51 protein-coding genes and 1 pseudogene (1 of these 52 running past the window's edge) are annotated in these 57671 nt (G+C 64.7%); 16 read left to right on the forward strand and 36 right to left on the reverse strand.

Annotated elements, in window-relative coordinates:
• Nucleotides 1–738: 738 nt before the first annotated feature.
• The 3 genes from JOF29_RS21280 (at nucleotide 739) to JOF29_RS21290 (ending at nucleotide 3387) form a co-directional block, all read left to right on the forward strand.
• Nucleotides 739–906 carry a hypothetical protein gene (locus JOF29_RS21280; protein ID WP_209695889.1) on the forward strand — a complete coding sequence of 56 codons (168 nt, stop codon included), beginning with the start codon at nucleotides 739–741 and terminating at the stop codon, nucleotides 904–906.
• Between the two features lie 256 nt (nucleotides 907–1162).
• Nucleotides 1163–1447, forward strand: a complete 285-nt coding sequence (locus tag JOF29_RS21285; protein WP_209695888.1) for a hypothetical protein — start codon at nucleotides 1163–1165, stop codon at nucleotides 1445–1447.
• Nucleotides 1448–1524: 77 nt separating this feature from the next.
• On the forward strand, nucleotides 1525–3387 hold the full coding sequence (locus tag JOF29_RS21290; RefSeq protein ID WP_209696262.1) for an FtsK/SpoIIIE domain-containing protein: 1863 nt from the start codon (nucleotides 1525–1527) through the stop codon (nucleotides 3385–3387).
• 514 nt (nucleotides 3388–3901) lie between these two features.
• Here the strand turns inward: JOF29_RS21290 and JOF29_RS21295 are convergent.
• From JOF29_RS21295 to JOF29_RS21305, 3 genes and pseudogenes are all read right to left on the reverse strand, one after another.
• Complete coding sequence (locus JOF29_RS21295; protein WP_245359956.1) at nucleotides 3902–5449, reverse strand: recombinase family protein; 1548 nt, start codon at nucleotides 5447–5449, stop codon at nucleotides 3902–3904.
• Between the two features lie 62 nt (nucleotides 5450–5511).
• Nucleotides 5512–5658: pseudogene (locus JOF29_RS21300) on the reverse strand (ATP-binding cassette domain-containing protein); the annotation flags it as partial.
• A complete protein-coding gene (locus tag JOF29_RS21305; RefSeq protein ID WP_209695883.1) occupies nucleotides 5655–6314 on the reverse strand; it encodes a class I SAM-dependent methyltransferase in 660 nt (219 codons plus the stop codon). The pseudogene JOF29_RS21300 and the gene JOF29_RS21305, both read right to left, overlap by 4 nt.
• A gap of 62 nt (nucleotides 6315–6376) precedes the next feature.
• Between JOF29_RS21305 and JOF29_RS21310 the strand changes: the two genes are divergently transcribed.
• Nucleotides 6377–6952: a TetR/AcrR family transcriptional regulator gene (locus tag JOF29_RS21310; protein ID WP_209696264.1), complete on the forward strand. Its 576-nt coding sequence runs from the start codon at nucleotides 6377–6379 to the stop codon at nucleotides 6950–6952.
• A 51-nt stretch (nucleotides 6953–7003) separates the two neighbouring features.
• On the opposite strand, the gene JOF29_RS21315 is transcribed toward JOF29_RS21310, so the two are convergent.
• The 9 genes from JOF29_RS21315 to JOF29_RS21355 form a co-directional block, all read right to left on the reverse strand.
• Complete coding sequence (locus tag JOF29_RS21315) at nucleotides 7004–7627, reverse strand: class I SAM-dependent methyltransferase (RefSeq protein ID WP_307863531.1); 624 nt, start codon at nucleotides 7625–7627, stop codon at nucleotides 7004–7006.
• A gap of 86 nt (nucleotides 7628–7713) precedes the next feature.
• Nucleotides 7714–8454 (reverse strand): TetR/AcrR family transcriptional regulator, encoded by a 741-nt coding sequence (locus JOF29_RS21320; RefSeq protein WP_209695880.1) that lies wholly within the window; start codon nucleotides 8452–8454, stop codon nucleotides 7714–7716.
• Between the two features lie 26 nt (nucleotides 8455–8480).
• The gene (locus JOF29_RS45450) at nucleotides 8481–10967 is read right to left on the reverse strand and encodes a tyrosine-type recombinase/integrase (protein WP_209695879.1); all 2487 of its coding nucleotides are present in this window, start codon (nucleotides 10965–10967) and stop codon (nucleotides 8481–8483) included.
• A 20-nt stretch (nucleotides 10968–10987) separates the two neighbouring features.
• A complete protein-coding gene (locus tag JOF29_RS21330; protein WP_209695878.1) occupies nucleotides 10988–12274 on the reverse strand; it encodes a tyrosine-type recombinase/integrase in 1287 nt (428 codons plus the stop codon).
• A 61-nt stretch (nucleotides 12275–12335) separates the two neighbouring features.
• Nucleotides 12336–12707 carry a DUF6624 domain-containing protein gene (locus tag JOF29_RS21335; RefSeq protein ID WP_209696265.1) on the reverse strand — a complete coding sequence of 124 codons (372 nt, stop codon included), beginning with the start codon at nucleotides 12705–12707 and terminating at the stop codon, nucleotides 12336–12338.
• A complete protein-coding gene (locus JOF29_RS21340) occupies nucleotides 12697–13572 on the reverse strand; it encodes an alpha/beta fold hydrolase (protein ID WP_209696266.1) in 876 nt (291 codons plus the stop codon). Before JOF29_RS21340 ends, JOF29_RS21335 begins: the two co-directional genes overlap by 11 nt.
• 74 nt (nucleotides 13573–13646) lie before the next feature.
• Nucleotides 13647–13826 carry a hypothetical protein gene (locus JOF29_RS21345; protein ID WP_209696267.1) on the reverse strand — a complete coding sequence of 60 codons (180 nt, stop codon included), beginning with the start codon at nucleotides 13824–13826 and terminating at the stop codon, nucleotides 13647–13649.
• Nucleotides 13827–14010: 184 nt separating this feature from the next.
• A complete protein-coding gene (locus JOF29_RS21350) occupies nucleotides 14011–14820 on the reverse strand; it encodes an SAM-dependent methyltransferase (protein WP_209696268.1) in 810 nt (269 codons plus the stop codon).
• Between the two features lie 292 nt (nucleotides 14821–15112).
• Entirely contained in the window at nucleotides 15113–15442 is a 330-nt protein-coding gene (locus JOF29_RS21355) for a hypothetical protein (RefSeq protein ID WP_209696269.1), read from the reverse strand.
• A 255-nt stretch (nucleotides 15443–15697) separates the two neighbouring features.
• Here JOF29_RS21355 and JOF29_RS21360 point away from each other — a divergent pair, with 255 nt between their 5' ends.
• Together JOF29_RS21360 and JOF29_RS21365 are read left to right on the forward strand one after the other, a co-directional pair.
• Nucleotides 15698–16993: a helix-turn-helix domain-containing protein gene (locus tag JOF29_RS21360; RefSeq protein ID WP_209696270.1), complete on the forward strand. Its 1296-nt coding sequence runs from the start codon at nucleotides 15698–15700 to the stop codon at nucleotides 16991–16993.
• Nucleotides 16993–17877 (forward strand): phosphotransferase family protein, encoded by an 885-nt coding sequence (locus tag JOF29_RS21365; RefSeq protein ID WP_209696271.1) that lies wholly within the window; start codon nucleotides 16993–16995, stop codon nucleotides 17875–17877. The genes JOF29_RS21360 and JOF29_RS21365 overlap by 1 nt, the downstream gene beginning before the upstream one ends.
• 27 nt (nucleotides 17878–17904) lie before the next feature.
• Here JOF29_RS21365 and JOF29_RS21370 read toward each other — a convergent pair whose 3' ends face one another.
• The 14 genes from JOF29_RS21370 to JOF29_RS21435 form a co-directional block, all read right to left on the reverse strand.
• Nucleotides 17905–18939 (reverse strand): serine hydrolase domain-containing protein, encoded by a 1035-nt coding sequence (locus JOF29_RS21370; protein ID WP_209696272.1) that lies wholly within the window; start codon nucleotides 18937–18939, stop codon nucleotides 17905–17907.
• A 163-nt stretch (nucleotides 18940–19102) separates the two neighbouring features.
• A complete protein-coding gene (gene murC / locus JOF29_RS21375; RefSeq protein ID WP_307863578.1) occupies nucleotides 19103–20443 on the reverse strand; it encodes a UDP-N-acetylmuramate--L-alanine ligase in 1341 nt (446 codons plus the stop codon).
• 42 nt (nucleotides 20444–20485) lie between these two features.
• Entirely contained in the window at nucleotides 20486–20806 is a 321-nt protein-coding gene (locus JOF29_RS21380) for an HIT family protein (RefSeq protein WP_245359964.1), read from the reverse strand.
• Entirely contained in the window at nucleotides 20803–22278 is a 1476-nt protein-coding gene (locus JOF29_RS21385; RefSeq protein ID WP_209696275.1) for a glutamate ligase domain-containing protein, read from the reverse strand. Before JOF29_RS21385 ends, JOF29_RS21380 begins: the two co-directional genes overlap by 4 nt.
• Nucleotides 22263–23039 (reverse strand): phosphocholine cytidylyltransferase family protein, encoded by a 777-nt coding sequence (locus JOF29_RS21390; protein ID WP_209696276.1) that lies wholly within the window; start codon nucleotides 23037–23039, stop codon nucleotides 22263–22265. The genes JOF29_RS21385 and JOF29_RS21390 overlap by 16 nt, the downstream gene beginning before the upstream one ends.
• A complete protein-coding gene (locus JOF29_RS21395) occupies nucleotides 23039–23689 on the reverse strand; it encodes a gamma-glutamyl-gamma-aminobutyrate hydrolase family protein (protein ID WP_209696277.1) in 651 nt (216 codons plus the stop codon). The genes JOF29_RS21390 and JOF29_RS21395 overlap by 1 nt, the downstream gene beginning before the upstream one ends.
• A complete protein-coding gene (locus JOF29_RS21400) occupies nucleotides 23686–26112 on the reverse strand; it encodes a PEP-utilizing enzyme (protein WP_209696278.1) in 2427 nt (808 codons plus the stop codon). Before JOF29_RS21400 ends, JOF29_RS21395 begins: the two co-directional genes overlap by 4 nt.
• Complete coding sequence (locus JOF29_RS21405; protein ID WP_209696279.1) at nucleotides 26058–26705, reverse strand: 3'-5' exonuclease; 648 nt, start codon at nucleotides 26703–26705, stop codon at nucleotides 26058–26060. Before JOF29_RS21405 ends, JOF29_RS21400 begins: the two co-directional genes overlap by 55 nt.
• Before the next feature lie 229 nt (nucleotides 26706–26934).
• Nucleotides 26935–27267, reverse strand: coding sequence for a hypothetical protein (locus tag JOF29_RS21410; protein ID WP_209696280.1), 333 nt, complete (start codon nucleotides 27265–27267; stop codon nucleotides 26935–26937).
• Between the two features lie 112 nt (nucleotides 27268–27379).
• Nucleotides 27380–27586 (reverse strand): hypothetical protein, encoded by a 207-nt coding sequence (locus tag JOF29_RS21415; RefSeq protein ID WP_209696281.1) that lies wholly within the window; start codon nucleotides 27584–27586, stop codon nucleotides 27380–27382.
• Nucleotides 27587–27972: 386 nt separating this feature from the next.
• Nucleotides 27973–29331 (reverse strand): NsdA family TPR-like regulatory protein, encoded by a 1359-nt coding sequence (locus JOF29_RS21420; protein ID WP_209696282.1) that lies wholly within the window; start codon nucleotides 29329–29331, stop codon nucleotides 27973–27975.
• A 231-nt stretch (nucleotides 29332–29562) separates the two neighbouring features.
• Complete coding sequence (locus JOF29_RS21425; RefSeq protein WP_209696283.1) at nucleotides 29563–30753, reverse strand: helix-turn-helix domain-containing protein; 1191 nt, start codon at nucleotides 30751–30753, stop codon at nucleotides 29563–29565.
• A 636-nt stretch (nucleotides 30754–31389) separates the two neighbouring features.
• Complete coding sequence (locus tag JOF29_RS21430) at nucleotides 31390–32295, reverse strand: aminoglycoside phosphotransferase family protein (protein WP_209696284.1); 906 nt, start codon at nucleotides 32293–32295, stop codon at nucleotides 31390–31392.
• Nucleotides 32296–32309: 14 nt separating this feature from the next.
• Complete coding sequence (locus JOF29_RS21435) at nucleotides 32310–33734, reverse strand: helix-turn-helix domain-containing protein (RefSeq protein ID WP_209696285.1); 1425 nt, start codon at nucleotides 33732–33734, stop codon at nucleotides 32310–32312.
• A gap of 335 nt (nucleotides 33735–34069) precedes the next feature.
• Here JOF29_RS21435 and JOF29_RS21440 point away from each other — a divergent pair, with 335 nt between their 5' ends.
• From JOF29_RS21440 to JOF29_RS21475, 8 genes are all read left to right on the forward strand, one after another.
• Entirely contained in the window at nucleotides 34070–34402 is a 333-nt protein-coding gene (locus JOF29_RS21440; protein ID WP_209696286.1) for a hypothetical protein, read from the forward strand.
• A 348-nt stretch (nucleotides 34403–34750) separates the two neighbouring features.
• A complete protein-coding gene (locus JOF29_RS21445) occupies nucleotides 34751–35473 on the forward strand; it encodes a DNA-directed RNA polymerase subunit alpha C-terminal domain-containing protein (RefSeq protein ID WP_209696287.1) in 723 nt (240 codons plus the stop codon).
• Nucleotides 35470–35742: a hypothetical protein gene (locus tag JOF29_RS21450; RefSeq protein WP_209696288.1), complete on the forward strand. Its 273-nt coding sequence runs from the start codon at nucleotides 35470–35472 to the stop codon at nucleotides 35740–35742. The genes JOF29_RS21445 and JOF29_RS21450 overlap by 4 nt, the downstream gene beginning before the upstream one ends.
• 202 nt (nucleotides 35743–35944) lie before the next feature.
• Complete coding sequence (fxlM, locus tag JOF29_RS21455; protein WP_245359362.1) at nucleotides 35945–37138, forward strand: methyltransferase, FxLD system; 1194 nt, start codon at nucleotides 35945–35947, stop codon at nucleotides 37136–37138.
• Between the two features lie 56 nt (nucleotides 37139–37194).
• Entirely contained in the window at nucleotides 37195–37356 is a 162-nt protein-coding gene (locus JOF29_RS21460) for an FxLD family lanthipeptide (RefSeq protein WP_209696290.1), read from the forward strand.
• A 207-nt stretch (nucleotides 37357–37563) separates the two neighbouring features.
• Nucleotides 37564–40473 carry a lantibiotic dehydratase gene (locus JOF29_RS21465; protein WP_209696291.1) on the forward strand — a complete coding sequence of 970 codons (2910 nt, stop codon included), beginning with the start codon at nucleotides 37564–37566 and terminating at the stop codon, nucleotides 40471–40473.
• Nucleotides 40470–41699: a lanthionine synthetase C family protein gene (locus tag JOF29_RS21470; RefSeq protein WP_209696292.1), complete on the forward strand. Its 1230-nt coding sequence runs from the start codon at nucleotides 40470–40472 to the stop codon at nucleotides 41697–41699. Before JOF29_RS21465 ends, JOF29_RS21470 begins: the two co-directional genes overlap by 4 nt.
• Nucleotides 41700–41721: 22 nt before the next feature.
• Nucleotides 41722–42552: a thiopeptide-type bacteriocin biosynthesis protein gene (locus JOF29_RS21475; protein WP_209696293.1), complete on the forward strand. Its 831-nt coding sequence runs from the start codon at nucleotides 41722–41724 to the stop codon at nucleotides 42550–42552.
• 174 nt (nucleotides 42553–42726) lie between these two features.
• Here JOF29_RS21475 and JOF29_RS21480 read toward each other — a convergent pair whose 3' ends face one another.
• The 6 genes from JOF29_RS21480 to JOF29_RS21505 all read right to left on the reverse strand — a co-directional run bounded on the left by JOF29_RS21480 (nucleotide 42727) and on the right by JOF29_RS21505 (nucleotide 47688).
• On the reverse strand, nucleotides 42727–43203 hold the full coding sequence (locus tag JOF29_RS21480) for a hypothetical protein (RefSeq protein WP_209696294.1): 477 nt from the start codon (nucleotides 43201–43203) through the stop codon (nucleotides 42727–42729).
• 355 nt (nucleotides 43204–43558) lie between these two features.
• Nucleotides 43559–44512 carry a methyltransferase domain-containing protein gene (locus JOF29_RS21485; protein WP_209696295.1) on the reverse strand — a complete coding sequence of 318 codons (954 nt, stop codon included), beginning with the start codon at nucleotides 44510–44512 and terminating at the stop codon, nucleotides 43559–43561.
• Between the two features lie 537 nt (nucleotides 44513–45049).
• Nucleotides 45050–45439, reverse strand: coding sequence for a class I SAM-dependent methyltransferase (locus tag JOF29_RS21490; protein ID WP_209696296.1), 390 nt, complete (start codon nucleotides 45437–45439; stop codon nucleotides 45050–45052).
• Between the two features lie 61 nt (nucleotides 45440–45500).
• Nucleotides 45501–46277: a methyltransferase domain-containing protein gene (locus tag JOF29_RS21495; RefSeq protein WP_209696297.1), complete on the reverse strand. Its 777-nt coding sequence runs from the start codon at nucleotides 46275–46277 to the stop codon at nucleotides 45501–45503.
• Nucleotides 46278–46705: 428 nt separating this feature from the next.
• Complete coding sequence (locus JOF29_RS21500) at nucleotides 46706–47233, reverse strand: hypothetical protein (RefSeq protein ID WP_209696298.1); 528 nt, start codon at nucleotides 47231–47233, stop codon at nucleotides 46706–46708.
• Nucleotides 47234–47301: 68 nt separating this feature from the next.
• Nucleotides 47302–47688 carry a hypothetical protein gene (locus JOF29_RS21505; RefSeq protein WP_209696299.1) on the reverse strand — a complete coding sequence of 129 codons (387 nt, stop codon included), beginning with the start codon at nucleotides 47686–47688 and terminating at the stop codon, nucleotides 47302–47304.
• A 229-nt stretch (nucleotides 47689–47917) separates the two neighbouring features.
• On the opposite strand from JOF29_RS21505, the gene JOF29_RS45455 reads away from it, so the two are divergent.
• Nucleotides 47918–49654 (forward strand): S9 family peptidase, encoded by a 1737-nt coding sequence (locus JOF29_RS45455; protein ID WP_209696300.1) that lies wholly within the window; start codon nucleotides 47918–47920, stop codon nucleotides 49652–49654.
• Here the strand turns inward: JOF29_RS45455 and JOF29_RS21515 are convergent.
• Nucleotides 49627–50865 carry a helix-turn-helix transcriptional regulator gene (locus JOF29_RS21515; protein ID WP_209696301.1) on the reverse strand — a complete coding sequence of 413 codons (1239 nt, stop codon included), beginning with the start codon at nucleotides 50863–50865 and terminating at the stop codon, nucleotides 49627–49629. The genes JOF29_RS45455 and JOF29_RS21515 overlap by 28 nt on opposite strands.
• A gap of 354 nt (nucleotides 50866–51219) precedes the next feature.
• Nucleotides 51220–52164: a hypothetical protein gene (locus JOF29_RS21520; protein ID WP_209696302.1), complete on the reverse strand. Its 945-nt coding sequence runs from the start codon at nucleotides 52162–52164 to the stop codon at nucleotides 51220–51222.
• An 876-nt stretch (nucleotides 52165–53040) separates the two neighbouring features.
• Between JOF29_RS21520 and JOF29_RS21525 the strand changes: the two genes are divergently transcribed.
• Nucleotides 53041–54045: a GIY-YIG nuclease family protein gene (locus tag JOF29_RS21525; RefSeq protein ID WP_209696303.1), complete on the forward strand. Its 1005-nt coding sequence runs from the start codon at nucleotides 53041–53043 to the stop codon at nucleotides 54043–54045.
• Between the two features lie 244 nt (nucleotides 54046–54289).
• On the opposite strand, the gene JOF29_RS21530 is transcribed toward JOF29_RS21525, so the two are convergent.
• Together JOF29_RS21530 and JOF29_RS21535 are read right to left on the reverse strand one after the other, a co-directional pair.
• Entirely contained in the window at nucleotides 54290–56869 is a 2580-nt protein-coding gene (locus JOF29_RS21530; protein WP_209696304.1) for an RNaseH domain-containing protein, read from the reverse strand.
• Nucleotides 56847–57671: the 3' portion of a hypothetical protein gene (locus JOF29_RS21535; protein ID WP_209696305.1), read on the reverse strand. 2454 nt of this gene lie beyond the right edge of the window; only the last 825 of its 3279 coding nucleotides appear in the window; the start codon falls outside the window, past its right edge; it ends in the stop codon at nucleotides 56847–56849. Before JOF29_RS21535 ends, JOF29_RS21530 begins: the two co-directional genes overlap by 23 nt.

Raw genomic sequence — 57671 nt, forward strand, 5'->3', positions numbered from 1 at the left:
GACGCAATCCTCCGCTCGCGCGCTGGTCCATGAGTTAGGCACTTCACAGCTTGAGCGGGGAGGTTGCCTAAAGACTTCTGTAATAGAAAACGCTGAGTCTCGTAGACCCGTGAACAGCGAAATCTCTGGTGTATCTTCCTTTCCCCGAGAGGTAGGTTTCGTGGCGGTGCGCGGGTTTCGTGTTGCTACCGGGCAATGCCGGTGCTGATGCACGTGATGGCGGGTGCTGATGGCTTTATGGCATTCAAGCGCGTTGTATTTGGGGTTGACAGGCAGGTGTACGGGAATTGCAAACTTCCTGCAGCGAGACTGGTTGGTCTTGATGTTATTCCGTTGTCTTGGGGGTCAAGGATGGTACCCGTTCGCAGATTGGAGGGTGGTTGCCCAGAGGAACTCAAGGGTCTGTGGAGGTTATCCAAGGGTGTTGACGCGGTTGCTCAGGGTATGCGTGTGATGGATCGGTGGTTGTGTCAGGGAACTTGGTCCCCACGAATGACTCTTTGAGGAGGTGGTTACTTGCGTTTTAGTCAGCGTGTGTGGTTCTCGACTCGCTGCGCGTGTGGTGCGCGGAAAGCCAAGGGCCGAGCTGGCTGTGAGAAGTGTGTACGGCGTTACCGCTTCGTGCGGAATGACCGTGCCAACGGTTGCCGGTAAGCCTCACGACCGGCAGTCAACGGGGTCGCCCTCTCTCTCATATTCGAGGAGATCGAGAGGGGGTGATGAGTACTGATTATTTCGGTGTCGCTGCTGCTGACGTTTGCTGTTGGCGTCTTTGTGTTGATCCGATACACAAGCCTGACGTTGATTCAGGCTGTGATTTGTGTGTTGTTCGGGTTCTTCCTGGCGTCTAGCGAGTTCGCGCCGTATATCCGGCAGTTCCTGTCGGAGTTCCTGGGTGCCAAGTGAGAAGTAGGCACTAAGGCGGCTTGAGTAGCTGACACGGTCGGGCCACTTTCTTGGGGAGGAGTATTGGCCCGACCATTCCCCGAACTATCCATGTAGTCGAGTTGAGAGGAGTAACCGCATGACTGAAACCTATCCGTTGTGCTTCCTGAATAATTGGTGGTGATTTGTCCTGAACGTTCCGTATTCACGCAGTATGTCTCTTGAGCAAGTAGACGGAGCCCGCGCCCGATTTGAGGCGACTTTGCGCGTGCCCCCGATGAATCTCCCTCGCGATGCCGGGGTTGATGCATTCATTATTTCTTCGGCCGATGTGCCCGACTTGGTCCGCGAGATCAAACGGCTTCGGTCCCGCTATCAAATCCTTGAAGCTTCCTGCCGCGCCGGTCTGCTGGCAGCGGTCGAAAACGAGCCGAGCACGGCTTCGGTATGGGCGCTGGATTCGCCGTGGCTTTACGTGACGGATGCGCTTGCAGCGCCTCCGCCGTTCCACCCATTGGCGGAAGTTCTTCCCCTGCGGTTTTGGGGAGGTGAATCTCTTTGATGCGTCGTCGTGGCGCGGTCCCGTCTCACCGACGGGGCCGCCCCGGCCGCTATGGCCGGAGAGATGATTTGTGGATAGTGCCGGTTCATTACGGATCGGGTAGTGAGCCGTTCTATCTGATCGGGCATGTCGGCCGGTTGCTGTGGCGCTACCGGGCCGAGCTCGCCCCGTTGTATTGGCTGGCCGGTTGTTTGCTGGCCGGTTCGTGGCTGCACAAGGTCCACCCGAATTGGTGGCCGTTGATCGTGCTGGCCGGTATCGCCGGAATTGTGGTGCTGGCAGTCCGTCCGGCAAAGGTGCTGGCACGCTTCCCGCTATTGGAGAGGTGGCGTGTCCGTGTGTGGGGAGCGGGATTCATCGCGTTTGTGACGCAGTGGCTGACCGCTGCGACGATTCACGGCGCGACCGCTGGCCCGATGGAATCCTTTGCCATCATCGGTACCGGGGTTTTCGCGGTGCCGTGGTTGTGGCGGGAAGACAGGCGACGCCTTACCCGGGTCCGGATCATTCGGGACCATTTCCCCGACACTGCCGACGCGGCCGGACTGACCGGCGCACGGATGGTGTCAGCGGTAATGGACAAATGGGGTTGGACCGCGAGAATCAAACTCCGGCGCGGCCAAACCTATTCGGACGTAGTCAAGGCGCTACCCGAATTGGAATCGGCATTGGGTGCCCGGATCGGTGGAACACGCGCCGAACCGGTCACCGACGACGCATCGCAATTCACATTGCGACTAGTCGAGACCGACCCCCACGCACAACCCATTGTGTGGGAACCACGCGCCGTGCCAGTCGTCGGGAAATCCCGCGCGTCGATCACTCAGCCGGTCACGGTCGGGGTATTCGAAGACGGCGCACCGATCACGGTTCCGCTGCTGCGAAAGCATGTCCTGATCGGTGGCGCTACCGACTCCGGCAAATCCGGGCTGCTGAACGTGATCCTGGCACGGATCGCAGAATGCGGCGATGCCATTGCCTGGGGCATCGACCTGAAAAAGGGAATGGAGCTAGCGCCCTGGTCGAGCGTCCTGCAAATTCTGGCCACCGATAACGATTCCGCCGAACGGCTACTACAAGCCGGTGTAGATGAATTGGAGAAACGCGCGGAATTTCTAATGGGCCGAGGCCGGCGTGAGTGGTATCCGAAATTCGATGCACCGCAACTGTTTATCATCATCGATGAATACGCGGAACTGTCGAAGAAAGCCCAACGATTGGCGGATTCAATCTCCCGGCGTGGCCGTGCTGTTGCGGTAGTCCTGTTGATCGCTACTCAGCGGCCGACTCAAAAGGCGATGGGTGAATCGTCGGCGCTGCGGTCCCAAATGAATATCAGGTTCTGTCTGCGGGTGAATGAGCGTCCCGACGTCGACCTGATCTTGGGTGTCGGGAAACTCTCGGCGGGTTGGGATGCAACGAAGTTCGACGGACCGGGGAAATTCTTTGTGTCCGGTCCGGGAATGGACACACCCCGCCGTGGACGCGCGTATCTGATCACCGATGCCGACGTGACCGAGACCGCGACCACCTACGCCCGTCCCGGCTCAGCAGCCGACCAGCTTGCCGACACAGCAGGCACCGGACGCCCTGAGAGCCGTTCTCAGCGCCTGTCAGGGGGTCCGGAGACCATCGGGGCACCCGCGACCGTGTCAGGCCCGGAAATGGCGCTCTGGGCGACCCTGCGAGACGCCCCACCGGAGGGGGTCACCGCAGGCGTCTTGCAGGACGCGACCGGCAAGGGCCGAGCGTGGGTCTACAAGCGCCTGAAAGCCGGTCAGGCCGATACCACCATCGCGAGCCCCAGCTATGGCCGCTGGCGAGCCGTCAGGCCCCGGCAGGCGACCCCTGCCGACCGGCCCGCCGACAGCACCGGCCCGACCCCGGAAGGAGACACCGGCGGAGACCCCGCCAACCGGCCACAAGATCACTCACCGTAACTGTCCACGGACTGTCTCAAAGTCCCGGAATCTCACGCGCGCCCGCACGTTGAGGCACACATCCGGGCACCGTGGACACTTCGGAGACACTTCCCGCACAGTCACAAAACGTCACCAATTCAAGGGTGGCCGGACCGGACCTGATCAAGGCCCGGTCCGGCCACCCTGGGAAGGGGGTTCACAGCGCCCACCACGCCACGCCAACCCAACGCCGCAAAGGCGAGAAAGGAGAAAACAGAACCACAACAGCAAAAACCCGCAAACATTGGCGGGCAAATGCTGAAACTGCCACTCAGTGACTACTGGAAGAACAAACCCTACAAACCAACCGATCCCGCAATTGTTGCGCGAGTCTCCGCAATGCCACTCCCCGACGACGACGCGATAGAAACCCTCGCACTGGTCCTCGGTTTCGGCGACGACCTAGACAGGCAGGCATAGCAAAAGGCGACCGGCCATACCCGAATAGGTCCGGCCGGTCGCCTCTCGCGTTTACAGGCAGGCAACGGGGTTCTCAGGCGGCAAGGTCTCCCATCAGGCCACCGAACGACACACGGTCAGCCAACGGCATACGGGGATTCTTGTTCGCCGACCGCAGACGGGGCGCGCAAACCAACTTGATAATCTGCCGCCGCAGTTCGATATCAGCAATGGAAGCCCACTGCTCGGCAGCGTCCGGCCCGATCAAATCCATCAGAATATCCGGAACGGCAACCGCGCGGATCGCGTCTTGCGCCTCGCCGATCTTGGCATTCATCTGCGATTCAATCTCACCAGCCAGAGCAATACTCAACTTGCCCGCCTTGCACAAAGCCGGGATCTCGCGAATCTGCGCGCGTGCTTCCGCAATCGCAGTCTCATAGATGGTGATATCCGAATCATGCTTGCTGGTCAGCGAGACCATCTTTTCGTAGATGTCACGCCGTGAAAGCCACGAAACAAGCGACGCCTCTACATAGCTGTCGAACTTCGAGATATCCACCGAAGCGCAAGCACTATCGGCGCACGAGTACACGACAGACTTCCGTTTCTTCCTGTCCTGCTTGTGCTTGCTGTGCATCCACGAACCGCACTCGCCGCAGTTCGACGCATACGACAGCAACCAGACCCGGGAGAAAGGCCGGTGCGTGCGGCCGGACTCCACTGCCCTACTGATAATTGCCTGCACATTGTGGAAAACCTTCGGTGTAACAATCCCTTTCCACTGGCCATCGGTCACAGCCTCGCGGAAATGTGCACGCTTGCCGACATAGACCGGATTCGTCGCAATGCTCCTGATTGTCTGCCGTGACCACAACTTGCCACTAGGCGACGGAATGCCGCGAGCGTTGAACAGGTTCGCGATAGCCGTTTCGGTCACAAGGCGTCGCGCATGCCAGAAAATTTCCCGCACGATGCTATACGGCGTGTAAGTCTCTTCGGTGCCGTCTTCCTTTTTCACGACATACGAAGTCTGGTCGAAATCCTGGCGCTCGAAAGCACCTGTCTTCTGATTCTTGAAACGCTCATAGCCGTAAGGAACGTGACCATGCGGGCGACCAGCGTCAATCTGGCCTTTCAAACCACGCGACGTATTGTCATGGATCGTGTCCACCTGAGTTTCAGCATTCAAAGCCTGCTGACCCAAAGACGCCCGGTCCGCCGTCACCCGAAGGTCATACAGGTTTCCCTCTACCAGCCAGAAGAACAATCCATTGTCGTAACAGAGATCACGCAACATGGCGTATACGGCAAGCATCCGCTGTGACCGAGACATATCCGTCAGGACCAATACGTCACCCTTGCCCGACTTGATTGCAAGGATAAGACGCTCAAAGTCTTTCCGCTTCCGCTTCGCCTCCGGTGCGTGCCGCGAGGCGGATACATCGTTATCGCTGAACTCAGCTACTTTCTTCCACGAATGCCGGTTAATGTTCTCGTCATTCATGTTCAACTGAGTACCGACCGAGTACTTTTCTTTCTTCTTATCCTTGCTCGCACGGCCATAACTCAGCGCGCCAACCCCAGTACCGGCCATTAGCAGGGCTATTTTGTCGGACCAAACCTTGCGCGTAAACGTCATACCCGTCACGGAACTACCTCCCTGTTGATCACTCTAGGTCAAGTAGGGAGTCTGTTCCGCTAGCGAACGGTGGTCGTCTTCCCGGCGCCGTTCGGCCCGAGGAACCCCGTGACCGTCCCGGGAGCAACCTCGAAACTCAGATCGTCGACCGCCCGCACCGTGCCGAACGACTTCGCCAGGCCACGGACCTCGATGCCAGCGCCATTCATGACGCCGTCCCGTTGGTCTGGGGGCGAGTCGCGCGACCGAGGATGTGCGGCGAGGCAGGCGACGGCTGACCGGGTGGAAAGTCGAAACGGTCGATCTCCTCGATGACGAACCCAGCGGCGCTGATCGCCGCCGCCGCGTCGCGGGCCACGTGACAGCCGCCCATCAACACAGGCCACAACGTCGCGTCCGCGGCCCACTGGACCCTCGCCAGGCGGCCACCAGCCGGTGCGGCGACATGCTCATAGAACCGCAGCTCGCCACCAGGGCGCAGTACCCGGTAGGCCTCCTTCAGCGCTTGGCCCGGATCGGCCACCGAGCACAACACCAGCGAGACCACGACGGCGTCGAACGAGCCGTCGTCGACCGGCAGTTGTTCCGCCGGCCCGTCGACCACGGTGACCGGCACGTCGACCTCACGCGAGCGCTCTGCCGCTTTGGTGCGCAGGTAGGGCTCGGGCTCGACGCCAATGACCTCAGTGACTTCGGCCGGGTAGTGAGCGAAGTTCCCGCCGTCACCACACCCGACCTCGAGGACACGGCCGGCCAAGCCCGTGAGCAGGCGGCCGCGATGCTCGGCCACACCTTGGCGATCCATCACCGGTCTGAGGCGGGCGTACACACGGGCGAACAGCGGGTGCGACATCTGTGCTGGCATGGCACTACCATGAGGTGTTAACAAGCAAGTGTCAACACGGATGTAAACACTTGAGGAGAGTCGTGGCTGCGCCGACTGAAGGCAAGCTGATGAAGCGCCCCGAGCGGCGCCAGGCCCTGATCGCTGCCGCTGCCCGGGCTTTTGCCCGCAGCGGCTACGCGGCGACGAACCTCGAGGACGTCGCCACCGAGGCCGGCGTCAGCAGAGTGCTGATCTACCGGCACTTCGACTCCAAGACCGAGCTGTACAAGGCGGTCCTCGACGAAGTCAGCGACCAGCTGCGCGAGGCCACGGGACATCCCAACCACCTCACCGAGTCCAGCCTTCAGGCACTCATCGCGGTCGCTCAGGACAACCCCGACGGGTTCAAGCTCTTCTTCCGCCAGTCGGCCCAAGAGCCCGACTTCCGCCGCCACGCCGATGAGCTCCGTGCAGCGATGACCGCGACCGCCGAGCCGTACCTAAGGGAAGTGATCCATGACGAGAACCGGCTGCAGTGGGCCGCGCAGCTGATACCGACCGTCGCTGTCGAAGCCGTGATCGCGTGGCTGGACGCGGGCAAGCCGTCACCGCCCACGGCAGCAGACACCATCACCAGCATCGTCGGAGGCACCGTCACCGCGATCGCAGGCGACTAGGGCCGACAGCAAGGATCGAGTGGCCCGTCGGCAGTAGTCCGATGCGGCTGGTCAGGGCGTTGCTGCAGAGACCCACACGATCGTGGGGGCGATGTCTGGTCGGTGATCGACGCGGATGTCACAGAAACCTGCCGTGTGGAGCCACGCAGTGGCCTCGGCAGTCGTCGGCACGTTGTACACAGAAGAGTCGAAGCGGGCTGGTAGTGGATGCTCGCCGGCCCGGAAGGCCAGGACGAGTAGGCCACCTGAGCGAAGCGCTCGGGAGATGTCGGCCAGTGTGGTGATGGGCTCAGGCCAGAAGTAGATGGTGTGTACCGCGATGACCGCGTGGAGGCCATCGTCGGCTACGGGCAGCGTGATGCCATCGCCTTGGTGCAGGCGCATGTGGCCAGCGGCGATGGACTTGGCGTTACGGCGGCTGGCCGTGTCGACCATGGTCGGGGAGACATCGACGCCGACGACCTCGGCGCCGCCCGCGGCAAGCCGCTCCAAGGTGCGACCGGGACCGAAGCCGATCTCACAGATCCGCTCACCGGGAACCAGGCGCAGAAGTTCAATGGCTGTGTCGTTGACCGCGGCGGTCTCCCGGACCCAGTTGCGGCCCATCAACCTGCCGACCGCGCCAGATGGCCGGGCGGCCTGACCGGACAGATATCGCCCGACCGCCGCTGCCACGGCACTGCGGGCGCGGTGGTGCCAGGGTCGCCGGTCGGCGCAAGGGAGAGGGCAGGAGCGTCGTCGCAGCATGGGGTGGCCTCCGGTCACTTCAAGGTTGGGGTGGTCGCTCGTGCGACAATTTCGGCGATCATCGAGGCAACTGCCGCGTCGTCGACGACGACGGACGCGACGGCGCCGGAGGGACCGGGGGCGGGGTCGAAGTGGCAGTGCACCGCCCAGAGCGCGCACAGCTCCACGATCGTGCGGGCCACCAACGGCGCCGGCCCGGGCAGACTGACGGTGCCGGCCTGCTGACGGCGGGCCAGATACTCCTCGATGCCACTGACGTTCGCCCGCCTGCCGGTGCCGAACCACACCTCGGCTAGATCGGGCAACTCCGGGCCGCACCTGTCAATCAGCTTGATGGCGATCCGGTGCCGGGCCAGGCGGGCGTACAGGTCGGTGACGATGCCGACGAACTCCGCCCGGAGGTCCGCCGGCGGCGCGTCGGCGGGGAGGGGATCGGTCAGCGCCCGGGCCAGCCTCAGGTCTGCGACCTCGCGGATCAGGCGGTCGGACACCAGCGCCGCGACCTCCCCATCCGCCGGCGCCGGTACCGGGAGATCGGCCGGCACTGGTAGCGGTTCATGCCCGTCCGCGAAGCGCACCGCGGCCGCGAACAGGGCCGCCTTGCCCTGCGCGTAGCCATACAACGTGCCCTTGGCCAGCCCAAGTTCGTCAGCCACATCCTGCACCTGAGCACGCTGATAGCCATGCGTGATGAACACCCGCGCCGCCGCAGCAACCACCGCCGCGAACCGGTCTGAAGGAATCGTCCGAACCATGAACCGACTATAACTGACCGACTCAGTCAGTCAATAGTGTTGGTGGTCAATAGCCCTGGTGGCTCCAGTCCGGTCTGAGCAGGGGTGATGGTCGTGGCGGTCACGCGGCTGAAGTCGGGCATGCCGAGGTGGATGGTCGGGAAGCGTTGTTCCAGCCGTTTCATTTCCTGGAGCTTGTCCTCGGCTCCGGCCAGGCTGATCTTCAGTCCGTCGACTTCGCCGAGCCATCCCTCGCGTTCGGCTTCCGCGATGCGTGAGATCAAGTTGTCTCTGATCTCGGTCATGCGGGGGCGTTGGGCTGGGTCGGGACGGAGCATCGAGCAACGGACGCAGGCGTGTTCATGGATGCAGGGAGTTCCGAAGGCACGCGCGCACGATCCCGTGGAGACCTTCCGCTTCTCGAAGTGGCCGAGGAACTCGTCCCATTCCTCGGGAGTGGGGGTGCGGTATTCGGCACCTGGCCGGGTCGATCGTCGTCGGGCGAGGAAGCCGCGGAAGTTGCTGATCGCTTCCTGCGGGTAGACAGCCCTGTAGCCCATCGTCGTGTTGATGTCCTGGTGACCGCAGATGACCTGGGCAATGTGGGGCGGGAGACCGTTCATGACCAAGTCTGTGACGAACATCCGCCGGAAGTCGTGCGGGGTGAAGGTGACAGCCTCGCCTCCAGAGGAGGCTGCGAATCCGGCTTCCTCCGCGACCTTCTTGATCAGGTCTCGGGCACAGGCTGAGCTGATCACCCGGCGTTCGGAGGCGTACTGCCGCTGGAACAGGAACGGCATTGGCGCGGACCAGGTCTTCTCGTGGATATCCCTGGCGCTGACGAGCGGCACCGCCGCGCCGTCGGTGCGGATGCGGCGAATGACGGTGGCAAGTACCTCACCGAGTTCTGGAGAGACCAGGATTAGCCGCTCGGTGTCGGTCTTCGACGGAACGATCTGCAGCAGCGGGACGATCTCGCCGGTCGTGGGCAGCGTGTATTGCACGAAGGCGTGATGGGTGAGTTCGAGCGTTTCCTCGATCCTGGCCCCGCTGTGTCGCAGGACCTCGACCAGCGCCCAGGCCCAGAACGCCCTGTCTTCGCGTGTACTCAGGTCGTGGCGCCGGCCGGTGTCGTCAGTGGCGTAGACCTTGGACGTGTGGTTGTAAGGCATCTGCGGACGTGTCCAGGGCTCGCCGTGGCAGGTGAACGGCTGACCCGGTGCTGTGGTCCGGGCGGCCTGCAGGAGTTGCTCGCAGCGCCGGCGGTACTGGTTCAGCGCGTCGACCAGGGAGGGCAGCGCTGGCAGTTGGTCGCGGGTGCGTTGGTCCATCCGGGATTTGCGGTGCAGCTTCGCTTTGCGGACAGCACATTCGTTCGCCTTGACGGGACAGGGCGCCACCCAGTGAGCCCATCGTTCCGGTTCCTCGGCTGCCCATTGAGCGATGTCAAGGTAGAAGGCTCGGACCTGCAGCAGCACGCCCGGATAATTCTTCCGCTCGCCCTTCGAGGTGCCGTCCTTGGACCGCAGGACCTTCACCCGTTGTTTCCAGGAGATTGCGACTTCGGGCAGCAGGCGCAGGGACTCGATGCCGGGGTTGTGAAGCTCCAGATCTTTCCAGAAAAGCTTCACCAGATCGTGGCTGGTCCGGTCCAAGGTGACGTAGTCGACCGAGGGCTGGCGTTCCTTGAGGTAGGCGACCAGGAGGTCGCGCACCGACCGGCAGGCGACCTCGTAGCGGTCGACCATATCTTCGACGCTGGCCTGTCCGCGGCTGATCAGCGGTCGGATGTTGGGCGGGAGCCCGTCGGGCAGGACACCTGCACCGAGCAGTAGTTGATAGGTGAGGTTGAGGTGCCTCACCCGCAGTCGGTTCCTTGCCCTCGCTGCCTCGTTCAGCTCTAGCAGGTCGCCCAAGGTGACGTCCATGACACCGCCGCCCTTGTGAATCACGATCCAGGCAACCCGATTCAGCGCCTCCTGCAGGCGCTTGTCGTGAACGCCTTCAAGACTACTGGCCACCTCGTGCAGACGCCTGAACCCGGCAGGGTCGATGACAGCCTTGACTCGCTTGAGCAGCTTCGTGGGCCCTCGCTGCCCGAGCAACCAGCGGTAGGTCGGCCGCACCACTTCGCTGTAGATCAAGGCGTTGACACCACTCAGGAGCGCGAAGTGGTCATTGGCCGAAACTGCCGCGTCGGGTTTCAGCCACCGCTCGACGAGCTTGATCCATTCCCAACCCGCCGCATCGGCGCCACTGACCAACCATCGGCTTTGCCACGACTCCCCAGGAAAGGTCTCCAGCCAGCTCAGCACCCACCTGAGACCGCGACGGCGCACGTATTCAGTCTCGTAGACAGCCGAGCGATAGCGGGAGTGCAGCAGCAACTCCATCACCTGCTCGCGCGAGAAATACGTCTGTGGCCACGAATCGACGGGCCGCCGCGGGGGATAGCGCCGAAGGAGATCGTCCACCGGATGCTCGGTGATGATCGTGGCCGCTTCGATCGGCGGATCCGTGAGCACACGCCGCACGGGGCTACCCAACCTCGCGGTCACATCGGCTTCCCGAAAAGCACGTCGAGGTCATCCGGCCGGTAGCCGGAGGCCACCGGAGCAACCGGCACCTGGGCGCGACGCCCGGCCTGACGCGCGTGGTGGGCGAGCATGCTGCCGATCACCTCGTCCTGATGCGGGGCAAGGTAGATCTGGGTCGTCGTCAGATGCGCGTGTCCGAGGACCCACTGCACGTCGGTGAGCGGCACCTCCGGATCACGTGCCATCCGATAGGCCGCAGTATGCCGAAGATCATGCAGCGTCCAATTCGACCCAAGCCCCGCATTCGCACGCTCGAACATCCGGTGCGCGGCAGGGTAGGTCAACGGACGCAGCGGCCGGCGAAGCGTCCACCACAACGGCTGGCTCCGCCCGGCCGGGACCTTCCCGTGCAATTGCTGTTGGTAGAGCCGCAACCACACGAACGCATCGGACGACGCGGGCAGCAGTTGGACCGCGCGGGAACCCTTGCGCACCACGGAGATCACTTGCTGGCCAGGGTCGGCGTCGCCTCGGCACGTGCCGAGAAGCTCCGAGGCCCGAGCACCGGTGGAAACCCAGAACGCCACAAGCGCCCGGTCCCGGTCACTGGGCAAGGCCGCAAACAGCCGGTCGAAATACTCGTCCGGGACGCTGCGCGGCAGCCGCTTGGGAACCCGAGGTCGGTAGAGCCCAGACCGCTCGTTGCGGCGCGGCTCCATCGAGCTCTGGTGCGCATGCGCACGATGATCTCGGCGCTCTCTCACCAGCGGGAACGGATTCAGGACCGGCCCGCTGCCCACGTCCCGGTGAAAGTCGTAGAACGTCCTCAGCACCGTTTCGCTATGTGCGCGGACCGACGCCGCATACTTCGCTCCCAGCTTCGGCTTGCCCGTGACCTGATTCGGAACACCGGCCGACCCGCGCTGCCCTGCTAACCGGGCGATCGTCGTGTCGACCGCATCGGTGCCGCGGTTGCGCCAATGAACCCGCGACGGCTTGTCCGCGATCTGCATCCACCTGCTGAAGTCCCGGGCCTCAATCCTCGACGCCCGGTCCCATGCAACATCGACCGCCCACAAGAACCGGTACCATCGGAGCAGAGCCATGCCGTACGACCGCAGCGTCGACGGCCGACGCCCAGCCGCCTGCAGATCCACCAAGAACAGCGCAACTCCCGGCTCCACGAGACCGCGCACATCGATCAGTTCGTACGGCTCCCACTCGTTGTCCGTGACCCTCAGGGCACCAGCCAACGGCACGCGCAAAGAAGCAAGATCTCTCGCCAACTCGTCGGGTCCGTCCATGGAGCGCCTAACTGATGGAACCGAGAAAGGTCACTTGACCTGCGGAAACTCCACATCTAGTTCAGTCAACAGGTCCGCTGTTGATTCGCACCCGGTCCTCCAGGTAGGCGAAGAGCCTCGGCTCCGCCTCCCCCGCTTGTACTGCCGCTGCCATCAGCTGGTGAAACAGGCGCTGCTGCTCCGGCTGCCTGTCCGCATGTTGCGCCAGCAGCCAGGCATTCGTAGCCGCCTCCTCACCGATCTCGGACAGCTGTGGCCAGCCCTGCTCGGTCACGACATCGATGAGCCAGCCGCTGTTGTCGGCATCCACTGCGTTGACCACATCCCACAGCTCCGTGCGAGGGTCGTCCGACCAGCCATCTACCGCGCTGCGGGCTTCCTGGTCCAGCGCCGCTCGCCGCTCGAGCTCGGCCTGGAGCTCGCTAGTCTCCATCGGCACGAGGCCCCGCCGCGTCCCACTCGATGAACGCCCCATCCCGCACGCTCACCCGCACCGTCCCACCGGCTCTAAGGACAGTGGACTGGTCCAGCTGCACGACACTCCGTTTCGCGGTGGCGACGCCTCGGACCACCTCGGCAACGAGATCCGGAGAGTCCTTGTGCACGTGGTGTCCCGCGAAATGCGGCACGACGAGATGACCGGACCAGCGCTGTGCGAGCTGCAGCTGGTGGCGGTGCCACCGCTGATCCATCTCGACCAGCGTCAACGGGCGATACTTCTCCGCTTTCTTGACCGGAAGCCAGCGCCAGATCGCCGAGCCGATCACCACCGTTTCGACATGCTCCCGGGGGCCAGGCTCGAAGTTGTCTAGCGTGGCCGGTACGGAAATGCGCCAACCCTCGCCGTCGCGGCCATCGACCAGCACTAGCTGGTCCTCGTCCAATGCGGTGTGAAGGTCGGGGTCACTGGCATCCACCAGGACCAGACCACTGACCTGGTCAGGCCAGAGCCGCGCGAACGCATCCACGATCAGGCCGCCGATCGAATGCCCCACTAGCACCCATGGCCCCGGTACGGCCGCAGCGTTCAGCAGCTCGAACAGCTGCTCAGCACCCCATTGGATCGGCAGAGCAGCACCTTCCGCTGTCGCTCCATCAACAGGTCCGCTGCTCCCGCAGCCAGCCCGGTCATATGCGAACGTCGAAAGCCCCGCGGGAAGGCGCTCGATCACCCCGTCCCATTCCTCCCCAGATCCGCCCAGCCCGGACACGAAGACGATGCACGCTGTATCACCCGGCAGGTACCGGTACGCCAGCTCGATGCCGTTGACGACACAGCTTTCCTGCAGATCGCTCACATACTTCCCCTTCGTAGACTGCCCGTCGAACTCACCGTGCGTAAGCCTGGCACGTTCGGTACCGACCGATCGGGTCACCCGATCAGGAGAATTTCCTTGAGTCGCTGCTTGCCCTCAGGATCGGTGGCAGCGATTGCGAGGGTGTTGCCCTTTGCCTGTTCAACTTCGATGAACTTGAGGATGCTGATCGCCCGCCGGATCGTTTCTGCCAGCGACAGTCCTCGATGTCCGGCGAGCCATCTGAGCATCTTCATCGTGTCCGCCGCGAGGTTGACGGACAGCCGCCCGGCTGCGGCCCCCGCCCGCGGCGCTGCTCTGGTCCACAGTCTTGGGCATTGTTCCGTGCTGACCTTTCGCGGCGTCTAGTGAGCCTGATGTCTGATGCGGCGTGGAAGCGGAAGAGCAGCTCGGTCGCCCGCGAGCTAGTGAAGGCTCCTGCTAGGTCTTGCGGCAGACGATGGCTCGTGTGTGCTCGGTCAGCCAGTTCGACGGCAGGCTCTCACTCGGTGTCGCGGACCAGTGTGTGCAGGACACGATGCCGGGTGGCACCAGCTTGTAGCCGGAGACCATGTGCGCAATCTCGTCGGGATGCCGAAAGGCGGTGTATCCGAAGGCCTCAGTGAGCAGAGCCGCCAACTGGGAAGCGGTTCGCTGGGCCACCTGCCCGGCAGGTCGTTCCCAGCACGACACGACCAGGTAGGATCCGGCGCCGAGCACGTCGAGATAGGACTTCATCACTTCGCCGGCGTCAGGTCGGTGCTGAAGTGTCCCAACTTGGAGGAGCGCGATCGGACGAGACCAGTCGAGCACATGTTTCGTTAGGTCTCGCAAATCGCCGGCATCAAACGGATCGGCGGCCACCACCTCGACCAGGTCGTTCGTGGCCAACAAAGCACGAGCATGGGCCAGGACGATCTGGTCGTCGTTGACGTACACCACTTGGGCCTTGGGGTTCATCTCTTGTACGGCTCGGTGGGCCGAAACTACGACCTGCGTACCTGGGTTGCAGTCGATGAACTGGTCGATGCCTTGTCCTACGAGGTAGCGGGCGGCGGCGAGCTTGAACCTATCGCTCACACCTGGCACATCGGCGATGTCAGGGGCGACGACAAGAGCCTGTCCTGCCAGGTACCGGTCGGCTTCGAGGCCATCCTTGCCATTTCCGACCGAGTTCCAGAACCGCGCGAGACTCGACGTCGTACCGAAGCCCGGGCTGTTCAGGATCCACGGATCGTGGCCGTCAGGCATGAGGTAGATGGATCCTCTCGAACGAATGATCGAGCCGGGGCGCGAATTGGAGCGCTGGGGGAAATTGGCGAAGTGAGCGAGACCTTGACGCCATGACGGGGCTGGACGGCTGCAGGAGGAAGTCCTCAGCCCCGCAGAGCTAGTCAGGGTGCCGATGAGGGGCTGAGGACTTCCGAGGGACGGGACCGACGCCGGACGCTGCCCTGGGGAGCAGCCTCCGGCCCGAAGACAGCTACTGGGCAAATGAGGTGACGACAATTCCGCCCAGCAACCGTGCGCCGGTCCCGCCCGATCAGGGAGGAGACTTCACGACCAGCACCCGCGCCGTGGTTTCCTGCTCGAGCTGCTGACGGCGGGTCAAGCCGGAGGGGGTCCTGGCCGCCAACACGTCCTCGCTCAAAACAACTACGGCATTCACCTGGTCGAGCTTGGAACGGGCGAGCATCGCAGCGAACGCGGCAGGGGCCGGGGAAGCTTCCTCGACAAAGATCACCTCAAGCCGGAATCCCTCGCGCTTGGCGAAGGAGATCAACTGAGACCGCGACCGCTCCACCTCAGCGGCTGTCGTGAGGAAGTCCTTGACCAGGTACCCGAATAGGAGATGCTCGGCCGGATCTGGCATGGGCTCCCCTCGGATCTGGTCTCGCCGGAGCCACCGAGCGGGGAGCCAGAAATACAGTTGTGGGCACCCACCCCCGTGGCATAGCGCGTCATGCGCGCTACGTGACAACGGTGACAGTGAGCCACCGGTCGAGGGAAGAGAGGCGAGCTGGGAGACTAACTGGGTGACGAGCTGGGAGAGTTGAGCCAGCTCGGATTGCCGAGTGCCCAGTCCCCGCTCTTTACTGTTAGCACAAGCGGCGAGTGAAAGGCAGCCATGGCTGGTGGGAGTGAACCCAACCAGAAGCTGATAGCTGCCCGTCGACGACTGGGCATCACCCAGGCGGAACTCGCTGATCGGCTGCTGTCCCGGCTGGGTGAAGATGCTCGCCTCGACGCAAATTACCTGTCGAAGCTTGAGCGAGGAAGACACACTTGGCCCAAGCCCCCATACCGCAAGGCGCTGCGGGAAGAGTTTGGAGTCGGCACCGACGCGGAACTGGGCTTCTACTGCAGTCGCTCCGTCCCTGAGGAGGATTCCGCCGACGTGGATCGCCGCACTTTCTTCTCCCTCACACCCGCTGTCGCCACGCTGTCCATCAGCGGCCCGGTAGCTGACTTCCTGGCCCAGGCCGAACCGGCCGCTCGGGCGCCGAGGTCTGTTGGCCGCGCCGATGTCGACCTGATCGCTCAGAGCACCCAGACCTTCACCAGCTGGGACCACCGCGTCGGCGGCGAACTGTCAGTCCAAGCCGTCGCCGGACAGCTTCGCTGGGCAGCCGGCCTGCTGGAAGCAAAAAACATTCAGCCACAAGTCCGCGACGACCTCCACAGTGCAGTCGGCCACCTTGCCCAGGTCGCCGCCTGGATGTCGGTCGACGTCGGCGCCCACGACTCGGCCGAACGGTACTTCCGGTTCGGCCTGCACTGCGCCGAGCAGGCCCGCAACACCAGTCTCCGCGCGGTTGTCCTGGCTGACATGTCTCGCCAGATCTTCCACCTAGGCCGACCACAAGATGCCCTCAGCCTGGCGGAGCTCGCACAAGTCCGTGCCGACCAGCTACCTGCGCCCGAGCGTGCGATGCTCGGCGTCGTTCGGGCCCGCGCGCTGGCCCAGCTCGGCCGAGGAGCCGATACCCGCGCAGCGATCACCCAGGCCGAGGACGACTTCGGGCGGCGCGACTCCACCCCCGTGCCGCCATGGATGGAGTTCTTCGACGGCGCCGAGCTCGCAGGCGATGCCGGACACGCCCTGTTCGACCTGACCGCTGCCGGCGCCAACCCACAGCCGGCACTGGACCAGCTCGGCTACGCCAGCAGCCAGCACACCGACGACTACGCCCGATCCCGGGCATTCTGCCAGCTGAAGATCGCCACCTTGTGGATGCGAACCGACCCCAGCGTGGCCGTCGCCCACGCCCGAACAGCAGTCACCGCGGCCGAGTCATTGCGGTCGGGACGGATCCGCAGCTACCTGCGAGAGCTTCACGGCGCAACCACTCCGCACACGAAGAACAGTGACGTCGCCGAACTGCGGCGCGGTATTAGCCGACTGACTCAGCTGTCCGCCTGATGCCGCCGGACTCCAAAGCCCGGACCGAACACGCCCGGGTCGACAAGGCCTGCCGTACTGCGGGCATTGATGCCGGGGAGGTCGAGTTACTCAGCCTCGGCGACAGCGGCACCTTCCGGGTCGGTCACGAACTTGTCGCCCGCGTGACGCGCTCGGCCGCCCAGCAGGCCACCGCGCACCGTGAAGTCGCGATCGCCAGATGGCTGGAGCGCGCAGGGTTGCCCGCCGTCACCGCAGCGGCAGATCCTGTCGACGACGGGGATTACACCGTGACGTTCTGGCACCACCTCCCTGACCTGCGATCGGCGACCGCGGCCGAGATCGCCACCTACCTCCTCCGCCTCCACGCCCTGACGCCACCAGACGACCTCGCCCTGCAGGGCGTGCAGCCCTTTGTGAGCATCTCCGACCGCGTCGACGCCGCAGACATCCCAGAAGGCGACAAGCTGTTTCTGCGCCGGCGGCTGTCCGAACTGACCGACCGATGGAACGACGTGGTCTTCGAACTGCCGGCCACGACCATCCACGGCGACCCGCATCCCGACAACGTGCTCGCCACCCCGGACGGCACCGTACTCATTCTCGACCTCGAGCGATTCTCGTACGGACCACCCGAATGGGACCTCACGCTGATGGCCAGCGAGTACGACTCCTTTCGCTGGATCACCACCGATGACTACCGGGACTACGCCGGCACCTACGGGTACGACGTACTCAAGGCCCCTGCCTACGAAACACTTCGCGACATCCGCGAACTGCGCATGACCACCTGGCTCGCGAACAAGGCCGACCAGCACGCCGAGACCAGAGCCGAGGCGCTTCACCGAATCGCGTGTCTGCGCGGTGATCACGGCCCCAGACCATGGACCTGGGACGGCGGATGAGCAGAGCTCTGGTCAGCTCACCGCGGATCAGCCGAACACGATCTCGCGGAACTGATCACGGATCCCCATCAGCGGCTCGCGATCCCGCGTATAGAACAGCTTGTTGGTCAGGAGGGTGGCCCACTTGCCGAGCCTCGGCGAGATCCACATCGCTGTCCCAGTAAACCCGTAGTGCACCCAAACATCCTCATCGAGGGCAGCCCCGGGTGCTGGCTGCCAAAAGAACCCCCGAGAGGCATCGAGATCCCCGGTCTGAATCGAGAGGGACTGGGTCACCCACTCCCGGCCGAAACCATTGTTGGCTGGCGCATCACTGCTCAGCATGTATTGCAGGAATCTGCCGAGATCATCGGCGACTGAGAAGACGCCGGCGATTCCGCACACGCCGAGGAGGCGCGCGGAGTAGTCGTGAGGCGTGGCCTTGATCCGCACGCCGGCCTCGGTGTCAAACTCCGTCGGGGCGCAGCGCACCGCGACGTCGACCGGGAGAGGCCCGAACTGTATGGAAGCCATCCCAAGCGGCCCCCAGAGCCGCTCCGTCACGAAGCGGTCCAGCGGCTGACCCGACAAGTACTCGACCAGGTACCCAAGAATCAGCGCAGCCCGGTCCGTGTACTCGACCGCTTCGCCTGGCGGCCGCTGCAGTGCCTCAGCCAGTACGCCCGCCCTGACCACCGCGGGATCGGTACCGTACAGACTTTTCAGGTTGGCTCGCAGCGGGAGCCCTGCCGTGTGGGTCAGGAGCTGGTGGGCGGTCACCTGTCCCAGCGGGTGTCCTTCGACCTCGGGCCAGAATGGGGCGAGGCGCTGGTCGAGCCGCAGGTCTCCCGCGGTGACCAGGGCACCGATCGATGCCCACACTGCGAGAACCTTGGTCAGGCTGGCGACATCGAAAACCGTGTCTGGCCGCATCGGCTGATCAGGCTGATCCGGATCCAGTACGCCGACCACTCCCCCGCCGATTGTGTTATTCACGTCACCGACGCTCCAGACCGCGCCTGGAAAGGCACGGTTGCTATGGCCAGCCTCGAGAAGGTCCTCGACGCGGTCAGTGCTGAACATGGCGACGTCCCTTTCTGCCGATGGGTCGTCACTCATCGCCCCTGTGATGCAGCCGGGATGAACAGGATCACGGTCACGAGAGGGGTTGCGGTCTTCGACCCCGATGGTCGGGGTTCTCGGCTAGACGCTCACTTGCAGTTGGCACTGGGCTGCCTGCGTGCGGTTAGCCCGTGACGATTTGCTCGGCGAGGAGGGTGATGTCTCCGGCGCCGACGAGCACGATGGCGTCACCGGATTCTGTGTGGGTGGCCAGATCGGTGGCCAGTGCGCTGCGATCGGTGGCGTAGTGGAATCCCGAGCCAGGCAGGGCCGTGGCGATGTCGAGGCTGGACACGTGGTCCCAGGCTGCGGGATCTTCTCGTGCCGGATAGATGGGTTCGAGGTAGGTCACGTCGGCGAGGGTGAGTGACTGGGCGAACTCGGTGGTGAACTGCTGGGTGCGGGAGAAGAGGTGTGGCTGGAAGACGGCGATGACGCGACCGGTGGTGACGGAGCGGGCGGCTTGCAGGACCGCTGCCACCTCGGTCGGGTGGTGTGCATAGTCGTCGAACACCTTGGCGCCGTTTGTAGTGTGACCGCGCAGCTCGAATCGCCGTGCAAGGCCGGGGAAGGTTGCGAGCGCCTCTCGGATCGCCTCGGGGCTGCAGCCGAGTTCGCGGGCTACGCGGACGACGAGGGCAGCGTTCTCGGCGTTGTGCCAGCCCGGAAGGCTGAGGTCGTAGGTTTCATCGTCAAGGACGAACGCGGTGGGGTTGGCGGTCCTGGCTGGGACCGCGGTGACCAGTTCGGGCAGTCGTTCGCCGAGTTCGTCGGCGGCCTGCTGGGATCCGACGGTGAGATCGGCGCCCTTGGCGAATCGGGCAAGGACGTCGGCGACGTCGTCCTTGCTTTCGTAGCCGCCTGCGTCACCGACGTGATCCAGATCGACGTTGGTGATGAGTGCGATGTTGACTGCGTAGTCCAGCAGGCTGCGGTCGGACTCATCTGCCTCGATAACCAACAGCCGACCGGCGCCGGCGCGGGCGTGAAGGGCCGGTTTCCGCAGCAGACCACCGACGATGTAGGTGGGCTGAAGACCCGCCTGGTCCAACACGTAAGCCAGCAGCGCGGCAGTGGTTGTCTTCCCGTGCGCTCCGGCGACAGCAATGGTGCGGTTCATCCGGGTCAGCTGTGCCAGGAGCGCGGAGCGGTGGAGCTCGGTCAGTCCACGCTCATTGGCAGCGGCGCGCTCTACGTTGTCGGAGCGGATGGCGCTGGAGTAGACGATCTCGCCAGCTGCGGGGAGGTTGCCCGTGTCGTGGCCGAGGTGGAGTTCGATCAGCCCGGTGTCATGAAGGGAGTCGAAGAAGATTGACCGCTTCGTGTCCGATCCAGAGACGGTCGCTCCGAGCTGGGCGGCGACGAGCGCGAGACCGCTCATGCCACAGCCGCCGATCCCGACGAAATGGACCCGGCGACCGGTCCAGAGCTTGGACTCGTCGAACTGCTCACCAACTGCGGACACAAGACTCCTTCGTTGTGTGCTCAACTGGACTGCTCATAGTCGCTATGGTTCGTACCGCGGAACCACGTGAATGTGAGCGTGGCCGACGGTCTGGCCGGCGACATCCCCGATGTTGATCCTGACTGTCCATCCGTCCGGCTGAAATTCGCCTTGCAGATAGGACCGGGCGGAGTCTACCAACGTCCACATCTCAGCTTTGACATCTGCAGGGATCTCGAAGTAGTCGGCGGTGTGTTCGAGCGGGACGACCAGCAGGTGGCCCCGGCTTCTGGGATAGGCGTCGGCGATCACCGCTGCGGAGCCTGAACGTGGCAGGTCGGTTGGTTCGGTCAGCCTCGAGCAGAACGGGCACTGGCAGGTCATCTGGAACCTGCGTGATGCTGTGGAGGGCACTGCCTGGAGGCGGTGGTCTGCAGGCGACGGTGGATCTGCACAAAGACGTGGTGGCTGGAGTCGTACCCGGCGGTGACGTATACCTGTGGCGCAGCAGAGCTCAGGGCTGGCGCGACGATCTCGTCGGGATTGCTCACTGCTTGTGCGGAGCCGCCTTGTGCGTGGATCAAGTCGACGAGGTCAACCGCGGCCGCGGGATGCTCCGCGCCGCCGCAGAGGGTCGAGGCGCCGGCTACCGGCAAGATGTAGACGAAGTCTGCTTGCGCGGCGGCGGTCGCCCAGGACTGGAGGTCGCGCCGGTTACGTCGGCCCCACGGCGAGATCACCGCGGTAATGAGTTGTCGGGGATGACGCTGGCGTAGCGCCTCGAGGAGGCTTTCCAGCTGGACCGGCAGGCGGGCGTTGTCGTCGTACACCGATAGTCCGGGCTCGGAGTGGACTCTGGTCATGCGCCGCTGCGGCAGCCTGGCGGTGGCAAGGCCGGCCCGGATGTCGCTGTCGCTCATCCCGGCGCAGCGGGCCGCGACCACCGCCATCGCGGCCGCAGTCGCAGCATGGTTGCCGGCCAGTGGCACTTCGAAGACATCTCGGCCGGTCGTCGCACCGGTGTGGGACAGAGCGAATCGTGTGACCTCCGGGGTCGCGTTCTCGACGCTGAACTGCCAGTAGGCCTCCCCTGGCGAACCGATGACCTGCGTGGAGACCCCTGACCCGTGGTGTTTCAAGAACGCAGTGCCCAGTGTGTACTTGGCCAGCTCCGCCGCGGCGCTGGCACTGATGACGATGTGATCGAGGCTCTCGACCACTTCCGTCAGGAAGACTCTCAGCGAGACGGCGAACCCTTCGGTGCCGGGCCCGAAATGGTCTTCGTGGTTCGGGGCGATATTGAGGATCATTGCGATCTTCGGCGAAAGCGCCAGGTAGGCGTCTTGGTACTCGCAGGCTTCGGTGATGGCCCAGGGTCCCGTGCCGAGCCGAGCGCCGCACAGTGTGTCGTCGACGTCGGCACCGATATAGCAGGACGGCGTGGTGGGGGCGAACACCGCAGTGGTGATGGCGGCCGCACTGGATTTTCCGACCGATCCGATCACGGCGACTTGGTCTTTGCCGAAGCGTTCGAAGACGTGCTGCACGAACTCTAGCCGTTGCAGCCGGATGGGTTGTCTGCCTGGGGCGGTCGGTCCGGGGGCAGTGCCAGCCGGTCTGGGGAGTTCGACGGTGGTGGAGGCCACGACGGCGTCGGCCTGGTCGGGGATCTGGTTGCTACCGGCCACTATCGTGGCGCCGTGGGCGCGCAGGAGTTCGGTTCGGTGGTTGTCCACGAGGTCGTCCCCGGTCACCTCGTACCCGGATTGGAGGGCGAGCGATGCGGCCGGGGCGATACCTTTGCCTGCTACGCCACTGAAGTGGACCTTGGCGCGGGAGGTCAGCCGAGTCGGCACAGTGAGGTCAGCTCCCCGGTGGCGTGCAGGCGGGTGTAGGTGTCGAGGTCGCTGGTGGTGTCGACCTCAAGCCAGCCTCCGTGAACTGGGACCCCTGCGATGTGCCCGCCAGCGGTGAGCCATCTGTTCAGCCAGGTGGTCATATCCCACAGACCGGGCGAAGGCGCTACGTCGAGGGGTTCGGCACGTAGGGCATCGCGGTAGAGGTTGAAGAACTGCTCTTGTGCGGATCGGTCGATCCTGATGAGGCCCATGAACTGGCCCTGGATGTCGTCGACCGTGGCCGCGGGTTGGCCGATTTCGGTGATTCGCCAGTCTGGGGTCCGGCGCAGTGATTCGGCATCGGCCAGAACGTTGTCCATGCGGTGTTGCCACAGCCGTTGCCAGTCAGTGTTGACCGCGATGGCGATCCCGTCGTGGTCGTGGGAGATGAGCGCCTGCAGGACCCTCGGTTCGAACACGATGTCGCTGTAGGCGACGATGACAGGGCCGGTGAGATGCGGTACGGCCTGCAGGAGGCTGTAGGCGATCCCAGTGGTCTGCCACCAGTCGTTGTGGACAACGTTCAGGTCCTGTGTGGGCAGCCGGTCCGCGCGGTAGCCCGTCACAACGGTCACTCGGTCGATGCCATGGGCACGTAACTGGGTGACGGTCCGGTCGAACAGGGTCCGGCCGCCGAGCTCGACCATCGATTTCGGGAGGTCCTCGGTGGTCGCACCAAGGCGGGAACCGCGTCCCGCGGCCAGGATGATCGCTTCCATCACTGTCCTCCAGCGAGGTGTTGAAGGACCCGGTCGGCGTAGCCGCCGGCAGGTTCTCGTTCGGGGTGCCACATCAGTCCCCACTGCCTTTCGGTTGGGTGAGTGAAGGCCTCGACGGTTCCGTCGTCGGCCTCGGCCAGGACCTTGATCCCGGCCGGAAGTGAACGTTTGGTAATGACCCAGTCGTGGTGGGAGGTGACCTCGAACCTCGCTGGCCAGGTCCAGGGCATCGGTGCGGCGACCGGCATCGTGCGGACGCTGTGCTGGGTGCCGGCGTGACCAGAACGACGGACGAGGTGCGCCCCGAGTCGGGCGGCGAGTAGTTGCGCTCCGCGGCACACCCCCAGTACTGGGATCTGCTGGGCCGCGGCGAGTTCGATCGCGACGAGTTCGGCTTCGTCACGGTGCGGGTATGTGTCGGATGCGTCAGGCAGGGTCGCCAGGTTGTTCCCGCCGGACAGGATCAGCATCCGGATCGGCACCAGCTGGAGGAGGTGCCGGATTGTCGGTGGATGGTTCGGTAGCGGCAGGACGGCCAGTTGCTGCTCGGCCAGTCGCTGGATCCAGCGTTGGTCGAGGTAGTCGCCGGTCTCGCCGCGGTGCGGCACGGTGGTCACCCGTTGGGTGATCGCGACGTAGCGTGGGTTCACGACACGATGTCGATCGTCTGGGAGGCACAGTTGAGGTGCACCGACCGGGCTCGGGTGAGCTGGTCGTAGATGGTCTGTCCGACGCCCATCGCGGCGGGGACGCCAGCCTCGGCGCAGCGAACTGCCAGGTGGGAGTTCGCGCCTCCGTACAGGGTGATGATGCCTCGGACCCGGCGAGAGAACAGCCACTCGAACCCGGGGTCTGCGCTGGTCAGAACCACGATGCCGTCCAGGTCGTCGTCCGGTTGCGGTGCGACTTTGACCAGGCCCGCCGCGGACCCTGTTCCGACGTAGGTGGGCTGTCCGTGGCCGGTGGCGAAGCAGCGGACGTCCAGCGGGTCGGCCATCGTGGCGGGAAGATGGAGCCGCTGGGTGACGGCGTACCGCTCTCGGCGCACCTCCACCCGGTCGCGCAGCTGAGCCGCGGACAGTGACCCGGCCCTCAGGCCACGCACGTCCCTGAGGCGCCAGAACGCGACATCGTCGGGCGTGTGTCCGAGGCTCTCCCCCACCGTTTGCAGGCAGGTCAGGATGTCGCTGATCCAGGCCGACAGTTCGAACTTGCCCAGCTCTCGCGCGGTGATCGCCGACCGGATGAATCCAGTCAAGGCAGTGGCATCGAGGTTCAGTCCGATCCGGGTGAGTGCCGATGTGACGGTCTGCGGATCGGCGGTGAATAGTGGGCTGCTCGGCTGTCCAAGGTCCAGTGCCGTTGCCGCAAGCGGACTCGCGCTGGTCACGAAGGGCCGCAGGTACAGCTCGGGGGCATCCCCGTAGCGCGGCACCGCCGGATCGTAGGTCCCAGGGCGCAGATGCCCGTACGTCTGGACGAAGGTCTCCCAGTCCAGCGTGCCGTCGGCGACCGCAGCGCCGTCGGCACGTAGCTGGGCACTGACCGTGCTGAGCGACTGCATGAACTGTTCGACCGAGGTCGTCGACGCCAGGCCGGCTGTCACCGCGGTTCGGGTGAGCGCCGTCGCAAGGAATGCCGCCCGTGCGGTGTGCGCGAACGGCACCGCGATCGAGGTCTGGATCTCGCGCAGCAGATAGTCGGCCCTGTGTAAGGGGTTGACGAAGCGGTTTCTGCAGGCGATCCGGTGCAGAGCGGCCAGCCCAACCTGCCGCGCGTCTCGGTCGACCCTGCCTAGTCCCGCAGCGGTGATGGCGGTCAGGGCCGCACGCAACTCGGCGCGGTGGGTCTGCAGCAGGCCCGCGGCGGCGGTCAGAGTGTCCAGACGCTCGTCGAGGTCGAAGGTGGTGGCAGTGGTCGCGACGTCGAACTCGATGCGGTCGTGCAGGTGTGGCTCAGCGGCAAGTTGCTCGAGCTGGATTCCGACGATGCGACGCGCGGCCGCAAACGGCAACCGGGCAGGGATGAAGGACAGCAGACTCGCCCGGACATCGATGTATGGCTGGCCAGCGAAGTCGTGGAGGAGCTCGATCCCGCACAGATCGCGGTAGCCGTACTGGGCACGCTGGATCGCCCAGGTGCGGTTGGTGATCACTTCCCGATACAGCGACATCGCGAGCGGGCGGGGTCGCTGGCCGATCATCTCGGCAGGATTCCAGTCGGCCATGTTGCTGAACCACGGCGCCAGGCCCAGCAGTGCCGGCTGTCCATTGCGCCGCTCGGCCTCCAGCCGGTAGGCGCACGTGTCGACTGCTCTGCGAACCGCTCGATCAGCATCTGGGGGCGGCGGCTGGCGCAGGACGAGCGGCCGGACCTGCAGGAGGTGGGTACGGCGGTCAGTATCGAGAAGAAGCTCGAGGTCGAGCTGGTCGCTGCCGGTGGCATTCTCCACCGCTTCGACGGTGCGCATGAGCTGCCGAACCAGCGGCGGACCGATCGTCTCGGGTCGTCCGTGCGCCAGGTACCAGGTCTCGGCCGGGCCACGGCCTGAGGTGATCGCGTCGCTTGTTCCGGAGACCTCGTCGACAGCAAGCACGTAGTAAGGCGCGCCGGTCGCGGCGACTCGAGTGGTGACGACTGCCGCGGCCGATACCGCGGCGATGTATCGCTGGACGAACACGTAGCTGTCGTCGCGGTCGTCGCCGTAGGAACTGAACACCTGGTCGATCGCCGCCTGCAGGACGTCGGGAGCGGCCTGCTCCGGTATCGCGAAGCTGTCGTACTTGCCGGCCGCCGATGAGGTCTCTGTGTCCTCGCCGGTCGCCGAGCTACGTACGATTAACGCGCTGCCCTGATACTCAGCGGCGAGGAAGCCGACTACGATCGGGCCTCTGGTACGCCAGTTCCCACGGGAAATGATGTGGCCGCGATCAATGGTGGCCGACGCGATCAACGGAGCAAGGCGGCGCAGTGTTAACGCCTTGGTGGACAGCAAGTCACCCGTCTTCGCCGTTGAAATCACAAGGCCCCCCCAGTAATTGGCCGGCTGCGAGCAGCGTGGCTCCTCTGCCAACTACCCTGCCCTGCGCGGCCTGCCGCGGCGGGCTTGAGCAGGTCGGTCAGTGTCCGGACTGTGTCGTCGCCATAGTCGGCGAGGTAGCTGAGTAACCGGGCGCAGACGATCGCCTTTTGGAGGGCAGGACTCGGCTCGTGGATTGCTGGAAGGTCGTCTGTGAGGGCGAAGTCCTCGGCGAGGTCTTCAAGCTCGTACGACGTACGGCCAGGGAGCAACGTCTGGGCCAGCGCGCGGGTGTCGATGATCTGCCGTGGCCGGAAGGCCGGCAGCTCGCGTGCCAGAAACTCCAGGTCGGCGTTGGCACTGTGGCTGACCGTCACCATCCCGTTGAGAGCCCCGCACAGCTCAGGGGCGATCTGCGCGGTCGTCGGAGCGGTCGCGAGGTCGGTGCCCAACAGGTGAAGGAAGCTGGTTGTCGATGCCGGCAAAGGCCACATGGGCCTGACGAGCCAAGTCTCGACGACGCCAATTGCTCCGCTTTCAAGGGGAGCAATCGCGATCTCGACCAGGTCAGCATGCTGATGGCCGTTGCCTTCGACATGGACAACGGCGTAGTCGAACGCATCCCACGGGGTCCGTGGCTGAGCCATTCGGGCACTCTCCTGAACGATAGGGAGACGATTGGGACGACGCCGGGAGCTGCACTCCCAGCGATTGGAACGGTGGACGGTCGCAGGGCGGATCCAGTACGACCGCCCACCGGACTTGCAAGGTGCCCCTCAGGCAAGGCGCCAGAGGCTGAGGACACCAGCTGGAGACGGGGCCGGGCACCGGGCCTGAGGAGGTCGCCCGGTGGAGGAGTCGTCCGGCCCCGTCAGATCAAGGTGGTGAAGCTGGGATCAGCACCCGTGCGCGGGTGTAGTGCTCCAGGTGGTCTTTCATCGACTGCGGCCCCAGCGAGGTCAGATGCGTCAGGCTCGGCACAACAACAGCTGTTGCCTCGTAACGATTGACCGACTCCACGAGCGCTTGAAAGGCCGCGGGAGTGGTCTCTACGCGCTCGACATAGATCGTGTTGAGAGCGAACCCCTCAACATCAGCAAATGCTTCAAGCTGCTGCTTTGCGGCATCGAGCTCGGCATCAGTCATCAGCAAATGCATGGGGATATAGCCGAGCAACAACGGCTTCGTGGTGTCGACGTCGCGGCTCATCGGTCCTCGTCCGTCCAGCGCCGGAACTGGTCGTTGAGGCGCTGGAACCACATCGCCAGCCGGACACGCAGCGCCTGGACTGTAGGGAGGCGCCAGCGCGCTGCGATGGCCGTCACGAGCGCGTCACCGGCGGGTCCGCAGGTGCCGCGACGATTGGGTCCGTCGTGACCTTCAAGCACGCGAACCGGCGGCGCATTGCGGCGGCATACCGGTCGGCCAGTGCCTCCTCGGCGGAGTACTGCGCGATCACGTGTTCGCCGAACCACACACGGACGTGGAATCGGGGCAGCGGCTGTGGTGCGCTGATGACGGCGCTCATCAACGGTCCTGGATCTCGCGGACGATGCTTCGCACGATCCACACATAGAGCACAATGGCGATCAGTCCCAGTACATGGAAGCCGGACATCACGGCCTCATCTCCCGGTGTCGGTTGCAGATGGGCCCACGAAGACGGAACCCCTACAGGGGTGGAGATTCCCTTCGCGGTCTTGCTCTTCAACCGTGGCCGAGACCGCGCGCTGTGACTAGCCGCGAGGCGCTGCGGACCTGTTGCGGACCTGAGCGCGGCGCTGCGGACCTGTTGCGGAAGGCCCCGTATTCCTTGACATGACAAGGTCCCTGACACCAAGCCGAGTACCGTTGCCTTTAGCAACAGAAACAGCCCGCCCCGAGCGGGGGCGGGCTGTTAGATGGCTGTGCGGTGTCAGGCGCTGCGGGCCAGGAACTCCCGCGCGGATCGAACCTCGCGATGCGGTTTCAGCTGGGCGCGGAAATCGCTCAGCGCGCTCGCCGGCCGCGCCGAGCCGACGCTGTCGCTCTGGTCGAGAGCTTCCTCAGCGACGGCACAGGCAGAGTCGACATCGCCCAGGCGCAGGTGCGCGTCGGCCGCACGAACTAGGTAGAGAGCGTTGTCGCGGGCATAGCCCTCGGTCGAATACGTACCCTGCCGGGCAGCGGCGAAATGCGTCAGAGCCTGCTGCGGATCCCCCAGCTCAAGAGCAGCTGATGCGGACACCATCTCGATCTCGCCCTCAGAGATCCAATACGACCACGGCGGGTCGTCATCGCTCGGTCCAGCCGCGTAGGCGTCGCGTGCTGCCGACAGTTCGAGTGCGCTCCCCTTGCGGTCCCCGACCTTGGATAGGGCCCGGCCCGCTCTCAGATGGAGCATGGACAAGACACGCGGTGTTGCCCGGCGACGCGCCTGAGTCTGGGCGGTACGGACCAATCCGAGTGCGTCGGTCGGGTTGCCCACGGAGTAGGTCTGGATCGCCATGAAGGCGAGCACGTTCGCGCCTGCCGCGCGATCGCCGGCGGTAGCCGAGGCTCGCAAGGCCGAGATGTAGAACGACTGCGCCGCGGCCTGGCGGCCAGCGTCGAAGTGGAGCCAGCCACAGATCCTCGCTGCCTCGGCCAGGGCCGAGAACAACCGCTGTCCGGTCGCGCTGTCGTACACGGTCTCGTCAGCCAGCTGCGACAACAAGTTGAACTCAGCCACCGCGAGCGACCGAAGTTCGCCTCCGCCAAGGACATCATCCAAGTGCCGAAGGTCGTCCAGGCGCTGCTCGAGCCGAGGAATCAGCAGCGGCGTCAGCCGTTTACGGCCAGCGCCAGCGGCTGCGGTCGGTAAGCCGGTCACGGCCCCGGCCCAGTCAGTGCCAAGAGAGGTCAGCGTCGCACCAGTTGCGATCAGAAATCCACGGCGGTCCATCGGGCCTCCCTGTGCAGAAGCAGCGGTCGAAACCACCGTACCGGCAGGGGTCCATGGAGCACCCAGCACGGCCGCATCAGCATGGAAAGCTTGCTGCACCCAACCCGGCCAGCCGAGTTGCCGGACAGCATCCGCAGGTACGCCGTGCAGATCAGCCATCGCCAACTGGGCCGCCTGATCAGGAGCGTGAATGCCCTTCTCCCACCGGGTCACCTTCTCCCGGCGAATCGCCATCGCCCCGAAGCCGAGCGCCTGGTGGCGCTCGTCGACCATTCGCAGATACTGCGTGGTCGACACGCCGAGCTCTGCACGCAGAACGGCGAGCGGGTGCACGTTCGCCGTCTCACCCATGGATCCGTCCGAGCGGTGCGATCTCGGCAGTAGGTGCGGCCAGAGAGAAGGAGGCTGGCGTTACAGCTGGCGGTCGGGCTACCCCGCTCAGCGCCAGTGGCTCATCATCGGTCAGCGCATGCTGTGCCCGGATCGCTGCGTTGCGTGATCTCCCCATCTTGCGAGGGTAGATCCGGATGACCGACGTGAGGTGGGACGTAGTGTCCTACCTCGATCGCTGCTCAAGCAGGTTCAATCGTGCACATTGAGGCGCTTGGCAAACCCACGCAGGGCCGATCGGCCGTCGCCGTCGAGAAGCTCTGACACGATCCGGCGGGGCAGGCTCTGGTATTTGATCCAGTCCGGGCCGATCCGTTCCGCCGTCAAGAGCGCATCGAGTGCTTTCTGCGGTTCTCCCACCCGCGTGTGCGCCAGCGCCCGGTCTGCCAGGTGGCGGGCTCGCGAGGCCAGCGGTAAGCCGTTGCCGGCGGGCATTGCTCGGGCCGCGACAATCGCTGCGGCGTAGTCCTCGGTGACCACGTTCACGTCGACGGTCTGCATCACGACCTGACTGGGACCAAAGTAAGTCTCGTAGTCGCGTCGGTCTGTGCCAAGCCTTGCCGCGACCTCGCCGGCCGAGAACACCAAGGCGTGAGCTTCCTGGCTTTGCTGAGCACGACCTGCAGCAGTGGCGCCCTGCAGGATCAGGGAGCCGTAGGTCGACAAGTGCGCAGGGCCAACGTCTCCGTGCGGCTCCAGCGATTCCGCGGTCTTGATCGCCAGCGCCAGCGATTCGTCGTAACGGCCCTGTACGAGCAATTGCCATGCCACCGAGCCACGTAGCGTGGCATCGAGCAGTTCGTCGTTGCCCTGCCTCGAGGCCTCCAGTGCATGCCGGATGGCTTGGTATGCCGGATCCGGGTGACCCAGGTGGACCAACGTGCATCCCGCTGCCCAGTAGATCCGTGCCAGTAGCTCGTAGGCCACTGTGCGCTCGTGCGGCGCCGCCGCGTGGGCCGTGGCCCGTAGCTGGGAGATCGCGGTTGGGAGCAGGCTGCCGAGAAGGTCGTACTTGCCGCCCCAGTAGGCACCCCAGGCGTAGTCGACGGTCCGGCGGGCATCAGACACCGCCAGAGTGTCGAACTCGACCAGTGACTCCCCAAGGAGGTCATCCACCGGCGTCAGCGCCCGGCGGATGGCAACGACACCAGAGGTCGGCCCGGCGGCAGCAAGCGCCGCAGGCTCGCTGACCAAGGCGGCAATGTCGACGTCGAGCGCCTGAGCGAGTTTCTGCAGTGTTGCAATGGCTGCTGTCTGCCGGGAGCCCTGTTCAAGCTTGCGGATCACGTCAATGCTGACGCCGGCGGCATCGGCCAACTGCCGTTGGGTGAGCACCTTGCCCCGCAACTCGCGGATCCGCGCCCCGATCGTGCTAGCGGCCATCGCCGAACACCTTCCTCAGCTGGGCCCGTCTCCTCATCACACCGGGCACACCTACGAGAGTAGGCCGTAGGACCGAAACTGGCCGGTCTACCCCTCGTGGCGGGAAACTGAAGGATGCCTCTGGACCGGCGAGGGCCGCTGGAGATTTAACGTCGACCGCGACATCGCCAAGTACGACGACGTAGACACGTTCGAGGAGTACTGGCGAGCGCGCGAGCGTCATTTAGAGGCCTTGCGCGCTTCGGATTCCACGCCGCCACCGTCCTTGGGATCGTTCGTTGTCGGCGGGCCTGTCAGCGTCGCACCGAGCACGCAGGGCGAGACTGGGGCTGCGCCAGAGGTGGCTTCCGAAGGGCCTTTGGTGTTCCTCGGTCTCGTGCTGGCTCCCCTGTTGGCTGTCCTCGCTGTCATCCAGTCGACAAGCTCGGTAGCCGCCCAGATCATTGGAACTGTCCTTGCTGCGGTGATGATCGTCGTGATCTTCGTCTGCCGGGCGAGATGGGCCTGGCGGCGGTCCCGGTACACGCTCCTGGCCATCCTATTTGTCCTTGGAGCAGGTGTGGCCGTCGTGGCGATCGCTGGAAACGCAGCCTCTTAAGCCTTGTCCACCCGACCGATCTGGAAGTGCCTCCGCGGCTAGAGTGCAATCCAGATCGCCGTGCGGTCGCCAGAGCGAAGTGCGTCTAGCCGTTGCCGCAGTGCGGCGGCATGCGGTGGGTTGGATGCTCTGCGCAGCGGGCCGGGCAGTTGCGCGAGGTCGCGCATGCTGAGCAGGGTTTGATAGCCGGACCAGTCACGCAGGTCGTACTTGTAATGCGTGATGAAGTCCTGAATCCAGGACTCGTCCCGGCCGTACCGCACAGCTGCGTGCCAGGTCGGGATCAGATCGACTTCGCGAGGTCCCCAGCTGACCCGATCCCAGTCGCACAAGATTGCCCGAGGCGGGCTGGAGATGGTGTCCCACATGAGGTTGCCGGCCCATGCGTCGCCGTGGATGAGGCCTTCGCCGAGTGGCCAGTCGAGGGCGGAGAGCTCGGCGCGTACGGCGCTGACGCGGTCGGTGATCCACTGGCGTTCTTCGGCCGAGATCGCGTCGCTGCCGGCGGTCGATAGCAGCGCTCGCTCGAGCGATTCGAGTGGGGTCCAGCGCTGCAGCGGAGTGGGCGGCCAGCCGGTGAGGTGAAGGTCGTGCAGCAGTTGGCCAAGGTGGGCAGACGTCAGTGGCTCTCCCTGGCCCGGTGTGGGCTGGGGGTAGTAGGTCCAGAACGTCACGGTGGTGGTCGGGTCGATCTCGACCAGGTCGACGCCGGCGAGCGGCGTGGTGGCTGCGAAGCCGCGCTCTCGGCTGAGCCAGCTCGTCACGATCTGGGTCGCTCGCAGCCTCTCGGGGCTCTCGTTGCCCACGGCGATCCGGGCGATCGCCGGTTCGGCGGGCAGCAGGTACACGGCGTTGCTGTAGTGATGGATGAGTTCGGCGCCAGTGGGGTCGAGCTGACGTTGCTCGCAGGCGGCGCGGAGGGCTTCGTCGAGGGCAGTGACCACGGCGAGCACTCTAGCTAGACGGTGGCTCCGACAAACTCCTGGAACGTGGCTTCCACCCGCTGGACAGCCGGGGCCGCGCTGAACGGGATGAGCTGCCGCCGGACGGCATTGATCGCGGCGAGGCCGCGCGCACTCGTCAGGCCGGCTGCCGCTGGAAGTGCATCGGCGAGGACCTGGCAGGCGCGGTCAACGTCGACGTGCATGACGCCCGTTCGGCGCTTCTGCGGCAGATAGGACGCGGCCAGCGTGGAGGCAGCGAGAACCTCGCGGCGCTGCATGTTCGCCGAGCTCCGCAGCACGGTAGGCGCCTGCTTGTGCACTTCGGAGGTGTGGCCAAGGTCGTGGGCGGAGTACATGAACTCGGCGGCCAGTTGTTCCTCGGTGAAGAACTGGATCCAGAACGGCTCGTCGGCTAGATCGGCTCGAGCCAGCTCGAGCTCGGCGACCCTCATCGCCTCCGCGGTGGCAACCGGGTCGCCGGCCAGTCCATGTGCCCTGGCCTGCAAAGCGCTGCAGCGGGCAGCGGTCGACGGGGAGCCGCAGTCGCGGGCGGTGCGGTGCCCGGCCTGCGCCAGAGCCAGAGCTTCGCCGGGCCGGCCGAGGTCATAGGCCTGCAGGGACATGTCGCCGAGGATGTGGGCACCGAGGGCGCGATCACCGCTGGCCTTGGCCAGGCGCAATGCCTGGATGTAGTACCGCTGCCCCAGCCCCTGGCGCGATGAATCGGCGCACATGAATCCACCCAGATCGCACAGCCGCGCGGCAGCAGTGAACAGCTGCCGCCCGGTCTGGCTGTCGTAGGTGCCGCGGAGCATCGGGGTCACGCGCTCGTTCATGAACTGGATCAGCGTCGAGCGCGCGTAGCCGCCACCGAGGTGATGATCGGCGTCGGCGAACGACCGGCACATCGACCACATCACGTCGACCTCGCTGCGGCCGATACGACGGCCGCCGAGGTGCGAGGCGTCCGTGTCGTTGCCATCTTGGAGCCATCGCCGCGCAGGATCCACGAGCGCGCCGGCGGCCCAGTTGGACTCGATGACCACGTGGTGCCGTTGCTGGTCTGCTCTCCACAGACCAGCAACCGTTCCCACCGTCAGCGCGGGGCTCGAACTCCACTCCAGGCCGAGCCTGGCGTCGAACTCGGGATCCGGCAATACCGCTGCGGCTCGAAGCGCCGACCGGTCCCGGTCGATCCGCAACCAGAGCCGGTGAAATACGCCATTGGTGTCGAGTGCCCGATCGAGCCGATGTGCCATCGCCTCCGACGGCTGCCTCTCGGCCGTCTCGACTCGACGGATCATGTCCGCGGAGTCGTGGGTGATGTCGCCTAGACGCCGCTGCGACAACTTGCGCACCGTGCGCCAGTGGCGCAGCTCCGCACCGAAGAACTGCCGGGCAGACTCCAGCGGAGCAAGGTGTCTCGGCTCCTGAGCCATCCCCGCCTCCTCCTCCCGCTGCGGATGCCGTCACCACGGCGTCACGGACTGTGGTTGAAGGGTTCATAGTCGCACGAGCTCATGCGGACAAGAACTTTGTCCGCATGGGAAAGCTCGACCGGCCGCCAAACCAGCCACAGACTCGGTGACGTAGCGCGACTATTCCCGCTACTCCCGTGATGCCGGGACAACCTCATTTCCTCCGGCGTCACGGAACCAGCCTGATGAGGTGCACGGGGAGTTGACGCGATGAGTGACTGGTTCGCAGCGCTGTACGTCGGCAGGGTCCTCCGGTGGGATCCGCTCGGCCAGTCCCGTTCGGGCGCGGAGCGGCGATGAGTAGGCCGGACATCGATCCGACCCTGCCGCTAATGCTTGGCTATCTGTGTGAGCCGCCGCTGCACTCCCAAGCAGCAACCGAGAAGCTGAAGATCCTGCTCAAGGCGTTCGCACGGCGCGAGGGGTACGCACTCGGCACCGTCTACGTTGAGCACCTCCCCACAGCACCGGCCGCATTCGAGGCTCTGCTGGAAGCAATCCGGCGCTATGAGGTCGACGCCGTGGTCGTCCCGACCAAGACCCACCTGGAGCCGCTGGGCGAGCCGTCGAAGATGCAGCGGCTCACGCGGGAGACCAACGCCCGGGTGCTCGTCGCGGAGTCCCTATGACCGGGACGGGATCGATCCGGACCTCCTCATCCGGTGTCCGGCGGCTCCTGACCGCCGGCACTCAGTCCTGCCTTTCCGACCGGAGTCCCTGGCCTTCTCAGCACCCCTGGCTGAGGCCTTCCCCTGAGAGCCAGGGACTCCACAGACCGCTAGGTGCGCGCCAGGAGTCGTCAACGGCGCCCACCGGCCGCTGCAGCCGTTCACTCCAGCAGGGCCACGTCGCCACCGACTACGTGGACTGCGGAGCCGGCTTCTCGGCCCGTCACCGCTCGACCGAGCGGCCACCCTTCTCCCGGGCGTCAGGGGCTCCAACCGCCCTTCCGCGAAGCCCTGCGCAGAGGAAGCCAGATGACCGCCGTTGATGACGCTTTCCACCCAGATCACCTCAAGGATCCCGACGATGTGCTGCTGACGGAACTCGACCCACCGCTTGACTCCCGTCTCTGTCGGCTACTTAGCCAGGCGGGCTATCTCACGGTCGGGGATGTCGTCGCAGCTACCGATGCTGAGCTGACGTCAGTTCACGGCTTCGGCAGGTTCTCCGTCCGGCTCCTGCGTACCGAACTCGATCATCGAATGTCGTGGTCGCCTGTACGCCAGCTCCTTCTCGACGACCTGCGAAACGAGCTGACCCCACGACTCGCGCAACTGCTCAAACGGGAGGGCTTCCAGACGGCCGAAGAAGTTGCCGTGATTACCAATGACGACCTGCTCGGTATCCGCATGTTGGGCCGGCCGTCTTTGCACACGATCCGCCGGGCGACGCTGCCTGCCCTGGCGATGAACTACACCAACCCCAGACCAGCGCGGCCTACCACCGCGCAAGCCCGCGAATTCGTCAGTGTCTTGGCCGAGCTGGCGCTCTACGCCGAACAGGACCAGAACTACGACCTCGCCCGGCGAGCCCGGCTACTGATCCAATCGTTCGCTCCAGAGTTTCCTGACCGCGCCACGGTCCAACGGGCACCATCACCTTCCCTCGAGATGCGCACTCCCACGGGAGCAGACACGGCACACGGGGAGGCCTCTGGCCACGACCACAGCCCACGCGAAGGTAAGGCACAGCCATGACCGAACTCAAACCGCTATGGGTCAAAGGCTCCCTCTGCTACGAGCTGCCAATCATTCTCGCAGTCGACACCACGATCGTCCTGCGGGCGCTCGGGGAAAGACGAGGAGACCCTGCTAACGAGACGATCCGCCGCGGCCTCAGCGTCCTGAACTTCGTCGAGAACGAGATCGCCCAAGGCAATCAGTTCGTCCTCATCGAGCCTTCGCCTTCGCGCTGGTGGTGGCCGAGGCGAAGGGTCCGCGCTCGCCAGATCGACTTGGTCGGTTGAGTCGACACAGATCAACCGGTCACGCCACCTTGATCGACCGGCCCGAGGTCCGTCGGCCTGGTGCACGAGAAGGAGAACCGACGATGGGCATCACCGCCGCTAGCACTCGTTTACCGCCTCACCACATGTTGTCGGTCCCGACTGAGAGAGTAGTCAAGTGAACACACTACGAGACCTGAACAAGCCTGCCGAGGCAGACGAGTTGCGCACGGCGATGGTAGAGCAGATGCGCGGCGCGGGCGATCTGCGAACCGAAGGAGTCACCCGGGCCTTCTCGATCGTGCCGCGGGAACGGTTTGCCCCAGACGCGCCCTTGGAGCAGGTCTACAACCGCGACGACGTCGTAATCACCAAGCGCGACGACAACGGCCTGGCACTGAGCTCGGTTTCCGCCCCCCGGATTCAGGCGCAGATGCTCGAACAGGCCGAGATCAGCCCTGGCATGCGGGTCCTGGAGATCGGATCCGGTGGCTACAACGCCGCGCTCATCGCCGAACTGGTCGGTCCTGAAGGTGAAGTCACCACTGTTGACATCGATCCCTTCGTGACCGATCGCGCGGCGCAGTACCTGGCAGAGACCGGCTACGACCGGATCCAGGTACTGCAGGTCGATGCCGAGGGCGGGGTGCCACAGCGCGCCCCGTTCGATCGGATCATCGTCACGGCCGGCGCCTGGGATGTTCCGCCCGCATGGATCGAACAACTGGCCGAGGATGGACTACTCGTAGTGCCGTTGCGGCTGCGTGGTTTGACCCGGTCGTTTGCACTCGCTCGCAAGGACGGTCGCCTGGTGAGCCAGAACTACGACCTGTGCGGCTTCGTGTCGATGCAAGGAGCTGGCGCCAACGACGAGCGCTTGATCCTGCTGCAAGGCGAGGACATCGCACTGCGAGTGGACAGCGACCAACTGGTGACCTCTCCGGACAGCCTGCGCAGCGCACTGACCTCAGCACGGGTAACACGCGGCAGCGGGATCGAGGTCGGCGGCTACGAACCGTTCGATGACCTGGATCTGTTTATGGCAACAGCACTGGACGACTTTGGACTGCTGGTCGCCAAAGACGCAGCGATCGCCTCCGGTGTCGTCGAGCGGTCAGCGCGGATGGGAGCCAAGACCGCTCTGGCCGACGACAGCTTCGCCTACCGGGCATCCCAGCCCACCAGCGACGAACGGACCTCGTTCGAGTTCATCGTTTACGGCCACGGCCCGCACGCCGACCAGCTGGTCGACCAGTACATCGGGCTGATCCGCGAGTGGGATCAGTCGCACCGCGGCGGATCGGGCGCCCGCGTCGAGGTCTACCCGGCCGGCACCGACGTACGGGTTCCGGCCGGCGGCCGGTTAGTTGAGAAGAAGCACACGAGTGTCCTGATCTTCTGGCCGACGTCGCCGTGACGCCGACCGGATTCAGGTCGTCATATCCGCGCCATTTTCCGCTAAGGAGCACACCGATGACCCACCACCTGCAGGCAACCACGGCCATCCCGGACACCGATTTCGACCTCGACCTCAGCATCGTCTCGTCCGGCCCCGTGATCGCTGACCTGATGCGCAACACCGACGACAACTGTGGCCAGACCTGTCAGAGCGCCTGCTCCAACAGCACCTGCTGACCGCAGTTCCGAAGAGAGCCCGGTGGCGGCGATGCACGCCGCCGGGTCCTCTGCACAGGAGGAGGCAGGACGTTGTTCACCGTCGTTGACGCGGCCATGGTCCGGCTAGCTACTCGACCCGTCAGCGCCGGCAGCCAGCATGGCTGGCCTGATCTGAACGCGCCACCCGCGAGCCAGATTCACCACTGGCGAACCTGGCTGGACCGAGTGTGGACAGACACCGCGTTCACGGCGGCGATCTTCACGGCCACACCGGATCTGACCCGACGGGTCAAGGCCATCCTCGCCGGGCATGAGGTGAGGCCCCGGCAGGTCCGCAGTACGGTCGTGTCGGTGTTGCGGTACCGGCTGCGGGCTTCCAGCCGGGCGACGCCCTTCGGGCGATTCGCTGGAGTGGCCGCCAGCAGCTTCGGCACGGCAACACAGGTGCGGATCGGGGATCAGCATCGAGAAGTTGCTCGCATCGATGCGACCTGGTTGGCCGCCGCGATCTCCGACCTGGAACAGTGCGCCGATCTGTCTGCTCGGCTGACGATCGTGCTGAACAACGTCGCGACGGTACGCGACGGGCGCCTCGTGATCGGCCTGCGGCAACACCCTGCCGCCATAGACGACCGGATCGAGCCCGCCGAGGTATCCGTCCGCTACACCCCGATCATCGACCTGATCAGTCGGGCTGCGCAGAAACCCATCCAGCGCTCGGACCTGTGCGAACGGATCGCCGAACGGTCCCCCGGAACCGCCAGGTCAGTCATCGATACGATGCTGAACCAGTTGGTCGGTCAGCGGATACTGATCACCAGTCTCCGCCCACCGATGACCACCCTCGACCCTGTGGCACATGTGCTCGCGGTCCTCGACGAGGCCCGCGCTGACAACATCAGTGCGATCCAAGACCAGGTCACACATCTGCGCAATGCCCAGCCGGTCCCAGCCGATTCCATCACCTCTCCAGCTGGAGCACAGATGGACCTACGCGCTGAAGCAGAGGTCGTTCTCCCTCGTATGGTCGCCGCTGAGATCGAACAGGCTGCCGCCGCCTTGGCACGACTGAGCCCGCACCCGTTCGGACGACCGAACTGGCAAAGCTTCCACAGCCGATTCCTCGAGCGCTACGGCATCGGAGCCGCGGTACCGTTGCTCGAGCTGGTCAACCCCGACAGCGGACTCGGATTCCCAGCCGGCTACCGGGACTCGCTGCACGAACCTCCGGCCATCCGGCCGACCGACCGCGACCAGGCGTTGCTGCGGCTGGCCCAGAGCGCGGCGCTGCAGCGCCGCATCGAAGTCGTCTTGGACGAAGCAACAATCAGCGAGTTGGACTCCGATCGTCTCGGCCGAGCACAGTGGCCGCGGCATGCCGAGCTGGCACTACGGGTCCAGGCACCAACCCGGGAGAGCCTCGACGCCGGCGAGTTCACGATGGTCGTGACTGGGGTATTCCGGGCCGCAGGCGCCACCGCCGGCCGCTTCCTGGATCTGCTCGACTCATCCGACCGTGACCGGATGACCGCCGCATATGGAGCTCTGCAGCCGCTGAACGCCGAAGCCACCAGGGTGCAGGTGTCGTGCCCGCCGCTCTATACCGAGACCGAGAACGTCGCCCGCAGCCTCCCGGTATTGCCGACCCGGCTGTCGATCAGCGAGCATCCAACTCGCGACGAGGCCGCGATGCTCGGGCCGGGCGACCTACTGGTCGTCGGGGACGCTCACCGGCTGTACCTCTGGTCAAAGTCCCTGTCGCAACCGGTCGAGCCGGAACTGTTCAGCGCGGTGGAGTTCACCAACTTCGCCCACCCGCTACTACGGTTCGTCTGCGAACTGTCCAGTGCCCGCGCCGCCGGGATCGGCCCCTTCACCTGGGCGGCCGCCAGCCAGCTTCCGTTCCTGCCCCGGCTGACCTACCAGCGCACGATCTTGTCGCCGGCCCGCTGGAACCTGGTTGCCGCCGACCTGCCCGGTCCCGGATCGACCTGGCAGGAATGGAGAGAGGCCGCGGCACTGTGGCGGACACAGCTGATGGTGCCGGACACGGTGTATCTCGGCAGCAACGACCAGCGACTCCAACTCGACCTCAACGAGCCGGCACACCTGCACCTGCTGCGCGCCGAACTCGACCGCCGCGGCCGAGCCACTCTCCAGGAAGCCCCCGCGGCCACCGAGCTGGGCTGGATCGACGGGCACGCCCACGAGATCGTCGTACCGGTAGCGACGACGAGGCCCAGAGGATGGCCGGTGATCCCGCAGCGCCCCACATCCCCAGCCACCGACTCGCTTGGCCCAGGCAGACCCGGAGCTCACCTGCCGGGTAGCGGGCAGTGGCTGTTCTGCAAGCTCTACAGCCACCCCGACCGCCACAGCGCGCTGCTGAACACCCACCTCGACAGGCTGTTGGCCGCTATCCCACCGGACTCCTCCTGGTGGTTCCTTCCCTACCGCGATCCCGACAGCCACCTACGGCTGCGGATCCGGCTCACCGACCCCGATTCGTTCGGCGCTGTAGCACGTGCGGTCGGTACCTGGGCGGAGCAACTCCAACAGGCAGGACTGCTCTCCACGCTGCAACTGGACACCTACCTACCCGAGACCGGTCGGTTCGGCCACGACCAGGCGATGGCGGCAGCTGAAGCACTATTCGCTGCCGACTCCACCGCAGCGCGCGCACAACGAGCCCATCTTGCCAAGAGCGGTGCGGCAGCCCCGGCTGCGCTGACCGCCGCCAGCTTGGTCGATCTAGCCGCCGCGTTCGCCGGTGACGATTCCAAGGGCGCGAGATGGTTGATCGACCATCTCACCAACGAACCCCTTGCTGCTCCGGCCCGAGCCGTCTACGACCAGGCACTAGACCTGGCCTCCCCCTGCCAGTCCGCGCTACGGCAGCTACCTGGCGGCATCGAGATCATCGACGCCTGGCTGCAGCGGCAGGCTGCGGTCTCGGCTTATCGCGCAGTCCTGGACCGTTGTGGATGGCCGCCACCCGACCCTGTGCTGGCGTCGCTGCTGCACCTGCATTGCGTCCGCGCCAACGGGATCGCGCCCGAGTCCGAACGTCTCGCCCACCGCCTTGCCCGGACCGCCGCACTGAGCCAGAACGCTCGCACCGAGGCCCGAACATGACACAAACCACCTCGAAGCTGCAGACACTCGTCGACGACATCGCCAAGAGCCTGACCGACCCGGCATCGCTGCGCACCAGTACCGGCGCCCATGACTACTTGCCGCAATCGCTGGCCGGCGGAGCGGCCGGGATCACCCTGCTCCACAGCGAATACACCTTCACCCGGCCAACGCACTCCCCCACCCTGCGCGCCTGGCTGACCGCCGCAACTCGAGGAAACCTCAACGGCTCATCCAGTGCCAGCCTGTTCTTCGGCGTCCCAGCACTGGCATTCGTCACCTCCGCGGCCAACAAGGCCACCGGCCACTACCGTCAGGCGATGACTCAGCTAGCGGCCGCGGCCCAGGAACTGACCCGCAGCCGCCTAGACGCTGCACACGCCCGGATCGACCGCGGTGACCTCCCGGCGTTGGCCGAGTTCGATCTGATCCGTGGCCTCACCGGACTGGGCGCCTATCACCTGCACCAAGACCCTGATCACGACGTGACTGCGGCCGTCTTGACGTACCTCGTACGGCTCACCGAACGCCATGCTGCCTCCGGGCTGCCGGGCTGGTGGACCAACCACGGACCCACCGGACAGCCTCCCAGCGACTACCCCGGCGGGCACGGTAACTTCGGTATGGCCCACGGCATCACCGGTCCCCTGGCGCTGCTGTCACTCGCACTGTCGTCGGGCATCGCCGTACCAGGCCACACCGACGCGATCGACCGCATCTGCCACTGGCTCGACGAGTGGCAACAAGACGCCCCTGCTGGCCCTTGGTGGCCGCGCACCATCACCCTGAACGAAGCCGACGCCGCACGATGCGATCAGTCCAGCCCACTCCAACCTTCCTGGTGCTACGGCACCCCAGGTATCGCACGCTCCCAGCAACTCGCCGCGCTCGCCACTGGAGACCTCGCACGTCGGCGCGCCGCCGAGACCGCGCTCCTCAGCTGCATCACCGACCCCTCCCAGCTCGCCCGCATCGACGGACCCAGCCTGTGCCATGGAAGCGCAGGACTCCTGCAGACGACCTGGCGCGTCGCTCGTGACGCCGAGACCGGCGCGCTCACATCCCAGCTGCCCGGACTGGCCGACCTGCTCAGCAACCACCTCCAGAGCGCGCCACGCAGCACGGAACTACTCGAAGGCAGTACCGGCGCCGCGCTCGCCGCTCAGACCGCAGCGACTCACGAGGCTCCACGCTCCAGCTGGGACGTCTGCATGCTGCTGGCCTGACAACAACCAATCAGGAGACCACATGTCCACTACTGTTCCGCCCTCGCCCTGGCGACAGGTCACCACGGACTTCACCGACTACACCTCGGCCGAACACATCGCAGCGACCCAGCTGCAACCGCTGATGGACACGGCCACCGAGGCGTGGTGGTTCATCCGCAAAGCGCCAGGCTGGCGACTTCGCTACCTACCCAGCGCCCCAACAGCCGTCGACCCCGTCCACCAAGGCCTCGACACCATCAAGGCCAGCGGAGGGATCTCCAGCTGGATCGAAACGATCTATGAGCCCGAAGAGCACGCCTTCGGCGGCCCCGAGGCAATGAATACCGCACACCACCTGTTCTGCCACGACAGCCACGAGATCCTCGCCCAGCAAGCCCATCCGCAATCCCACCGTCGAGAACACACCATCCTGCTCAACAGCGCCTTCCTACGCGCAGCCGGCCAAGACTGGTACGAGCAGGGCGATGTCTGGGCACGCGTTGCCGCCAACCGACCCACCACCTCCCCGAGTTCAACCCCACGAATGCAGGACCTGGCTACCGGTCTACGCCGTCTGATGAGCGTCGACATCGGACCCGACAGCACCCTCACGACACCCGCAGGACAACTCGCAGGCGTCGTCACCTGGATCAACGGCTTCCATACAGCCGGCATGGAGCTTGCCGACCTCCACGTCCATGGGCACCTCGACCGTGGCCTACGCGCCGTTCTAGCCCACCACGTCCTGTTCCACTGGAACCGACTCGGCCTGCCCTACGACACCCAGTCGACGCTCGCCCATGCCGCACGACAAGCTGTCTTCGATGAGCCACAGGGCGTGTCTTCGTGCGGTCTCAATACGCACGTTTGAGCTGTCAGGCGGGGATCTCGCCAGCCAACTCCTCTGAGGAGAATGCACAGGCTGGCCCATCTCCGATTGTCTTGGACCGACCGGAACGACCCTGAATCTGCGCTAAGAGCTCGGCGTACAGGGTACCGCAGAGATAGTTGTCGAAGCTGGCTACGGGGTGCGCAGGTTTGTGGTTCACCAGTAGTTCCATTCCGAATCGGGGATCCAGCCTTCGGAGGTGTCGCCGCACCTGTCGGCCCAGTCCTCGCACACAGCAACGACACGGGTCAGCACGATGTCGTGGCTTCGCTGTCCACGAACAATCAGACCGAGAGCATCGGTGCACGGGTCGCAGTGCTGGTTGAGCAGCAACTCCATGCCGCGGCTTTGGCAGTACTGCAGGAGCCAGGCATCCACCTGCGACGGTGTCTGACCCACCAGCTCAAACCGGTCAAGCGTCACCCGTGGACCGCGGCTCGCATCCACGACCACCGCGCACAACCTGCCTTCGTAGCTGTAGCAGGTGACACCCTTGCTGCCGAATCGGGTCTGCTGCGGACCATCTTGGTATCCGCCGTGCGACGACCACGGGCCCATCAGCTCCTCGACCGTGTCCATACTCGCCGCGAACTGCAGCGGTCCAATCTGCCGCAACGGGTCCAGCACCCACACCGGCCGATCTTCGAACGGGACTGTGTCCCACGGGTGAACCCATGTGCGGTCCGCGCTGCCCGCGAACTGATTTATGCTCACCGGTCACCAGCCCGGAGCCCGAAACTGAAGCGGCGTAACCAGCGTCGCCGTGTCTCGCGGGCACGCCGCCGGTCACGCGCACGGACGTCAGCGATCGCTGCAACCCAGTTCTCGGCACTCAATCGCTGAAAGAACCCATCGGGGTTACGGTCTCGCTCGTCGGCACGTTCAGCGCTGGTCATCTCCCTGATCGCTTTGACCCGGTCTGCTGATGCGCCTTGATTCCGACTCATCGCGGAATCCGTCAAGGCCCCAGACCCCTCGGTCGGATGGTTCATAAGGTGATGGTCCAACTGTCGGTAGGCGCGACGGCGATGGTGGATTCGATGGTCGCTTCAAAGACGAGGTCCCGCATGCTGAAAGTCCCGTTCTCTTCCCAGTTGGCCCGGACTCGTTCCAGCTCGTCCCACAAACGCCGTGGCCCGTCTTGATGGACCAGCCCGGTAGCAACTTCGGCCCGCGCCCACGCACCGTCGGCTCCGAGTAGCCACACGACACCGTTGCTGTTGCCGTCATCATCAGCACCGGTGCGCAACTCGATGTCGGGGGTGTCCAGTTCGAACAGGCAGCGCAGTTCCCACTCGGTCCACAGATCAGGGATCGGACCGTTGGCCTTACGTACCTCGTCACCTTCCGTGTCACGCGCAGACAGATAGGTCGCGTCGAAGCGGGGCGCGTAGTCGGTGGTGGAGCGGGTTCGCATGAACGTCGCCGGTCCGCGGTCGACGGTGCCGTAGGCGATGGAGTCGAAGTCGATCGCGAACTGGACGAGCAGCGGAGTGTTCGCGATCGTCGTCACGAACTGCGCACCCGGTCCCAGCGCCGTGATCCAGCTTCCCGGCACAGGCCGCACCGACACCATCGACACCGCCCGATCCCACTCACCCTCAGGCAGACCACCGGTTACGTCGCACGTCTCGAATCGTGGTGTCCGGCCGAACGCCGCAACCCGGCCTTGTGCTGCCTGTACCAGGTACGGGTCGATGTCGACGCTGGTGACTAGGTCATCTCCCTGCAGGTAGGCCAGCAACGCTGCGGAGTAGCCCGAACCAGTGCCGATATCCAGCACCTGGTGGCCTGGTTCCAGCCACATCAACTGCAGCATCCGCGTCACCAGACCAGGCATCGTCGACGATGACGTCGGCGCACCCACCGCCAAGTCTGTAGGCGCAGCGTGGTCTGCATGTGTTGGGCCGACACGGGTCACCAAGGTGAGATCGGCGTACACCTTGCCCCACGGCTCATCGACCGCAGGACCGGTCAGTGCCCACTCCATCGCGGTACTGCCAGCTTTAGGTTCCCACCACTTCGGCACCAGCGCATGCCGAGGCGTCACCGACACCGCCTCATGCAGGACCGTTCCCGGCGGTGCCACGAGGTTGGCCAAGTGCGCGGCAGCTGTCTGCCATGTCGTTGTCATAGTTCACCGATCTGGGCGGATCAAGGTCTGAATGGGAGGGATCAACGGGGGTGGGTGGCAGCTCAATCGCAGCGTTGCCCGCGACCAGCATCTGAGGGCCGGCTATCCCAGCAGTCACACTTCGTGCATGGGCCGAGTGCCACCATCTCGGTGCGGCTCAAGGGACTGTGATGCTGTTGCCCTTGGCGACTTCGTTCTCGACAGCTGAAGGACTGCGACCGCACCGCGGACTGTCTCCCGTCACGGACACGCCTCGTCTGGCTGCGAGCACTTTCAGGATCGCCATAGTGTCTTGGGCCAGGTTGATCGACCGGTCCGCAGTCGCACCGTCGGCTGGCTTGCCCATCAGCTGGCGGTGTACCCGAGCACCAGGCGCGACTCGGACTTCTCGATCCTGTGACCGCCGGCCAGAGCGCTGTCGGGTGTTCCAGCTGGGTACATGGTGATCTGGGGCCGGGCGCCCCGGTCTTCGTCCCACCTGCGAATGTGGTTACAGAAGCGGTCGGCGAGCTCCTGGCCGGTTGGCCCGTGGCCGACGGCACCGAGTTCGTGACGCGGATTGCCATCACTGTCCGGTTCCAGGCGCCGGATCGTCATGTATGCGAGGCTTTCCGCCTCGGCTAGGCCCGGCGTGCGCACAGGGAAGGCTGGTTTGCACAGGCCCGCTTCGACAGCCTGCGGCTCGGCGGCGAACCGGCACGTGCCGTGTTCGGTCGCGCCGAGCCGAAGCCACACACCATCGAAGGGCTCATAGGAGCCGACCGTGATACCCGACCAGACCTCGTACCGAGGCCGGTCAAGGACGCCGGCGAGCTGGGGCCGGATCGATTGCCTGGTCCTGATCCCATACCAGCGAGACAAGCTCGTCGGGATCGATGGAGGCGGTGTGTTCACCTTTTTGGCCGATCATCGGGACAAAGCCGCACAGCTCGATGGTTTCGGAGCGAAGCAGGTCGCCGTCGCGGACGAACCCGACGCTGCGGGCTTCTCCACGCCACCGCAGCGGGATCACCAAACGTCCACCGGGCGCCAACTGGTTCACGATCGCGGCCGGAATGTCCCAGGGTCCGACCGTGAAGATGATCCGGTCATAGGGTGCGTTCTCGTCGTCGCCGAGTGCGCCGTCCCTGGTGATGACGGTGACTGCCTCGTAGCCAGTGGTGTCGAGCGCGGCGCGAGCCCCTGCGGTGACCTCGGAGTCGATGTCGACGGTGGTGACGTGTCCGGCGGGTCCGGTGATGTGTGCCATGAGGGCAGCGTTGTAGCCGGTGCCTGCGCCGATCTCGAGGACCCGGTCACCGGGCTGGATATCGAGCTGGTCCAGCATCATCGCCACAATGATCGGAGCAGACGCACAACTGAGAACCGTGCCATCGTCAGCGCGCTTGGTCACCACGGTTCCCTCCGCGTAGGCATCCTTCACTGTCGCGTCCGGGACGAACCGGTGACGCGGAATCGCCCGCAGGGCAAGTTCGACAGCCTGGTTGCTGGCATGGCCGGCCGTTTGGATCTGCTGGATCATGACATCGCGCAGCGCCTCGGCTGGGCTGGGACTGGTTGTGCTGGTGTTCACGGAGTCCTTCCGGTTCAGGGTTGCTGACTGAGCGGGGTGCAGTGATCAGCGCTGAGAGCGCAACATCGCAATGACTGTCCAGCCATGTGGTTGCTGGGTCAGCAAACCCTGGAGTGATTCGAGTCCCTGCCACCAGCAGTGGCGTCAGTTCGTCGATTGGTGTCACGCGGTCCTGCATTACTTCCTCGTCCACGCTTCCGTCACGACCGTGCCATACCCGCCTGGTTGTCAGTCCCAGCGGATGGTGGTGAGTGGAAGCCCCGGAAGCTGGCGTTGTGAGGCGCTGTACACCCGGATAGGCGTCGGACCGCCGGGACTTCCCGTCACAAAGGCGGGACGAACGTGGGCACAGGGAGCCAGCGCCAGCACCTCAGAACTGAGGTGTGCGGTTGGCGCCAGGCGCAGGGACCTCACGTCCGCCCCGCCGCTCAGGGAATGGAACCGAGCTCTCGCTGCCCCCAAGCAGGCGCCACTGAGGGCAGCGAGGCGGACCGAGAAACGCGCATGGGCTTCTCGGGGTGGAACGGCGAGCAGGACACAGCGCATTTGCTATGCACCCGCTCGCCGGATTGAGAGGGAGTCCCGGTGCGATGCCCTGAGGAGGTGCGCACCGCGCCGGGACTCCAGGGAAAGGGCCGATTCTGCGATGAGGGATCGCAGCCGATCGATCGGGTTGGCCCATGGCTAAAACATGAATCAGCAGCAACGACGGTCATCCCTGCGGCCGCGAACTCACGCACAACACCGCGGTGATCGCCGAGCACATCTAGATGCGGGAACGCGGGCACCGCAACCAGCCGTACATCGTCAACGCGCAGGGCAACACGCAACGCGTCCAAGCCTGCTGCCCCTGTTTCGACGGTGTCGCGGAAGATGCAACCCAGCTCGATACCTTGTTGCGCGGCGAAGCCGGTGAACAGAGCGAGGACCGCTGAACGCTCCTTCGCCGTCATCATGAAGTGCTCTTTGAAGTAGCAATGCATTCGTCGACGTTGCATACGAGTGGTCCCCCCACTTGAGGTCATCAGTTGAAGGCCGCCAAGACGTCTGGGCACCGCGTACACGGCCAGGCGCCGTCACATCCCGCGCACAGGCCATCGACGCCGGCGGTCGGCACCCGCAACCCCGTGGACAGCGGGTAGTCGAAGTCGGCAGCCACACGACCTGGCCGCAGCTCGTTGAGGAACCGCACCGTGGTCGCACCGGCGTGGCCGTGAACCGCTTCCACGCCCTCGATGCCGGTCTCGAACGCCACAGTGGTCGGGTTGTCTCCCGGCCAGCGCAATGCCACAGCGCCATCGCTCCAGACGACCCCTTCGGCAACGAGCCCCGTGCCGGACACACCTGACACATCACGACGCCGATCGAGTACGAACACGCGAGGAGCAGTCTCCTCCGATGCAGGTGTCATCTGGTGCCTCGCTCCTATCGCAGATACATCGGTCCAATGACGATCAGGTGACCTAGTGGCGATGGTCCGTGGTTACGTAGCGCTATCTACTGCTACCTGTTCGAGTCTGGAGATGCAGTGAGCAAGAGTCGAGGTCTGCCATGCGGACAGTCAGTCTGTCCGCATGGCATGGCGGCGATCAATACGAGCTGCTAGCTGCTAGCTAAGGCGATTTCGATAACATCAGAGAGTGGCGATTCCTGCGGCGTACGATGGCCTGATTTCTTACGCCGACTCTCTGTTCTGGATTCAGTCGGCCGAAGGTCCTGATCAACTCGTCAAGTGGACTGCTAGCGATGGGATTGCCCTCGCTGCACCGCAGGGTTTCGAAGTGGGCAACGAGATTCATGCCTACGGCGGTGGAGCGGTTGCAGCGTCCGCCGGTGGTGTCTACGGCGTCTCGTCAAAGGATGGGCGGATCTACCGACTTACTTCCGAGGAAGCCGAGCCGCTGACCGGGGGTACCGGAGATCAGCTTGGCGACCTGGTTGTCCGCGGCGAGACTGTTTTCGCTCTGTGTGAGGGCACGAACGGGGATCAGCTGGTCGATGCCGACACCTCGACCGGGCAAGTTCGTGTGCTCCTGCAGTCATCGAGTTTCCTTTCGTCGCCTCGGCCGGGACCTGACTATGTGGCTTGGCTGAGCTGGGATGCCGATCACATGCCTTGGGACAGCACCCAGCTGTGGGTCGCTCGATACAACGCCCGTTCAGGTGGCTCTCTGGGAACTCCGCTGCTTGTAGCCGGTGGGCTCTCAGAATCAGTCGTCGAACCTCAATGGAGCGCCGACGGAAGTCTCTACTTCATGTCCGATCGAACGGGTTGGCTCAACCTGTATCGATGGGATGGCCAGCGCACATATGCGGTAGCGCCGATGGCAGCTGACTGTGCCGCCGCGCCGTGGGAACTGGGCTATCGGAGTTACGTGCTCCTAGAGGACGGGAAGGTCGCCATCCGGGCTCGCCAGGACTTCGAAGACCACCTCCTTCTCATCGACGAGACTGGGCATTCAGAGGCCCTTCAGCTGCCATACACCGCGATCAAGCCCTATCTGTGCACGATCGACAACGCCGTCGCGATGATCGCCGCAACCCCGACGACTGCGCCGGCCGTTGTGCTCATCGACAGGGATGGGTCGTACGCCGCTATCGCCGGGCAAGAGCCTCCACAGAACGAGGTCAGGCAGCCTGAGCGACACTCGGCTGACGGCATCGACTTCCTGTTGCATCCGCCAATTGACGCCGAGACAAATTGGCGAGCACCGGTCATCGTGCGTGCACATCCTGGGCCGACAGACGAGATCTCTCTGCGGCGTGACCCACAGATGGACTTCTTCACCCGTCACGGCTTCGCCGTTGCGGACGTTGACTATCGCGGAAGCACCGGTCACGGCAGGGCGTTCCGCCGCAGTCTGTACGGCAACTGGGGTTCATACGATGTGGAGGACTGTGTGGCGGTAGCGCAGCACCTCATCACGCTTCGAGTGACTCTCGCCGCCGAGGTCTTCATCTGCGGATCCAGTGCCGGCGGATACACGGCCCTTCGCGCGGCCACCACCACCGGACCGTTTCGGGCGGCCGCGGCTAGATCGCCCATTGTCGATCCGAAGAGGTGGGAGGCCAGTGTGCCAAGGTTCCAGCGCGCACACGCATCGGCATTGGCAAGCGGCGCAATCGCTGTCAGCTCTGCAGATATCGAGTGCCCCGTTCTCCTCGTACACGGGCTTCACGACCCAATTACCTCGGCGCAAGACACGGTCGCGCTAGCCTCAGATCTCAAGGCACGTGGAGCCGACCACGAGCTATTGGTACTGGACACGTCGAGCCACACACTTGCTGCGCCCGACTTGGCAGCGAAAGTCCTCGACGCCGAGTTGCGGTTCTTCCGCCGCATACTGGATCAATCAGAGAGCGCGAAGCGCACATAGTCCCCGAACTCGATCACCGGTTCGAGGTCCGAGTACGGCACGAGATCCTGACGCAATTCGTCGATCCGACTCCGGCTGCGCGCGGATGATGTCTGTGCCGCGAGATCGACCGCGTTCCGACCGATGACGCACGCTTGCTCCGGATCGCCGGCCCGTGCCAAGGACGAAGCCATCAGCGCAGTGTCGATGGCGAGCCGGCGTACGTGGCCGGATGCAATCTGGCTCAGTGCCTCACTTGCCTGCTCCTGTGCAAGCACCTGGTGGCCAAGGTCGTGAAAACAATGCGCCATCTCATCGGCTAGGTACGCCGGGGTGAAATACCTGATCCAGGCAGGTGCATTGTCCGGGGCTGCGGCCGCCAACTGGGTCTCGGCGCGGAGCAGAGCTTCCGTGGCTGCCTTCTCGTCCCCCCGGCGAGCCTCGCCCCGCGCCAGCACCGCTTCAAACGCTGAACGCACCGTGGGGTCTGCGATGTCCGTAGTCCCGTGAATGCCCGTTCGAGCCATTCGCAATGCCTGATCGACATCGCCTCCGTGGAGTGCAAGGTGAGCGCTGCTCACAGACAGAAGGTAGCCGCCATAGAGCCGATCCCCGGCTGCTGTCGTGAGCTCCAGCGCCCGCAGATAGCAGTCGCGGGCATAGTCATCGTGCCCGAGGTCGATCGCCTGATATCCGGCGAGTTCCCAGAAGCCGGCCGCGGTTGAGTACAACGTCTTCGCTGTTACCTCATCGACCGGAGCGCGAGTCAGCAAGTGTTCTAGTTCGACAGCTACATAACCGGAGACCAGCTGATGTATCCGGCCGGCGCCGTGCTGATGGTCGAGCTCTCTGAAGCGAATGAGTTGCTGGATGACTGCCGAAACCTCCTCTTCGCCGACCAGATCGTCGTTGGACCCGAAGATGCGAACCTCACCGGTAGACGTGGTGAGCCAATCGAGCGCTGCTCGCTCGAGCGTTGTCTCGACTCGTCGCGGAGGTGGTTGAGCAATGCGACGTTGCGAGCGAAGGCTCGGCTCGAACGCCTGAAGGAGGCCAGCAGCGCCGAGTTCCCGATCAAGGTCAGCGATAAGTTCAGAGGTCGGCCAGCGCAGGGCCTTCTCGATCTTGCCGATCTGATCCTTGCTAACGAAGACCAGCGATCCGAGATCCGCCTGGGACAGACCTCGCCGTCCACGCAGATCACGGACAGCAGCTCCGAACGCGTCGCGCACCGATGCCTGTGGAGACAGAGGGCGAGGAGACTGCGCCATCTCTGCCTCCCCGTTGCATTCATGGCCGGGAGTAACCCGGCACCGACCAGCTAGGCGAATCATCCTCGTTCACACGACCTGACACTGCCACAACAGCCTTACATTAAGACACGCCATCGACACTCTCCGCAACCCCTACGCGAAATGCGTTTCACCATTCCATTCGATGCCGCAGTTGGTCGGCCCTAGACCGACACACCGTAGGCAGCGGCGCCTACCTCTCGCTACGCTGAAAGGCGCGCGGAGATGGGTTGAGTCGACCCTTCCTGGCGGCCGTGCAGGAGCCGTTTATGTAGGCCTGGCGGGCGACTTCGCTTACCGGCTGCGCTGGTTCCAGTGGGTGCGCAGGGGGCCGCGGAGCACTTCGGCGAACTCGGCGCGCAAATGCGTCAGATCAATCGGGCGGCCAGCCAGTTGCGTGCACAGCTCGTTGAGCGGCCATGCCCCGAGGTAGCCGAACCTCGCCAGGTAGATCGCCACCGTGTGCAGGCCGAACCTGTCGGAGTAGTCAAGTAGCGTGTATCCCAGCAGCTGGTCGAGATCGGAACGCGCAAGGCTTGCAGCCCGCGTGCCGTCCGCCCGCGGCTGTCCACCCTGGCCTGCTTTGAAGTCCACCAGCATTCCGCCGGCAATCAGATCCGCGTCTGCGTTCAAATCTTTGCTGCCGTCGAACGTCATGCCAGAAGCCACCGGCCCGGCGGGCAGGCTCGGTAGCAATCGCTGTCGCGCCAGATCCCGCATCGCGATCAGGTCGGCGACCTCGGCATCATTTGCCAACGCGAGCAGATCTGCTGCCCGGCTGGACTCGGACAGACTCATCAGCCGAGAGTTTTCCACCGGTGCGCGGAACAGCTCGCCCATCAACGCAAGGGCGTAGCAGACTCGTGCCCACCACTCGTCATTGCGATCGGCGAACTGACCCGGAGTCAGTGGCCCCACAACCGGCCTGTCCACTTTTGCTCGGATACCACCCAGCTCCGACAGCAGCTCCAGCCCAGCCTCGCCCCACGGGCCGGGCCGCTTCATCAGCCCACCGAGCGGCAGTCTGAGCGTGACGGCTCCGTCGGCGAGCATGCGCAACCACCAGTCGATCGCCGCGCCCTGAGTTCCCGGCGCGACCGTGGCCGGCATCAGCAACTGCTGCGGACCGGCAGCCACGCGAAACGACTTCTGGATTTCCTTGTGGTCAGGGAATGTGGACCGCAACCACAGTGCCACTGGGCTGGCCGGGTCTTTCACTTCATCAGTCAAGGCAGACATAGCCCGCAACCTACCGACCGCCGCCGACATCCCCGATCGTGCGTGAACGCGATTCCCGGCGAGCGCTGCGCCGGGTGGTGTGCCGCCATCCGGCGCTGGCTGCAACGTTCGCCTACTGCTGATCACGTAGCAGGGCGACCAGTAAGCCTGCTGCCTCGATCGCTACAGACACTCCGAGCGTCCACCTTGTAGAAGTGGACGCGGCCACGCCAATCAGCACCGCGGCCATCAGAATCAACTGTCCGCGGTCGCTGACCAGCGGCAGCCGCCGACGTCGACGTCGACGTCCTTTGCTCCTCAACCGACTTTCTCCGCCGGGTCCGCCGGTGCAGTTAAACCTCGAGCTCGGTCCTCGCATCGACCAGGACCCTCAGCCTTGGAAGCGGCCAGGCAAAGACCATCAGGTAGTAGCCATTCCGGTCGACTTCTTCCTCAATGGATGGGTACTTGTGCTGACCGACTCGGAGATCGCCGCCTGGTTGATGTTCCGCTATTTCGGGCAGATCGGCGCCAAGGCATCGTCGGACGGTTTCACGTTGTTCGCCGATGACCGCCTGGCCTGGTACGACCTGAGCAAGGACGTATGGGAACCCCACGCCGTGCTCGGACGGATGGGGTTGATGACGGCCCAGACCTCCCCTACCAGCCGGGATCCGGCGAGGCGAGCTCTCGACGCGATGGGACCGTGTCCAGGTCACCGACGATGGGCTGCGCCACGGGGCGCTCACCTCGGCGCTCGCGGCCGTCGCAGCCACCAAGGACGGCGTAGTCGGCCTCGAGGAGGCTAACGCGAGTCCGACAACCGGCAACCGGCAACCCAGTGCCACGTTCACCGGCGACTACGCCACTAGCTGCACGCGAGATCGGACCTTAACAATGCCGATCGCGTCGATTCCGCCGTATACGTCACGGCTGACCGCTTACGAGCGTCGGCGACTACCATCGTTTGCAGAGCGGCTCGGCAACCTGCGTCACCTGGAGCGCCTCGCCAACCAGGGCGGGGGCCGAATCTCCCGGCCCCTCGAAAATCCACTGCCGCGAGAGAGCATCACGGAGAGGCAACAAACGGTGACGCTCACGTTCGATTCGATCCTGCACAGCGCCGGAATCGATCCCGGCGAGGCTCTTGTGATCCGCCACGCCTACGTACGCGAACACGAAGACAGCGGTCTGCCGGGCCTCCACGCTGACTCCACCGACGCAGAGATCCTTCAGTACACGAGCAAGCACTCCACGAGACCACGCATCTTCCCGACTGCTCCGCCCCGCATCTGGATCGTATTCATCCGCGAGGGCGGCGACCGAGCCCGCCTCTGGTCGGTGCTGGAGAACCGCGGCGAGACTTCGAACGACGGCACACTGCGAACGTTCGATCTCGTCACGTCCGAGCAGATGGCGGACCTCCGAAACCGGCTGGTGATTGGCTGGAGATCGCCGCGTACCTGGAGGATCAACGCCACGACCGCGGCCGGCTACCCGGTGATCGAGATCGCCGACGCCGAGCCCGTGCCATTCCCCGGCTTCGACCGCCTCGTTCTGGACCACGCCAAGCTCCAGGCCGTGATGCGCGAGCACCGCTATGCCTCGTGGCGCACTGCCCTGGCGTCGGTGATAGGCGTCTACCTGATCACCGACACCCGTGACGGGCGTCAGTACGTCGGCAAGGCCGACGGTGCGGAGAGCATTCGCCAGCGCTGGAGCGCCTATGCAACCAACGGCCATGGCGGTAACACCGAACTGCGCAACCTCGACCCGACAAGCTTCCGGTTCTCGCTCTTACGGGTGTTCGACCCAGCGACGCCCACCCGTCAGATCGACGCCGCCGAGGGCCACTTCAAGATGGCCCTCGACGCCCGTAGACACGGCCTGAACCGGAACTGATACCTGGTGCTCGCTCAGCCCGAACGCTGGGACGGGCCGGTTCGCCTGCTGTCCACACTCGTCGTCATTCGTCGCACTTCTCTGATTCGTCGTGGGCGGCACCATCACGATGCCGACAGCGGCTACACGTCGGCGGACGAACGATGCCCGCCCGGTTCGGGTCCGACCTCGCTAGTCGGGCTCTACCCCTGCATTGGTGGCTGCGGGGGTCCAGATAGCTCTGCGTCCGCTGCCCCTATCTGGTTCACGGTTCATTAGATTCGGGCGTGCTTTCTCCGTGGTTGTGTGGATGGTCGAGATCGGAGCGTTCCGCGAGGTGGAGTGGCACCGGCTTCTTGGTCCGGTCATCCCAGGCAGCCGCCTGATGGCACAGCCTGGCTGTGAGTTCTACAAGTACTGCTGGTTGCCATGATCCTGCTCGTGCGATCGTGATCTCGATCATGGTGAGCGCGTGCCAGTCTTCGGCGTGGAACTTCGCTTGATCGGTCGGCAGTGTCCACCGGGTGTATTTGGCGCCGGTTTTTGCTCCAATCGATTTGCCTCGGTAGGTCTTGGACGCTTGCGCTAGGAGCCAACTGCCTGTTCCGTTCTCGCTGTGTCCATATACCTGCATCTGTGGCAGCGCCGGTTGATGGGGGTCGGCCACCGGCGTGCCGTGTCCGCGATGGGTGGCTTGCGGAACCCGCTGTCCGCTGGCGCAGCGAACCACTGCAAGGTCTGGGTGGTTAAGGGAGTCGCCGGGCAGCGGTCCGCGGCCGAGAGCTGTGTCGTTGAGACCGGACCAGAGCCCTTTGCAGGATTCGGCGTCAACGAACAGCACCACGGGTCGGTCACGGGGAAACTCGGCTGCCTGTAGCGCCTGTTCAACGTAGGCCTGCACGGCTTCGCGCTTGTCGACTGTGCGGGAGAGTTCCTTCATTCCGATGGGATCGGTGTAGTACTCGGCGTTAGCCTCGCGGTAGCTCAACCAGGGCTGGCCTGGCTTGCCCGCACTCTTAACTCGCCATGGCTGGTTCAGGTCCGCTTCGGCATGAAGTGCCGTGAGACGAATTACGAGGCTGTTGGCGGGTTTGTAGCCATTGCGTTGTCGTCGTGGGGTGTCCTGCCGGATATGGATCCCCACCAGGATCGCCGACCGATCCAGCGTCACCGTGTCACCCTTCACCATGGCCTGCCCCAGGCGATCGTCGATCACGCCGGCCTGGCGAAAGAGATCTCGCATTGCGCCGATCGCCGGGTAGTCGGAGGCCTTCTTCGGCTGGACTATCGTTTCGTTGCCCTGTGCATCTTTTGTCTTCGCCTTGTTGGCGGCTTTCGGCTTGGCGGGGGTCCAGTTGGAGTTGATGAACTGGCTGACGATGCCCTCTTCTCCAAGGAGGCGCCGCACGATCGGTTTCGCGTCGTCCTTTGGCGGGTCTTCGGGATCCCAGAAGGTCTCGGCCAGGGCAGCGATACCGGTCCCCGGCTGTGCCTTCAGCCATGCTTGATCGTTGAGGACGCGAGGTTGTGGGCCGTGATCGAGGATGTCGCCGGCCTCTGCCATGATGACGCTCAGTCTGCCGGTCAGCTGGATGGTTTGACCGTCGGGGATTCCGGCCAGCGAGGTGTCCGGGGCAGCACTGTAGGTGGCCATGACTTCTTGCATGCGGCGGCGAACGATCGGTGTGGAGTACAGGCAGACGATGCGCAGGTGCTGCAGGCCGCTGGCAAGTACTGCATCGTCGATTTTGGCTGCGGGGATGGCATGGTCGTCGAATGCTTTGACGCTCATCGAGGTCTTGGCATATCGCAGGGGCTGGATACCGAGCTGCCGTGTCGCGTGCTGTCCTAGCTGGTAAAGAAATCTGACTCCAGGCCCTTTGCCTGTGGGGTGAAACAACGGCTTGCCGATGGGGCGTACCTGTCCGGCTTCAGTTCCGAATTCGGCGGGAAGCGTGATCGCGCTCAGGCCAAGAGCATCGATGACGTCTGCAACGTGGCCTTTGGTCTGGGCGTGGTCTCGTCCTATTTTCGGGTAGGGCGACAGGACCGGTAGCCGGAGGATCGGGTCAGCCGGCCCAGAACCTCTGTCGATATAGGCGTTCTTGACGAACGACCACGTCGTGGGGTGACGGGCCACGTGGCCGTCGAGACTGAGGTAGAAGTTCGCTGCACCGGGCACCGTGACGATGGCTGTCGAAACGTACTGCGTAGCGTGGCCGGTCCTGGTCTTCCCGGACGGCAGGCTGATGGGGTTGTCGAAGGCGAGAAGGTTGCCCTCGGTGTCCATTCTCAGCTGAATGGGGTAGGTGCCGTCGATGAGCAGTGGTTCGGCGGCGAGCCGGCGTGCGAGTTCCCAGCGGGCAGCCTGGTAGAACCAGCGAGGCGCTGAGACTGGCTGGTTGACCTTGTCGCGCTCGATGAAGTCGGCGAGATTCTCGATGCGCGGCGTGATGCCTATTGGCAGCAGCGCTGCGAGCGTGTCCGAGGTGTGGTCGCCGGTGGTCAACTGTTCGAATTTCCGGATCGCGGTATGCATGATCCAGGGGTCGATCGGTTGGGTTGTGATGAGCAGGGCGTCGCTGTCGCGGGTGCCTTGGCGACCAGGGAACAGGGTTACTGGCTGGCCTGTAACAGCGGTCAGGGCGACGGTGAGTGCGGTGTAGCTTGGCATGACTTCGTCGCGGGCCAGGCGGTTCTGCAACAGCTTGGTCATGCCGTCCCAGCCGGCCAGGAAGTCCGGATTCATGGGATAGATCGCAACGGTTCCCAGCGATTGGGGGTCGATCTCGTAGGCGAGGGTGTGCAAGCCCTTGGCGAGGTCAGTGGTCACGGTGTTCGTCATCTTCCTGTCGCTGGTCGGCAAAGGTGAAGATCGCTTGGAGGGTGTCGCCGTAGAGCGACTGCATGAGGTCGAGCTGGCCTTCGTTGTGCCAGTTGTCGCGGATCTGACGGATGAGGCTGGCGAGGTCTGATTTTCCGCTGGTGTCGTGGAAGGCGTAGTCGACCAAGTGGATCTCGGCGTTGTCGCCGCCGCGCCGTGCACGGCCGGCCAGCTGGATGAGTCCGTTGAGGATTTCCTTGGCAATAGCGATCTGCACCGCAGTAGGTAGCGCACGGAAGTACGGCAGGCTGCGGAAGATGCGGTCGAACGCCCGGGCTGCTTCGATGCGCATGTTCTCCAATACCTCGGCTGGCGCGTCGGTAGCGGTCGAGATGGCATGGATGTCGGCGTTGACGTGCGCGAGCAGCTCGGCTGGTTCATCCATGACCGGGATGGGCCGGATCACGAGCCAGACGGAGCCGATCTGGGAGCGGCCGTCGCGGTCGACGATGTTGAGTCCGCGTTCGGTTCGCGCCAGTGGTGCGATCAGGACGGATCCGGGTTCGGTTCCGACGGTGCGGCCGAATTCTTCCAGTCGATCTGCCGGGACCTCGGTCCAGCGTGCGGTCAGCCGAGGTCCTTCCGGTGCATCGTCCGGGCGTACCCCCAAGACGATGCGCTCGGCGGGGACACCCGCGGCGGACAGTCCAACCGCGAGATCTTCCGCTCCCTCATAGGCTGTGGTGGCGAGCAGCAGCCGGGCCCGACGTGCCGTTTCAGGGTTAGCCAGCAGCTGCTGGATTTTCTTGTCGAGGTGCTGGAT

The sequence above is a fragment of the Kribbella aluminosa genome (genome assembly GCF_017876295.1).
Lineage (GTDB): Bacteria > Actinomycetota > Actinomycetes > Propionibacteriales > Kribbellaceae > Kribbella > Kribbella aluminosa.

Coding starts and splice junctions, on each gene's coding strand:
- JOF29_RS21390 (WP_209696276.1), bottom strand. CDS start 23,039: ATGGAAGCGATCATCCTGGCCGCGGGACGCGGTTCCCGCCTTGGTGCG.
- JOF29_RS21380 (WP_245359964.1), bottom strand. CDS start 20,806: ATGACCTGCCAGTGCCCGTTCTGCTCGAGGCTGACCGAACCAACCGAC.
- JOF29_RS21435 (WP_209696285.1), bottom strand. CDS start 33,734: ATGGCTCAGGAGCCGAGACACCTTGCTCCGCTGGAGTCTGCCCGGCAG.
- JOF29_RS21285 (WP_209695888.1), top strand. CDS start 1,163: ATGAATCTCCCTCGCGATGCCGGGGTTGATGCATTCATTATTTCTTCG.
- JOF29_RS21525 (WP_209696303.1), top strand. CDS start 53,041: ATGCCGATCGCGTCGATTCCGCCGTATACGTCACGGCTGACCGCTTAC.
- JOF29_RS21360 (WP_209696270.1), top strand. CDS start 15,698: ATGGCTGGTGGGAGTGAACCCAACCAGAAGCTGATAGCTGCCCGTCGA.
- JOF29_RS21520 (WP_209696302.1), bottom strand. CDS start 52,164: ATGTCTGCCTTGACTGATGAAGTGAAAGACCCGGCCAGCCCAGTGGCA.
- JOF29_RS21335 (WP_209696265.1), bottom strand. CDS start 12,707: ATGGAGACTAGCGAGCTCCAGGCCGAGCTCGAGCGGCGAGCGGCGCTG.
- JOF29_RS21530 (WP_209696304.1), bottom strand. CDS start 56,869: ATGACGAACACCGTGACCACTGACCTCGCCAAGGGCTTGCACACCCTC.
- JOF29_RS21305 (WP_209695883.1), bottom strand. CDS start 6,314: ATGCCAGCACAGATGTCGCACCCGCTGTTCGCCCGTGTGTACGCCCGC.
- JOF29_RS21410 (WP_209696280.1), bottom strand. CDS start 27,267: ATGAGCCGCGACGTCGACACCACGAAGCCGTTGTTGCTCGGCTATATC.
- JOF29_RS21500 (WP_209696298.1), bottom strand. CDS start 47,233: ATGATGACGGCGAAGGAGCGTTCAGCGGTCCTCGCTCTGTTCACCGGC.
- JOF29_RS21370 (WP_209696272.1), bottom strand. CDS start 18,939: ATGTTCAGCACTGACCGCGTCGAGGACCTTCTCGAGGCTGGCCATAGC.
- JOF29_RS21355 (WP_209696269.1), bottom strand. CDS start 15,442: ATGCCAGATCCGGCCGAGCATCTCCTATTCGGGTACCTGGTCAAGGAC.
- JOF29_RS21320 (WP_209695880.1), bottom strand. CDS start 8,454: ATGGTTCGGACGATTCCTTCAGACCGGTTCGCGGCGGTGGTTGCTGCG.
- JOF29_RS21415 (WP_209696281.1), bottom strand. CDS start 27,586: ATGAGCGCCGTCATCAGCGCACCACAGCCGCTGCCCCGATTCCACGTC.
- JOF29_RS21470 (WP_209696292.1), top strand. CDS start 40,470: ATGACACAAACCACCTCGAAGCTGCAGACACTCGTCGACGACATCGCC.
- JOF29_RS21445 (WP_209696287.1), top strand. CDS start 34,751: ATGACCGCCGTTGATGACGCTTTCCACCCAGATCACCTCAAGGATCCC.
- JOF29_RS21420 (WP_209696282.1), bottom strand. CDS start 29,331: ATGGGTGAGACGGCGAACGTGCACCCGCTCGCCGTTCTGCGTGCAGAG.
- JOF29_RS21365 (WP_209696271.1), top strand. CDS start 16,993: ATGCCGCCGGACTCCAAAGCCCGGACCGAACACGCCCGGGTCGACAAG.
- JOF29_RS21440 (WP_209696286.1), top strand. CDS start 34,070: ATGAGTAGGCCGGACATCGATCCGACCCTGCCGCTAATGCTTGGCTAT.
- JOF29_RS21330 (WP_209695878.1), bottom strand. CDS start 12,274: ATGGACGGACCCGACGAGTTGGCGAGAGATCTTGCTTCTTTGCGCGTG.
- JOF29_RS21450 (WP_209696288.1), top strand. CDS start 35,470: ATGACCGAACTCAAACCGCTATGGGTCAAAGGCTCCCTCTGCTACGAG.
- JOF29_RS21350 (WP_209696268.1), bottom strand. CDS start 14,820: ATGCCTGACGGCCACGATCCGTGGATCCTGAACAGCCCGGGCTTCGGT.
- JOF29_RS21475 (WP_209696293.1), top strand. CDS start 41,722: ATGTCCACTACTGTTCCGCCCTCGCCCTGGCGACAGGTCACCACGGAC.
- JOF29_RS21405 (WP_209696279.1), bottom strand. CDS start 26,705: ATGGCTCAGCCACGGACCCCGTGGGATGCGTTCGACTACGCCGTTGTC.
- JOF29_RS21295 (WP_245359956.1), bottom strand. CDS start 5,449: ATGACGTTTACGCGCAAGGTTTGGTCCGACAAAATAGCCCTGCTAATG.
- JOF29_RS21505 (WP_209696299.1), bottom strand. CDS start 47,688: ATGACACCTGCATCGGAGGAGACTGCTCCTCGCGTGTTCGTACTCGAT.
- JOF29_RS21425 (WP_209696283.1), bottom strand. CDS start 30,753: ATGGCCGCTAGCACGATCGGGGCGCGGATCCGCGAGTTGCGGGGCAAG.
- JOF29_RS21345 (WP_209696267.1), bottom strand. CDS start 13,826: ATGAAGATGCTCAGATGGCTCGCCGGACATCGAGGACTGTCGCTGGCA.
- JOF29_RS21460 (WP_209696290.1), top strand. CDS start 37,195: ATGACCCACCACCTGCAGGCAACCACGGCCATCCCGGACACCGATTTC.